This window comes from Jiella marina (genome assembly GCF_024359545.1).
Taxonomy (GTDB): domain Bacteria; phylum Pseudomonadota; class Alphaproteobacteria; order Rhizobiales; family Rhizobiaceae; genus Jiella.
In genome coordinates this window covers 112729-168598 of the sequence record NZ_JAKQZG010000010.1, presented here as the reverse complement: position 1 = coordinate 168598, position 55870 = coordinate 112729, and the positions used below count along the sequence as shown (strand labels likewise).

At 65.1% G+C, this 55870-nt stretch carries 50 protein-coding genes (1 of these 50 cut by a window edge); 18 read left to right on the top strand and 32 right to left on the bottom strand.

From position 1 onward, the window contains the following. A protein-coding gene (locus MF134_RS17160; protein ID WP_255340693.1) for an AMP-binding protein crosses the window boundary here: on the bottom strand, nt 1-1501 show its 5' portion. The gene continues 167 nt to the left of window position 1, outside the view; 1501 of the gene's 1668 nt are visible here — the first part of the coding sequence; its start codon is at nt 1499-1501; its stop codon lies off the left edge, out of view. Between the two features lie 400 nt (nt 1502-1901). Here MF134_RS17160 and MF134_RS17155 point away from each other — a divergent pair, with 400 nt between their 5' ends. The 4 genes from MF134_RS17155 (at nt 1902) to MF134_RS17140 (ending at nt 6044) form a co-directional block, all read left to right on the top strand. After that, nucleotides 1902-2291 carry a septal ring lytic transglycosylase RlpA family protein gene (locus MF134_RS17155; RefSeq protein ID WP_255340692.1) on the top strand — a complete coding sequence of 130 codons (390 nt, stop codon included), beginning with the start codon at nt 1902-1904 and terminating at the stop codon, nt 2289-2291. A gap of 258 nt (nt 2292-2549) precedes the next feature. Further along, the gene (locus tag MF134_RS17150) at nt 2550-2837 is read left to right on the top strand and encodes a hypothetical protein (RefSeq protein WP_255340691.1); all 288 of its coding nucleotides are present in this window, start codon (nt 2550-2552) and stop codon (nt 2835-2837) included. A 180-nt stretch (nt 2838-3017) separates the two neighbouring features. Beyond that, entirely contained in the window at nt 3018-4844 is a 1827-nt protein-coding gene (locus MF134_RS17145; RefSeq protein WP_255340690.1) for an NAD(P)/FAD-dependent oxidoreductase, read from the top strand. 213 nt (nt 4845-5057) lie between these two features. After that, complete coding sequence (locus MF134_RS17140; protein WP_255340689.1) at nt 5058-6044, top strand: MBL fold metallo-hydrolase; 987 nt, start codon at nt 5058-5060, stop codon at nt 6042-6044. A 390-nt stretch (nt 6045-6434) separates the two neighbouring features. On the opposite strand, the gene MF134_RS17135 is transcribed toward MF134_RS17140, so the two are convergent. Continuing rightward, a complete protein-coding gene (locus tag MF134_RS17135) occupies nt 6435-7706 on the bottom strand; it encodes an SAM-dependent methyltransferase (RefSeq protein ID WP_255340688.1) in 1272 nt (423 codons plus the stop codon). A gap of 206 nt (nt 7707-7912) precedes the next feature. Here MF134_RS17135 and MF134_RS17130 point away from each other — a divergent pair, with 206 nt between their 5' ends. Beyond that, the gene (locus tag MF134_RS17130) at nt 7913-8482 is read left to right on the top strand and encodes a carboxymuconolactone decarboxylase family protein (RefSeq protein WP_255340687.1); all 570 of its coding nucleotides are present in this window, start codon (nt 7913-7915) and stop codon (nt 8480-8482) included. A 9-nt stretch (nt 8483-8491) separates the two neighbouring features. Here the strand turns inward: MF134_RS17130 and MF134_RS17125 are convergent, their stop codons facing one another. Next, on the bottom strand, nt 8492-9007 hold the full coding sequence (locus tag MF134_RS17125) for a thermonuclease family protein (protein WP_255340686.1): 516 nt from the start codon (nt 9005-9007) through the stop codon (nt 8492-8494). Between the two features lie 220 nt (nt 9008-9227). After that, nucleotides 9228-10142: an SMP-30/gluconolactonase/LRE family protein gene (locus MF134_RS17120; protein ID WP_255340685.1), complete on the bottom strand. Its 915-nt coding sequence runs from the start codon at nt 10140-10142 to the stop codon at nt 9228-9230. Nucleotides 10143-10403: 261 nt separating this feature from the next. Between MF134_RS17120 and MF134_RS17115 the strand changes: the two genes are divergently transcribed. The 4 genes from MF134_RS17115 (at nt 10404) to MF134_RS17100 (ending at nt 14730) form a co-directional block, all read left to right on the top strand. Next, nucleotides 10404-11780, top strand: coding sequence for an NAD(P)-dependent oxidoreductase (locus MF134_RS17115; RefSeq protein WP_255340684.1), 1377 nt, complete (start codon nt 10404-10406; stop codon nt 11778-11780). A gap of 155 nt (nt 11781-11935) precedes the next feature. Continuing rightward, nucleotides 11936-12772, top strand: a complete 837-nt coding sequence (locus MF134_RS17110) for a class I SAM-dependent methyltransferase (protein WP_255340683.1) — start codon at nt 11936-11938, stop codon at nt 12770-12772. A gap of 12 nt (nt 12773-12784) precedes the next feature. Further along, a complete protein-coding gene (gene preA / locus MF134_RS17105) occupies nt 12785-14128 on the top strand; it encodes an NAD-dependent dihydropyrimidine dehydrogenase subunit PreA (protein WP_255340682.1) in 1344 nt (447 codons plus the stop codon). 167 nt (nt 14129-14295) lie between these two features. Further along, entirely contained in the window at nt 14296-14730 is a 435-nt protein-coding gene (locus tag MF134_RS17100) for a potassium channel family protein (RefSeq protein ID WP_255340681.1), read from the top strand. Nucleotides 14731-14843: 113 nt separating this feature from the next. Here the strand turns inward: MF134_RS17100 and MF134_RS17095 are convergent, their stop codons facing one another. After that, nucleotides 14844-16310, bottom strand: coding sequence for a sensor histidine kinase (locus tag MF134_RS17095; RefSeq protein WP_255340680.1), 1467 nt, complete (start codon nt 16308-16310; stop codon nt 14844-14846). 283 nt (nt 16311-16593) lie between these two features. Between MF134_RS17095 and MF134_RS17090 the strand changes: the two genes are divergently transcribed. Next, nucleotides 16594-17637: an ABC transporter transmembrane domain-containing protein gene (locus tag MF134_RS17090; protein ID WP_255340679.1), complete on the top strand. Its 1044-nt coding sequence runs from the start codon at nt 16594-16596 to the stop codon at nt 17635-17637. A 14-nt stretch (nt 17638-17651) separates the two neighbouring features. Here MF134_RS17090 and MF134_RS17085 read toward each other — a convergent pair whose 3' ends face one another. Beyond that, complete coding sequence (locus tag MF134_RS17085) at nt 17652-19979, bottom strand: heavy metal translocating P-type ATPase (protein ID WP_255340678.1); 2328 nt, start codon at nt 19977-19979, stop codon at nt 17652-17654. A 187-nt stretch (nt 19980-20166) separates the two neighbouring features. Further along, nucleotides 20167-20556, bottom strand: coding sequence for a phasin family protein (locus MF134_RS17080; protein ID WP_255340677.1), 390 nt, complete (start codon nt 20554-20556; stop codon nt 20167-20169). Between the two features lie 279 nt (nt 20557-20835). Between MF134_RS17080 and MF134_RS17075 the strand changes: the two genes are divergently transcribed. After that, the gene (locus tag MF134_RS17075; protein WP_255340676.1) at nt 20836-21669 is read left to right on the top strand and encodes a universal stress protein; all 834 of its coding nucleotides are present in this window, start codon (nt 20836-20838) and stop codon (nt 21667-21669) included. A 94-nt stretch (nt 21670-21763) separates the two neighbouring features. On the opposite strand, the gene MF134_RS17070 is transcribed toward MF134_RS17075, so the two are convergent. From MF134_RS17070 to atpD, 11 genes are all read right to left on the bottom strand, one after another. Then, nucleotides 21764-22075 (bottom strand): c-type cytochrome, encoded by a 312-nt coding sequence (locus tag MF134_RS17070; protein WP_255340675.1) that lies wholly within the window; start codon nt 22073-22075, stop codon nt 21764-21766. Between the two features lie 46 nt (nt 22076-22121). Continuing rightward, nucleotides 22122-22526, bottom strand: a complete 405-nt coding sequence (locus MF134_RS17065) for a host attachment family protein (RefSeq protein WP_255340674.1) — start codon at nt 22524-22526, stop codon at nt 22122-22124. A gap of 150 nt (nt 22527-22676) precedes the next feature. Beyond that, on the bottom strand, nt 22677-23516 hold the full coding sequence (locus MF134_RS17060; protein WP_255340673.1) for a F0F1 ATP synthase subunit gamma: 840 nt from the start codon (nt 23514-23516) through the stop codon (nt 22677-22679). Further along, a complete protein-coding gene (locus MF134_RS17055; RefSeq protein WP_255340672.1) occupies nt 23513-25087 on the bottom strand; it encodes a F0F1 ATP synthase subunit alpha in 1575 nt (524 codons plus the stop codon). The genes MF134_RS17060 and MF134_RS17055 overlap by 4 nt, the downstream gene beginning before the upstream one ends. Then, the gene (locus MF134_RS17050; RefSeq protein WP_255340671.1) at nt 25071-25814 is read right to left on the bottom strand and encodes a F0F1 ATP synthase subunit delta; all 744 of its coding nucleotides are present in this window, start codon (nt 25812-25814) and stop codon (nt 25071-25073) included. Before MF134_RS17050 ends, MF134_RS17055 begins: the two co-directional genes overlap by 17 nt. 7 nt (nt 25815-25821) lie before the next feature. Then, a complete protein-coding gene (locus tag MF134_RS17045) occupies nt 25822-26064 on the bottom strand; it encodes a F0F1 ATP synthase subunit C (RefSeq protein WP_255340670.1) in 243 nt (80 codons plus the stop codon). Further along, a complete protein-coding gene (locus MF134_RS17040; RefSeq protein WP_255340669.1) occupies nt 26061-26768 on the bottom strand; it encodes a F0F1 ATP synthase subunit A in 708 nt (235 codons plus the stop codon). Before MF134_RS17040 ends, MF134_RS17045 begins: the two co-directional genes overlap by 4 nt. Beyond that, nucleotides 26765-27064 (bottom strand): N-ATPase subunit AtpR, encoded by a 300-nt coding sequence (locus MF134_RS17035; RefSeq protein WP_255340668.1) that lies wholly within the window; start codon nt 27062-27064, stop codon nt 26765-26767. The genes MF134_RS17040 and MF134_RS17035 overlap by 4 nt, the downstream gene beginning before the upstream one ends. Continuing rightward, nucleotides 27061-27387, bottom strand: a complete 327-nt coding sequence (locus tag MF134_RS17030) for an AtpZ/AtpI family protein (RefSeq protein WP_255340667.1) — start codon at nt 27385-27387, stop codon at nt 27061-27063. Before MF134_RS17030 ends, MF134_RS17035 begins: the two co-directional genes overlap by 4 nt. Then, on the bottom strand, nt 27384-27815 hold the full coding sequence (locus tag MF134_RS17025) for a F0F1 ATP synthase subunit epsilon (RefSeq protein ID WP_255340666.1): 432 nt from the start codon (nt 27813-27815) through the stop codon (nt 27384-27386). The genes MF134_RS17030 and MF134_RS17025 overlap by 4 nt, the downstream gene beginning before the upstream one ends. Further along, nucleotides 27812-29290: a F0F1 ATP synthase subunit beta gene (atpD, locus tag MF134_RS17020; protein ID WP_255340665.1), complete on the bottom strand. Its 1479-nt coding sequence runs from the start codon at nt 29288-29290 to the stop codon at nt 27812-27814. The genes MF134_RS17025 and atpD overlap by 4 nt, the downstream gene beginning before the upstream one ends. Nucleotides 29291-29571: 281 nt before the next feature. Between atpD and MF134_RS17015 the strand changes: the two genes are divergently transcribed. Beyond that, a complete protein-coding gene (locus MF134_RS17015; RefSeq protein ID WP_255340664.1) occupies nt 29572-29928 on the top strand; it encodes a carboxymuconolactone decarboxylase family protein in 357 nt (118 codons plus the stop codon). Between the two features lie 166 nt (nt 29929-30094). Here MF134_RS17015 and MF134_RS17010 read toward each other — a convergent pair whose 3' ends face one another. The 3 genes from MF134_RS17010 to MF134_RS17000 form a co-directional block, all read right to left on the bottom strand. Further along, nucleotides 30095-30493 carry a hypothetical protein gene (locus tag MF134_RS17010; RefSeq protein WP_255340663.1) on the bottom strand — a complete coding sequence of 133 codons (399 nt, stop codon included), beginning with the start codon at nt 30491-30493 and terminating at the stop codon, nt 30095-30097. 56 nt (nt 30494-30549) lie between these two features. Then, on the bottom strand, nt 30550-32379 hold the full coding sequence (gene ftsH / locus MF134_RS17005; RefSeq protein WP_457590019.1) for an ATP-dependent zinc metalloprotease FtsH: 1830 nt from the start codon (nt 32377-32379) through the stop codon (nt 30550-30552). A 146-nt stretch (nt 32380-32525) separates the two neighbouring features. Next, the gene (locus tag MF134_RS17000) at nt 32526-33065 is read right to left on the bottom strand and encodes an Hsp20/alpha crystallin family protein (protein ID WP_255340661.1); all 540 of its coding nucleotides are present in this window, start codon (nt 33063-33065) and stop codon (nt 32526-32528) included. 320 nt (nt 33066-33385) lie between these two features. On the opposite strand from MF134_RS17000, the gene MF134_RS16995 reads away from it, so the two are divergent. The 3 genes from MF134_RS16995 to MF134_RS16985 all read left to right on the top strand — a co-directional run bounded on the left by MF134_RS16995 (nt 33386) and on the right by MF134_RS16985 (nt 36016). Then, nucleotides 33386-34369, top strand: coding sequence for a zinc-dependent alcohol dehydrogenase family protein (locus MF134_RS16995; RefSeq protein ID WP_255340660.1), 984 nt, complete (start codon nt 33386-33388; stop codon nt 34367-34369). A 258-nt stretch (nt 34370-34627) separates the two neighbouring features. Then, entirely contained in the window at nt 34628-34918 is a 291-nt protein-coding gene (locus MF134_RS16990) for a YARHG domain-containing protein (RefSeq protein ID WP_457590014.1), read from the top strand. 93 nt (nt 34919-35011) lie between these two features. Continuing rightward, nucleotides 35012-36016 (top strand): MBL fold metallo-hydrolase, encoded by a 1005-nt coding sequence (locus MF134_RS16985; protein WP_255340659.1) that lies wholly within the window; start codon nt 35012-35014, stop codon nt 36014-36016. Between the two features lie 18 nt (nt 36017-36034). Here MF134_RS16985 and MF134_RS16980 read toward each other — a convergent pair whose 3' ends face one another. The 8 genes from MF134_RS16980 to MF134_RS16945 all read right to left on the bottom strand — a co-directional run bounded on the left by MF134_RS16980 (nt 36035) and on the right by MF134_RS16945 (nt 46363). Continuing rightward, nucleotides 36035-38773, bottom strand: a complete 2739-nt coding sequence (locus MF134_RS16980) for a cation-translocating P-type ATPase (protein WP_255340658.1) — start codon at nt 38771-38773, stop codon at nt 36035-36037. 198 nt (nt 38774-38971) lie between these two features. Further along, entirely contained in the window at nt 38972-40099 is a 1128-nt protein-coding gene (locus tag MF134_RS16975) for an ABC transporter permease (protein ID WP_255340657.1), read from the bottom strand. Between the two features lie 3 nt (nt 40100-40102). Next, the gene (gene rbbA / locus MF134_RS16970; protein WP_255340656.1) at nt 40103-42955 is read right to left on the bottom strand and encodes a ribosome-associated ATPase/putative transporter RbbA; all 2853 of its coding nucleotides are present in this window, start codon (nt 42953-42955) and stop codon (nt 40103-40105) included. Continuing rightward, nucleotides 42948-44018 (bottom strand): HlyD family secretion protein, encoded by a 1071-nt coding sequence (locus MF134_RS16965; protein WP_255340655.1) that lies wholly within the window; start codon nt 44016-44018, stop codon nt 42948-42950. The genes rbbA and MF134_RS16965 overlap by 8 nt, the downstream gene beginning before the upstream one ends. 1 nt (nt 44019) lies before the next feature. After that, nucleotides 44020-44208 (bottom strand): hypothetical protein, encoded by a 189-nt coding sequence (locus MF134_RS16960; protein WP_255340654.1) that lies wholly within the window; start codon nt 44206-44208, stop codon nt 44020-44022. A gap of 118 nt (nt 44209-44326) precedes the next feature. Next, nucleotides 44327-45121 (bottom strand): Crp/Fnr family transcriptional regulator, encoded by a 795-nt coding sequence (locus MF134_RS16955; RefSeq protein WP_255340653.1) that lies wholly within the window; start codon nt 45119-45121, stop codon nt 44327-44329. A gap of 338 nt (nt 45122-45459) precedes the next feature. After that, nucleotides 45460-45798 carry a c-type cytochrome gene (locus MF134_RS16950; RefSeq protein WP_255340652.1) on the bottom strand — a complete coding sequence of 113 codons (339 nt, stop codon included), beginning with the start codon at nt 45796-45798 and terminating at the stop codon, nt 45460-45462. 115 nt (nt 45799-45913) lie between these two features. Then, nucleotides 45914-46363 carry a host attachment protein gene (locus MF134_RS16945; protein WP_255340651.1) on the bottom strand — a complete coding sequence of 150 codons (450 nt, stop codon included), beginning with the start codon at nt 46361-46363 and terminating at the stop codon, nt 45914-45916. Nucleotides 46364-46591: 228 nt separating this feature from the next. Between MF134_RS16945 and MF134_RS16940 the strand changes: the two genes are divergently transcribed. Further along, the gene (locus MF134_RS16940; protein ID WP_255340650.1) at nt 46592-47182 is read left to right on the top strand and encodes an NAD(P)H-dependent oxidoreductase; all 591 of its coding nucleotides are present in this window, start codon (nt 46592-46594) and stop codon (nt 47180-47182) included. A gap of 43 nt (nt 47183-47225) precedes the next feature. Here the strand turns inward: MF134_RS16940 and MF134_RS16935 are convergent, their stop codons facing one another. Both MF134_RS16935 and MF134_RS16930 read right to left on the bottom strand, forming a co-directional pair. Beyond that, nucleotides 47226-47888 carry an SOS response-associated peptidase gene (locus MF134_RS16935; protein ID WP_255340649.1) on the bottom strand — a complete coding sequence of 221 codons (663 nt, stop codon included), beginning with the start codon at nt 47886-47888 and terminating at the stop codon, nt 47226-47228. Nucleotides 47889-48086: 198 nt separating this feature from the next. Continuing rightward, entirely contained in the window at nt 48087-49868 is a 1782-nt protein-coding gene (locus tag MF134_RS16930; RefSeq protein ID WP_255340648.1) for a methyl-accepting chemotaxis protein, read from the bottom strand. Nucleotides 49869-50274: 406 nt separating this feature from the next. Between MF134_RS16930 and MF134_RS16925 the strand changes: the two genes are divergently transcribed. Continuing rightward, nucleotides 50275-50898: a methyltransferase family protein gene (locus tag MF134_RS16925; protein ID WP_255340647.1), complete on the top strand. Its 624-nt coding sequence runs from the start codon at nt 50275-50277 to the stop codon at nt 50896-50898. Between the two features lie 67 nt (nt 50899-50965). Here the strand turns inward: MF134_RS16925 and MF134_RS16920 are convergent, their stop codons facing one another. Then, on the bottom strand, nt 50966-52036 hold the full coding sequence (locus tag MF134_RS16920; protein ID WP_255340646.1) for a zinc-binding metallopeptidase family protein: 1071 nt from the start codon (nt 52034-52036) through the stop codon (nt 50966-50968). Nucleotides 52037-52332: 296 nt separating this feature from the next. Here MF134_RS16920 and MF134_RS16915 point away from each other — a divergent pair, with 296 nt between their 5' ends. Continuing rightward, nucleotides 52333-55764: a transglutaminase family protein gene (locus MF134_RS16915; RefSeq protein ID WP_255340645.1), complete on the top strand. Its 3432-nt coding sequence runs from the start codon at nt 52333-52335 to the stop codon at nt 55762-55764. Nucleotides 55765-55870 lie beyond the last annotated feature (106 nt).

Genomic DNA, 55870 nt, shown 5'->3' with positions numbered 1-55870 from the left:
CCGCCTCGCCCGAATTTTCGTCGGGAATGGCGATCGCCGCCGCTTCGAGAACGCCCGGCATCTGCGTCACCACGTCCTCGACCTCGTTCGGATAGACGTTGAAGCCCGAGACGTTGATCATGTCCTTCTTGCGGTCGACGATCCGGAAGACGCCGGTCTCGTCCATCACCCCGATGTCGCCTGTCCGGAAGAAGCCGTCCGCCGCCATGACCGCGGCGGTGTCCTTCGGCCGGTTCCAGTAGCCCGCCATGACCTGCGGCCCGCGGATCGCCACTTCCCCCGGCTCGCCCGGCTTCAGATGATGGCCTTCCTCGTCGAGAATCGCGAGATCGGTCGAGGGGATCGGAACGCCGATCGTGCCAGTATACTCGGTGGAGTTCGTCGGATTGCAGCAGGCCGAGGGCGAGGTTTCCGTCAGGCCGTAGCCCTCGCAGATCGCGCAACCGGTGAGGGCCTTCCACCGCTCGGCGGTGCCGGCCTGAACCGCCATGCCACCGCCGACGGACAACTTCAGGCTCGACCAGTCGACGGTTTTGGCGTCGGGATGCCGGGCAATGGCGTTGAACAGCGTGTTGACGGCGGGAAAGGAGTGGAAGCGAAACCCCTTGATCGCCTCCAAAGTCGCCGGAATGTCGCGCGGATTGGGGATCAGGATGCTGGCACCGCCGGTGCGGACCGAGAGCATCATGTTCACCGTGAAGCCGAAGACGTGATAGATCGGCAGGGCGCAGACCGTGATCGTCTGTTCGCCTTCGGCCCGCTGGCGCAGGGCCGGTTCGTTCCACATCTCCGATTGCAGGACATTCGCCACGATATTGGCATGGGTCAGCATCGCGCCCTTGGAGACGCCCGTCGTGCCGCCGGTGTATTGCAGGACCGCAGCGTCCTCCGGGGCGACCGTGACCGGGGCAAGCTTCAGGTCCTTGCCCTTCGCCAGGGCCTTGGAAAACGGAATGGCATCCGGCAGGTCGAAGGCGGGCACCATCTTCTTGACGCGGCGCACGACGAAATTGACGATCCAGCGCTTGGGTCGGGGAAGGCAGTCGCCCATCGTGGTGACGATCACGTGCTCGAGATCGGTCTTGGCGCGCGCCGCAGCGACCGTCGCCGCCATGTTCTCCAGAACCACGATGGCGCGGGCGCCCGAATCCTTCATCTGATGGGTGAGTTCGCCGGGCGTGTAGAGAGGGTTGGTGTTGACGATCGTCAGCCCCGCGCGGGCCGCCCCTGCGACCGCCACGGGATATTGCGGGACATTTGGCATCATCAGCCCGATCCGGTCGCCCTTCTTCAAACCGATCGACTGGAGATAGGCCGCGAAATCCCGCGACAGGCGGTCGAACTCGCCGAAGCTCATGGTCAAGCCCATGAAGAAATAGGCCGGTCGATCGCGATAGCTGGCGAAAGCCTCCTCGAAGATGTCGGCGAGCGAGCGGTATGACGTTTCGGGAAGACGGGCGTCGACTCCCTCCGGGTAGTGCGCCAGCCAAGGTCGTTCCATTGCGTTTTTCCTCCCAGTTTTCGCCTATCGATAGCGCAGGATGCAGCCCGCGGAAACGCAGGCGCCGTGGATTCTCAACAAGCTGAAGGGAAAACACGATCCCGCCGACATGCGAGCCAGCCCGCGCATCCCTCGCGGGCCCCTTGCCAGGCGCCTGCCAATTGCCGTCCGAAACCCGCATCGGCATCCTCCGCCAAGACGCCGATATGCGACGACCATGTCGCAAAGCGAATAGTTCGCAGCTAAATTTTCTCTTTTGGATCAGACGCATGCAGTGAATCGTAAAAAAGTTCCTGCCGTCTCGAAAAAATCTTTCTCTCGCCGATTTCCGATCACGCTTTCGACACATGGATTGACGAATGACCCGCTCGCCGAACACGCAACGCAGCAAAGGAAAAAGATGAACATCGCGAAGACCATCGCCCTCGCGGCCGCTCTGCTCGCCGCCCCGGCTTTCACCTCCGCACCGATCGTCTCCGCAGAGGCTTTCGCCGGCGCCAAGCAGGCCGCTTCCGGAAACGCCTCCTACTACGGCAAGCGCTTTCACGGCCGCACCACCGCCAATGGCGAGCGCTTCAACATGAACGCCATGACGGCGGCTCACAAGACGCTTCCCTTCGGCACCAAGGTGCGCGTCACCAACAGCCGCAACGGCAAGTCCGTCGTCGTTCGCATCAACGATCGCGGTCCTTACCATGGTGGCCGTGTGATCGACCTGTCCCGCGCCGCCGCCTCGCGCATCGGCATGATCCACTCCGGCACCGCGCCGGTGAAGATCGACATCCTCTAAGAGGCTCGATCCCGAGGGGTTCGAACGGGGGTTCTACGGCGACACGCCGTTTCGACATCAAGAGGGGGATGGGTGAGCGGTGGCTCTCCCACCCGATATTTCAGATTTTTTCCCGGCGGCTTTCGCCGCGCCCGTCTCGCCGGTTTTCAAGGGCCGAGGCGAACCAGCGCTTTCAGAAAGCAAGACTGACATGCGCCTGCCGAATTGATTTGGCGGGAACCAATTCCCGTCCCGGAAATTCTCAATCCCAACAGATCGATGACCATCATCGACGATGCGGTTCGGAGATTTCCCGATATGAAGACTTTTCTTCAATTTGGTGCTTGCTTGTCGCTTCTCGTAGCGACCACTGCTCCTACACTCGCGCAAAGCAATGACGACGCGAAGACCTACGAGGTCTCGGAACTACGCCTGCAACATATCCCGATTCCCACCGCGCGGCCCGACCGGTCGGACGGACAGGAGAAGATCGCGCGCTCCGAGATCCGACGAACGGCAGAAGGCATTCGGATTGTCGGCCCGGCCTTCTTTCCCGAGGACCGCTGAGCGTCCACCCAGCGCGCTAAGTGACCTTGGCCAAGTCGCCATCTCCCTACGAAAAGCTGCCCTGCAAGACATGGTGACCGCCATCCGGCGGTCGCGACTGGCAAAAGTTTTCGACTTCTGACAATGTTTGAATTCGGAGCCGACCAATGAAGCAAGAAGGCGGCCCGAGGGAGGACATGGATGAGCGAGACTTTGGAACGGCCGGCCGCCGCGCCGGCGAATACCGCGCGTGAGCAGGCCGAAACGTGGCTGTCAGATTTCGAGGCGGCGCTCGCCGCGGGTGATGCCGACAAGGCGGCCTCGATGTTCGCCGCGACGAGCTTCTGGCGCGACCTCGTCAGTTTCACCTGGAACATCAAGACGGTGGAGAATCCCGACGGCGTCGCGGACATGCTGAACGCCGTGCTCGGCGGGGTGAAGCCGCGCAATTTCCAACTATCCGAAGAGCCCAGCGAAGACGGCGGTATCGTCACCGCCTGGTTCACATTCGACACCGAGGTGGCGCGCGGCGAAGGACTGCTCCGGCTGAAGGACGGCAAGGCCTGGACGTTCCTGACTGCGATGACGGAACTCAAGGGCTTCGAAGAGCCGATGGGCGAGCGGCGTCCGATGGGCGCCGAGCATGGCCAGGACGCCAACCGCCAGAGCTGGCTCGAAAAGCGCGAGGCGGAGGCGAAAAGCCTTGGCTATGAGACCCAGCCCTATGTGGTGATCATCGGCGGCGGCCAGGGCGGCATCGGGCTCGGCGCGCGGCTTCGCCAGCTCGGCATTCCGACGATCATCGTCGAGAAGAACGATCGGCCCGGCGATTCCTGGCGCAAGCGCTACAAGTCGCTCTGCCTGCACGATCCGGTCTGGTACGACCACCTGCCCTATATCGATTTCCCCAAGAACTGGCCCGTGTTCTCGCCGAAGGACAAGATCGGCGACTGGCTGGAAATGTACACGCGGGTGATGGAGCTCAACTACTGGACGCGGACCACCGCCAAGAGCGCCCGTTACGACGAGGCGAAGGGCGAGTGGGAAGTGGTCGTCGACCGGGATGGCGAGGAAGTCACGCTGCGCCCCAAGGAACTGGTCTTCGCCACCGGCATGTCGGGCAAGCCCAACATCCCGAACTTTCCCGGCATGGACCGCTTCAAGGGTGAACAGCACCATTCCTCGCAGCATCCCGGTCCGGACGCGTACAAGGACAAGAAGGTCGTCGTCATCGGCTCCAACAATTCCGCGCACGACATCTCGGCCGCCCTCTGGGAAGCGGGCGCGGACGTCACCATGGTGCAGCGCTCGACCACGCACATCGTGCGCTCCGACCCGCTGATGGAATACGGCCTCGGCGATCTTTATTCCGAGCGCGCGCTGAAGAACGGCATCACCACCCACAAGGCGGACATGATCTTCGCCTCGATCCCCTATCGGATCATGCACGAGTTCCAGATCCCGATCTATGACAAGATCAGGGAGGTGGACAAAGCCTTCTATGAGGGGCTGGAGAAGGCCGGCTTCCAGCTCGACTGGGGTGCGGACAATTCCGGCCTGTTCATGAAATATCTCCGGCGCGGCTCCGGCTACTATATCGACGTCGGCGCCTCGCAGCTGATCATCGACGGCAAGATCAAGCTGAAGGCCGGCCAGGTGAGCGAGATCACCGAAACCGGCGTGAAATTCGAGGACGGTTCGGAGCTTCCCGCCGATCTCATCGTCTACGCCACCGGCTACGGCTCGATGAACGGCTGGGTGGCCGACCTCGTCGGCCAGGAGGCCGCCGACAAAGTCGGCAAGGTCTGGGGTCTCGGCTCCGACACGACCAAGGACCCTGGCCCCTGGGAGGGCGAACAGCGCAACATGTGGAAGCCGACCCAGATCGAGCATCTGTGGTTCCACGGCGGCAATCTCCACCAGTCGCGCCACTACTCGCTCTATCTGGCGCTCCAGCTGAAAGCCCGAATGGAGGGCATCCCGACGCCGGTCTACGGCAAGCAGGAGACCCATCATTTGGGTCGTTGAAACCTTGTCTTCGCGTGGTATCAGGCTGCCGGATTCCGATGGGATCGGGCAGCCTCGTCTTTGCCGCGGGTAACCCGCTGTCGAACCCTTCGCGACACGCCCTAGAACAAGGCGCATGAACAATTGCGTCCCGGCGGCGCGGAGCAAGCTGGCGCGCGCCGTGCATCCGGTCTTCCGCGTCCCGGCTTGCGGACAGATCCGGCAACGGCGATCATGGCGAAGAACCCCTATTACTCGGGCCCGGTGTCCGATCATTTCGACGGCACCCGCTTTTTCAATCCGGGCAGTTCACCGGACGATCGACGGGGCATCGGCGAGCTTCTGCGCTGGCGCTTCGGCCCGAAGCCGGCGAAGTGGCCTGACCATGTCGCTGTAACGCCGGCTAAGCCGGAACCGCGTATCGCCGGTGGCCGGGTCACCATGGCAGGCCATGCCAGCGTGCTTCTGCAGCTGGACGGCCTGAACATTCTGACCGATCCGATCTGGTCGGAGCGGGCAAGCCCTCTCTCCTTCGCCGGACCGAAACGGGTTGCGGCACCCGGCATCCATTTCGCCGATCTTCCGCCGATCGACCTCGTGCTTCTCTCCCACAATCACTACGACCATTGTGATGTCGCGACCCTGCGGCGGCTTCACGATCGAGATCGCCCGAAGATCGTCACGGCGCTCGGCAACGATCGTCTCCTTTACCCCGCCATCCCCGGGCTCAATGTCGCCGCGCGCGACTGGGGCGAGACGGTCGAGCTCAGCAATGGCCAGGCGATCGTGCTCGTGCCCGCCAATCACTGGTCGCGGCGAAGGCTGCGCGATACGCGCATGGCGCTCTGGTGCGGCTTCATCGTCAAGACGCCCCGCCTGCAGGTCTATTTCGCCGGTGACACCGGCTATGGCGACGGCCGGATCTTCCGCGCGATCCGGGAGGCGCACGGCGCCCCCGACCTCGCCCTTCTTCCGATCGGCGCCTACGAGCCACGCTGGTTCATGGCGCCGCAGCATGTCGATCCCGACGAGGCCGTCGCCATCTTTCGCGACCTTGGGGCCACTCGCGCCCTCGGCATTCACTGGGGCACGTTCCAGCTCACCAACGAACCGCGCGAAGAGCCGGCGGAGCGGCTGCAAGAGGCTCTGCGCCAGCAGAACATCGCGCCGTCCGCCTTCGCGCCCTTGCGCCCCGGCGAAAGCGCCGACGTCGCCCTCTGATCGACCCTGCTGCACCAGCGGAGACAAAGCCGCACCTCGAGCGCGACTGCCGAGAAATGCAGCAGACGAAGAGGCTTGTGTAAAACTGACGAAAATTTTGGCAGCCTCTTGCACTGCCACTTTTTCCGCCCCATACTCCTCCTCGTGTACAACGAAGCGAAAGGAGGTGATCCAATGTCGAGTGATTGTCTGAAGCCGGCTGGATCGGTGATTCTGGGTGGTCGCGGGGAGCAGCCTCTTCGCTTCGCATGACAGAATCTTTGAGTCCGCATGCGGTCTCTCCGACCGCCGGCTGACGAATATCACGGGGCCGCTTCCTGAACAGGGAAGCGGCCTTTTGGTTTTGCCGGGGGGGGGTCATACCCCTCGCCTCCCGTCCATTCTCAGGTTTCAGCGATATAGATCCCGCCGCGTCGGCGGCAGGCCGCTCGGCCCCTTGGCGCGTTTCGAGGCGAGCGTCTGATAGATGAGCAGGCCGCCGCGCTCGAAGCCGAGCGAGACGCCGGCGAGATAGAGAAGCCAGAGTCGGGCGCGTTCTTCGCCCGCAAGCGCCGCCGCGTCGTCGAAACGGGCGAGCAGCCGGTCGTGCCACAGTCGGCAGGTGCGGGCGTAATGCTCGCGCCAGTTCTCCACATCATGGACTTCGAAGCGGTGCTTCTCGAGGAACTGCGCCGAATGGCCGATATGGTCGAGTTCGGCGCCGGGGAAGATGTAGCGAATGATCGCCTGGTATTCCTTCGTTCCCTTGCGAAATTTTTGATCGGTTTCTTTCGCCGGCCGGGTGATGGCGTGATGCAGATAGAGCCCGCCCGGCTCGAGGAGTTTGCGCACCGCCTTGAAGTAGGTGTCGTGCTTGTCCCAGCCGACATGCTCGAACATGCCGATCGAGGCGACCTTGTCGAACCGACCGTTCAGCTCCTCGAAAGGCTTGAGCTCGACGGTGATCCGGTCTTCGAGACCCTTTTCCGCAATGCGCTGGCGTGCGAGATCGAACTGCGCCTGGCTCAGTGTCACGCCCTGCCCGGTCACGCCGTAATTCTCCGCGGCATGGATGAGGAGCGCCCCCCAGCCGCAGCCGATGTCGAGAAAGCGCTCGCCTTGCTTCAGCCGCAGCTTGCGGCAGATCATGTCCAGCTTGTCGAATTGCGCCTTGTCGATGTCCTCGTGCCAACCGTCGAAATAGCCGCAGGAATAAAGCATGCGGCTGTCGAGGAAGAGCCGGTAGAAATCGTTCGACACGTCGTAGTGAAACTGGATCGCCGCCTTCGACGACCCGCTGGCGGTCGCATCCGCGCCGGAAGCCGGACCGGTCCTCCTCGCCTTGCGGGAGAGCCCGTAAAGGGCGGGCAGAGCGCCGGCGATCTTCAATTTGTCGATCCGCTTCAGAGCCTGATTGGTGCGGATGTCGGACCGGGCCGCCGCCAGGTCGAAGATCGTGCCGTTCTCGATGTCGATCGCCTTGGACATCCAGAGACCGACGGCGGTGGCGATGTTCGGGCGAACCGCGAGCCCGGCGATCGCCGCCGGATCGTTCAACGAAAGCACCGGACCGGTCTCGGGCCCGAGCCGCTCGCCGCTCCACAGGCGGACGGCGATCTTCGGCTCGAAGGCGGCGACCACATGGCGCACGAGTTCGGCAAGCTTGTCCTCGGCGCGGGCCATCCGCAACTCTCCGGGTTCGAATGAAGTCTCGATGGCCGGGAGGCTTATCCAGCTTCGGCAGGACGCGCAATCGAGGGTTCGGCTGAAGTGGTCGGGCTCGACATCGTCCGCCCCACGCACTCTGGAAATCAACCCGGCGGGCAGGCAACCATGACAGGCCTTGCTGCATTGCAGCAGAAGCGACCACCAGACGAGGATCACCCGCCATGCGCCTGCCTCTGATCGAGCCCGCCGATCTCAGCGATGAGCAAAAGCCGCTCTATGAGGATATGAAGGCCGGGATTTCCAGCAATTTCAACGCATTCGAGGCCGTGCGTGAAGACGGCGCCCTGATGGGTCCGTGGAATCCCTGGCTGCAATCACCGGCCATCGGGTCCGCGATCTGGGACCTGACCAAGGCGATGTCCATGAACGCCACCTTGCCGGACAATGTCCGCCAGATCGCGATCCTGGTCACCGGCGCCCATTTCAACGCGGCCTACGAGATCTATGCCCATGTCGCCGTCGCCGAGAAGGAGGGCATGACCGAGGAGCGGCTTTCGACGCTGGTGGCTGGCGTGAAGCCCACCGGCCTCGAGGGCGAGGAAGAAATCGCCTATGACGTCGCCTACGCGCTTCTCAATGGCGGCGGCATCCTCCCCCGGCCGACCTACAACATGGCGGTCAAGGCCTTTGGCCAACAGGGCGCGAGCGAGCTGATCTATCTGGTGGGCCTCTACTGCCTCGTCTCGGTCACGCTGAACGGGTTCAACGTCCCTGTGCCGGAAAAGGAGTAGTCCCGCCGCCTACCCGCGATCGGCTTGGCCTATAGCGAGGCCGCTGCGGAGGGCCTGATCGCTGCACCAGTCGCGGCGCTTGCCGCCCTCATAGGGGGCGACGAGCCCTTCCTTGAGAAGCGTCCCGCCAAGATCGTCATGGCCGGGCACCGAAAGCCGAGCCAGAACGCGGCCGTAGTACTTGTCGCCGGCGATCTCGGTGAGTTGCACCGTGCCGCCCTCGACAAGTTCGGTGAGGCGCGCGGCCGCGCGTACTGCGGCGGCCTTTTCAGCCTCACAATGGCCGCGCTTTTCCGGCGCGTCGATGCCGCGCAGACGCACGGCGACATGGACCGAATGCATCGGCCAGACATGCGCCTCCACCTCGACCGTATCGCCATCGCGCACCTTGACGACGTCGGCCGCCACGGGACCGGCGATCTCGCGCAGATAGCCCTTGTCTCCCGCCATCGCGCCCCCGGAGGGCGTCGCCATGACAAGACAGCAAATACAGCCAATGAGTGTGCGAAGCGCCGCAGCGCCCATGGATTAATGCTCCTTTAGAGAACATTTTCCTACGTGGGCGCGACGGCATGATTTTTCAAGACTGATGGCCGAGCGATAGCGATCAAGATTACGATAGCGTTACGCGAGTCGATCTCCAGGCCGAGCACTACGGCTTGTCGACACGAAACCAGAAGACGAAAATATAGGATATTTCGCCTACAACCATTCCGAGTTTCGAGCGCGATCTACAGCGCGCGGATCAGAACGTCTTCGCACCATTGACCGCCAGCCGGACGGCGTAAAGCGATGTGGTCCCGCAGATATAGAGGTAGTTCCGCTTCGGCCCGCCGAAGCAGACATTGGCGACCACCTCGGGGACCAGGATCTTGCCGATCAGCGTGCCGTCCGGGTCGTAGCAATGAACGCCGTCGCCGGCGCTCGTCCATATCCGCCCCGCATCGTCGAGACGAAAGCCGTCGAAGAGCCCGCAGGTGCATTCCGCGAAAACTTCTCCGCCCGAAAGGGTGTTGTCATCGGTGACTGCGAAACGGCGAATGTGGCGCGGCCCGTCTTCCTGATGGGTACGGCCGGTATCGACGATGTAGAGGGTGCGCTCGTCGAGCGAAAAGGCGAGGCCGTTCGGCTTGACGAAATCATCGGCGACGATCGCGAGGCTGTCATCGCGGGGATCATAGCGGAAGACGTAGCTGCCCCCCTGCTCGCTTTCGGCCTTGTGGCCCTCATAATCCGTGTCGATGCCATAGGTCGGATCGGTGAACCAGATCGTGCCGTCGGATTTCACCACGACGTCGTTCGGACTGTTGAGCCGCTTGCCTTCGTAGCTGTCGGCGATCGTCGTCACGCGCCCGTCGACTTCGGTGCGTGAAACCCGCCTCCCGCCATGCTCGCAGGTGACCAGCCGCCCGGCGCGGTCCACCGTATTGCCGTTGGAGTGGCCGGCCGGCTGACGGAACACGCTGACCGCGCCGCTGCACTCGTCATACCGCAACATACGATCGTTCGGGATGTCGGACCAGACAAGGTAGCGTCCGGCGGGAAAATAGGCCGGCCCCTCGGCCCAGCGGCATCCCGTGTAGAGCCTGTCCAGTTGCGCCGTCGGCACGAAAAGGCGTTGAAAGCGCGGATCGAGCGTCTCGAAGCAGTTCGTCGTCATGTCGTCTCCTCCCCTGATTGGTTCGTCGACAGACGCGCTCGCGGCTGTTTCGGTCAAGTCCCTTTCCCATGCGGAGAGGCGAAGGCTGTCGGGAGACCGCATCGCGACTCGCCTTCAGCGAGGCGCGACAACTGCACGGCCTCCATCTTCGTCGCCCCATAAATTTGTCCAAACGATAAAAAATTTGACCTTCTGAAAAAATAGAATCATTCTGCTTTTCGATCGCCGCCTGCGGCTGAGCGAAGAAAGGGAATGATCGCGATGACGAATTCTGCACCGCGCCAACCCGATATCCGGCCGGGCCGCCTGTCCGAAGAGGCACTCGGTCAGGGCTTTTCCGATCTCCATCCGGCGCTCGAACCGCACGAGGCGCTGGTCGAGGCGGATCGCTGCTATTTCTGCTACGACGCCCCGTGCATGCAGGCCTGCCCCACAGCCATCGATATCCCGCTCTTCATCCGCGAGATCCAGGCGCACAATCCCAAGGGCGCGGCGAAGACCATACTCTCGGCGAACATTCTCGGCGGCATGTGCGCGCGTGTCTGCCCGACGGAGACACTGTGCGAGGAGGTCTGCGTCCGCGAGACGGCCGAGGGCCAGCCGGTCAAGATCGGCATGCTGCAACGCTTTGCCACCGATGTGCTGATGGAAGCGGGGACGCATCCGTTCCAGCGCGCCGCGCCGACGGGTCAGCGGATCGCCGTGGTCGGTGCCGGCCCGGCCGGGCTCTCGGCGGCCCATCGCCTCGCCATGAAGGGTCACGATGTGACGATCTTCGAGGCCCGGGAAAAACCCGGCGGGCTGAACGAATACGGCATCGCCGCCTACAAGGCGACGGAGGATTTCGCCCAGAGGGAGGTGGAGTTCCTCCTGAAAATCGGCGGCATCACCATCGAGACGAAGAAAGCACTCGGCCATGACATTCATCTGGCCGAGCTCCGCAAGGAATACGACGCCGTCTTTCTGGGCCTCGGCCTCGCCGGCGTGAACGCCCTTGGCGCGGAGGGCGAGACCGCGAGCGGCGCCCATGATGCGGTCGCCTGGATCGCCGATCTTCGCCAGACCCGGGACCTGAGCGAACTGCCGGTCGGCCGGCGCGTGGTCGTCATCGGCGGCGGCATGACGGCGATCGACGCCGGCGTGCAGGCCAAGGCGCTGGGCGCCGAAGAGGTGACGATCGCCTATCGCCGGGGCCGCGAGGCGATGAACGCGTCCGCCTATGAGCAGGAAGTGGCCGCGACACGCGGAGTGCATCTGCGCTTCAACCTGCAGCCCAAGCGCATTCTTGCCGAAAACGGCCATGTCATGGGCATCGAGCTGGAACGGACCGTCAGCCAGGACGGAAAGCTGACGCTCACCGGCGAGATCGTCACCATCGAGGCCGACCAGGTGTTCAAGGCGATCGGCCAGAGCTTCGTCGCCGACGGGACGAGCGAGGAAGCCGCTTCGATCTCGCTGGAAAAAGGCCGCATCAAGGTCGATGCCGCGCGCCGCACCTCGCTGGAGGGCGTCTGGGCCGGCGGCGACTGCGTCGTCGGCGGCGAAGATCTCACCGTCGTCGCGGTGGAGGACGGCAAGATCGCGGCGGAGGACATTCACGCGACGCTGATGGCCGCGACGAAGGTCGCGGCGGAGTGAAAGCGCTTGTCGAGCAAAAGGCGGAACGCCGGGGAGCCGAACGGCGGGCAAGCCGATCGAACGATCAGGTGAACTGAAGCTGCTTGACAGTCATCAGCCACAGGGAAGCAAATCTCGAACAGCCTCCGGCGCTCGTTCAAGAGGAGACGAAAGGCATGTCCTTCAAGGAAGACGGCGTCGTCCGACATTATGCTTCCGTCGATCTCCTGCCACGTATTCTTGCAGGCATCGAGCAGGCGGGGATCGATCCCGAGAGCCTGACATCCGATCAACTCAAGGCGGTGGATGAATTTCACATCGGCGGTGCGGAGGCCACCGCCCATCTCCTCGATAAGCTGACGATCGATCAACGAACGCGCGTTCTGGATATCGGCTCCGGCATCGGCGGTCCGGCTCGAACCATCGCCAGCCGCTACCGATGCGAGGTTACCGGTATCGATCTGACACCCGCCTATGTCGACACCGCGACCGAATTGACCCGCCGCTGCGGACTTTCGGACAAGGTCCGGTTCGACGTCGCCAGCGCCACCGCGCTGCCCTTTGCATCGGCCTGCTTCGATCTCGCGACGATGTTTCATGTGGGCATGAACATTCCCGACAAGACGACGCTCTTTGCCGAAACACGCCGGGTGCTCTCGCCCAAGGGGATGTTCGCCGTCTACGACGTCATGCATGTTGGTCAGGGCGACCCCGCTTACCCCCTTCCCTGGTCGGAAACTCCGGAATTTTCGGCGCTGGCGACCCCCGAGACCTATCGCAGCGCCGCGTCCTCTGCCGGTTTCGAGTTGCTTGGCGAAACCGACCGGCGCGGTGTCGCTCTGGCATTCTTCGAGCGTGTCCAGGCCCAGGCGAGCGCTAACGGCCCGGCTCCGCTCGGCCTTCACCTGCTCATGGGTCCAACGGTCGGAGAGAAGGTGAAGAACATGGTCTCAGCCATCAAGGCCGGCATGATCGCGCCCGTGCAGATGATCTTCAAGGCACCAGCAAGCTAAGGACAAGACCGAATGGCCGACCTATCGACGAGCTTCCTCGGCATTTCCTCACCCAATCCGTTCTGGCTGGCCTCCGCCCCGCCGACGGACAAGGAATACAACGTCCAGCGCGCCTTCGAGGCCGGATGGGGCGGGGTCGTGTGGAAGACACTCGGCGAGGATCCGCCGATCGTCAACGTCAACGGCCCGCGCTACGGCGCGATCCATGGGCCGGACCGCCGCCTGATCGGCCTGAACAATATCGAACTGATCACCGACCGGGCGCTCGACACCAATCTCGAGGAAATCGCCCGGGTCAAGCGCAACTGGCCCGACCGGGCGATGATCGTCTCCCTCATGGTGCCTTGCGAGGAAGCGCCCTGGCAGAAGATCCTGGCCCTCGTCGAACAGACGGGTGCGGACGGGGTCGAGCTCAATTTCGGCTGCCCGCACGGGATGAGCGAGCGCGGCATGGGCTCAGCCGTCGGCCAGGTGCCGGAATATATCGAGATGGTCGCCCGCTGGTGCAAGGAGCACTCGAAGCTGCCGGTGATCGTCAAGCTCACGCCGAACATCACCGATATCCGCTACCCCGCCCGCGCGGCGAAGAAGGGCGGAGCGGACGCCGTCTCGCTGATCAACACGGTCTCCTCGATCATGTCGATCGACCTCGACAATTTCGCCCCCACGCCGACCATCGACGGAAAAGGCTCCCATGGCGGCTATTGCGGCCCGGCGGTGAAGCCGATCGCGCTCAACATGGTGGCGGAGATCGCCCGCGATCCGGAGACTGTCGGCATTCCGATGTCCGGTATCGGCGGCATCACCACCTGGCGCGATGCGGCGGAATTCATTGCGCTCGGCTGCGGCACGGTGCAGGTCTGCACGGCGGCGATGACATATGGCTTCAAGGTCGTGAAGGAAATGGCCTCGGGCCTCTCCGACTGGATGGACGAGAAGGGCTACGCCTCGATCGAGGATTTCCGCGGCCGGGCGGCGCCGAACGTCACCGACTGGCAGTATCTGAACCTCAACTACGTCACCAAGGCCCGCATCGACCAGGACAAATGCATCTCCTGCGGCCGCTGCCATATCGCCTGCGAGGACACCTCCCATCAGGCGATCACCAACATGGTGGACGGGGTGCGGAAGTTCGAGGTGATCGACGAGGAGTGCGTCGGCTGCAATCTCTGCGTCAATGTCTGCCCGGTCGAGGACTGTATCACCATGGAGCGGATTGCCGCCTACGACCCGCGCACCAAAAAGCCGATCCCGGACGAATACGGCAATTGGACCGCTCACCCCAACAATCCGATGGCGGTGGAAAAACAGCAATTCGCCCCCGAGCCGGCCACGATGCCGGACGCCGCCGAGTAGGCTGCCGCGAAAAGATTGTCGGTTGGGCGGTGGTTTGGGACCGGGCTTCCGTGGCCCGGTCAACCCTTCGATAAAGCGGGAGGAGCCCGGCCGCGAAGAGGCCATGTCCCGAATCGACGCGACCGCATAGGATCGGCGGCCGAGTCGGCGTAGCAGGGGAAAGGCGCATGGCCCTCAATCTCGGCCTCGGCACCATCGTGATCTCGCTCACCGTGCTGATCCACACGATCAGCCTGATCCTTCTCACAAGGGTCATGCGAAACCTGATCCGGTGGTTGCGCCTGCAGAGGCACGGCTTCGGCCAGACGATCGCCATGCTGGTGACGGTGCTGGGCCTTTTCGGGGCCCACACGCTGGAAGTCTGGCTCTGGGCGATCGTCTATGTCGCGATCGGGGCGCATGGAAACCTGGAAGAGGCCCTGTATTTCTCGACCACGACCTTCTCGACGCTCGGCTATGGCGACCTTGTGCTTTCGCCCGAATGGCGACTCCTCGGGGCTCTGGAAGGCATCGGCGGTTTCATCCTGATCGGATGGTCCACCGCCTATCTCGTCGCCGCCTCGACCCGGCACGGCCCCTTCCGGATCGGCGAGCACTTCTGAGGACAGGCGCCATCCGCTGGCTCACGCAACGAATGGTAGGTGGCCGTCAGCCCTCGCCCTCTCACGGGCAAACCGGAGCAGCGCTATCGAGGACGAGGCGCCCAGCGCGGCCATCAAGTCTCGCCCGATCTGACGCCGACGTCTCCCACGGGTAGATCGATCCGGCAGCAGAGCCCTTCCGGTGCGTAGTCGATGGCGACTTCGGCGCCGCGCAGCCGCATCATCCGCTCGATCAGGACGCTGCCGAAGCCGCGCCGGGTGGGCGGCTCGACGGGTGGCCCGCCACTCTCGCGCCATTCGAAGGCCAGCCGGGTTTCTCCCCGCCCGGCCCGCAGCGACCAGTCCATCGTCACGCGCCCGCCGCTCGCGCTCAAGGCGCCATATTTGGCGGCGTTCGTCGCAAGCTCATGCAGCGCCAGGCCCATGGCGAGCCCCAAGCCCGGGCCAAGCGGGACATCCGGCCCCGAAACGACGACCCGATCACCCTCCGGATAACCGTAGGCCCCCATCTCGCCTGCGATGAGATCCTGAAGCGTCGTCCCGGTCCAGTGGCCCGCGACCAGCAGATTGTGGGTCTGCGAGAGGGCACCCATCCGAGCCAGCAGGGCGCGCTTGTAATCCGGCAACGACATGCCCTGGCTGCCGCTCATCGCGATGATCGCATTGATCATCGCAAGCAGATTCTTCATGCGGTGGTCCAGTTCGCCGATGATCAGCCGGCGCTGCTCCTCCGCGGTTGCGCGTTCGGTCACGTCGAAGGTGACGCCGACGATCGTCGCTGCGTCGGCGGTATCCGGCGTGAACACCGCGCCCTTGATCAGAACCCAGCGACGCGAGCCGTCTGCCTGGGTGGTCTGCAATTCCAGTTCGGTTTCGCCGCCCTCCTCTGCCACGCGATCGACAGCCGTGCCCAGTCCGGCGGCGCTACCATGGTCCAGGTCGGCGCGGCGAAGCGGACCCGTCTCCGGCAGCCCCCACAGGCGGCGCGCAAGCGGATCGGCGTCGAGCCTGTCGGTGGCCCTGTGCCATTCCCAGACCCCCATCGAGCCGGCTTCGAGGGCCAGCCGCAGCCGCCGTTCGGCATCGGCAAGGACCTGACGACTGGCGGCAAGCTCGGCTTCCTGGCGGCGACGTTCGGTGACGTCGCGAATGACGACCGTCAGGATCGGCGCGCCATCGAGGACAGATCGGGAAAGCGTCGCCTCCAGGGGAAACTCCTCGCCATTGCGACGGCGTCCCATGACGCTGCGGCGATGGCCCATCAGGCGGGTTGCGAAGGAGGCGGACGATGCCAGCGTGCGGACATGCCGGATATGCCCTGCGTGAAAGCGATCCGGCATCAAGACCTCGACAGGCCGACCCAGCACCTCCTCTGCGGCAAAGCCGAAGATCTCTTCGGCGGCGCGATTGAAGATCAGGATGCGGCCAGATTGGTCCGTGCTGACGACGCCGTCGCCGATGATATCCAGAAGATCGGGCGCCATGGCCGCTTGCCGGCATACCTTCTTCTCTCGATCGATCGGGACGCCCGTCTCCCACTCCGCCATTGGCTTGCCGCCCTTTTCTTGTCTGTCGTACAAGTTCCGCCACGCTTTGACCTTGGCCCGATCGCTGCAGGCGGAAAGCTTTTGATTCATCGCGAATTCTGCGCTGCCGTCGCCCGTTCGCTTTGATATTCGTCAAGGCAAGTCGGCGATCTCCGGGCTTTGGTGACGGGCTCGACGAAGGAGGCGGATCGCCCGGCTCCGTCCGCCATGCCCGAGCAGCTCTTCGATCGGAAGGACCCACGGACCGCATGGCGCCGGCGGTCAAACGCGGCACGTGAGGCCAACGGCGCTCAGCAGCGGGCTCGAAGGCTCAGCCATGACGATAACGAAGCTCGACACGGACATCCCGCAGGGCGGTTCGCCTGATAGCCGGCCGGACGATTGCGGCAAACGACCGCTTCCACCGACCCTGTCCGGCACGATCTGGCGCTGCGGCGTCTCCGAGCAGGTCTGGCTCGTCATCCTTTCGGCCGGCGTCTTTCTGGTGAATCTGGCACCGCTCGAATTGCAGCGACGGATCGTCAATCAGGCAACGCAGGGCGGAAACCTCGAGGCCATCTTCCGCCTCGCCGCGATCTACGCGGGAACAGCCATCGCGCTGGGTCTTCTGAAGCTCGGCATGAACGTCTATCGCGGACGGGTCAGCGAGAACGCGGTCCGCTGGCTGCGGAGCGCCATCCTCGACCGTGTCGGGCATCTCGCCTTGCCCAAGAACCGGCATATCGCCCCGGGCGTGGAGGTCTCGCTGGTCCTCAGCGAGGTCGAACCGATCGGCAATTTTGTCGGCGTCAGTCTTTCGGAGCCGATCCTGAAGGGCGGCATCCTCGTCTCGACCTTCGCCTATCTGGCCTATCTCGAACCGCTCATGGCGCTGGTGGCCCTGCTTGTCCTGTCCCCACAGTTCGTCTTCGTGCCGTTGATGCAAAGCGCGATCAACCGCCGGGTCGGGAAACGGATTGCGACGCTGCGTGCACTCAGTTCCGACATCATCGCCGAACCGCTATCAGGCGCGACGAAAGCGCTCGGGGCGGAAATCGCGACGGTTTTTCAGATCAACATGGGGATCTTCAAGCTCAAATACTCGATGAACTTCCTGATGAACCTGATGCACCATGTCGGGGTCGCCGCGATCCTGGCCGTGGGCGGCTACTATGCCGTCATCGGGGCGATCGAGGTCGGAACGATCGTCGCGTTCATCTCGGGCCTCGCCCAGATCAACAATCCCTGGGGCGATCTCGTCCACTGGTACCGCGAGCTCAAAGTCACGCAGACCAAATACGGGCTGATCACGAAGGCGCTTTCGCCGGATGGGTGGATCGAGGCGTCCGACGTGGCCGCGCTGTCGCACACACGCCGTTGACAAATAACCCGCCGTCAGGCCGCCTCGAGGGCGCGATAGATCTCGTCTTCCTGCGCGAAGTGCAGCCGCGTGATCGCCAGGAGCCCGTGCAGGTGACGCTCGATCGCATAGCGCTCCGCCTCGGTTGGCTCGCGGGCTTCCAGCCCCGTGCCCAGTCCCCGCAAGGTCTGGATCATGCGGCGGATCTCCATATGGCCGCGGCTCATGCCGGCCAGTGCGTCGATCATGCCTGGGCCGGAACGCAGTCGGCGATAGATCTCGCGGTCGTCGGCCATTTCATGGGGAAGCAGGCGCTCGTTCAACAAACGATCGAGGGCGTCGAGTTCGCGGCGCAGTTCCGGCGCCTCCAGATACCGAACGCGCGCGGCAAGCGTGCCGATCGCATCGAGCACTTCCTCGAGTTCGCGGTGCTCGCCCTCGAGCTTGGCGACATCCGCCGGCGCGAGCCCCTGTCCCGAAAGAAGCTCGCCGATGGGCACACCCAGCGCCCGCAAGGCGTTGAGGATCGCGAACACGTCGATCACTTCCTGAAGCAGTGCGCCCTCGACCGGCGTCAGATAGCCGAAGGCGGCTGCGACCATCGCGGCGAAGGAGAGGCCGAGCCCCACCATGACGCTCTGAAGCGCGATCCGTCGCGAACGCCTGGCGACGATGATCGCGCCCGCCAGCCGGTCCAGGCGGTCGGCAAGAAGCACCACGTCGGCGGCTTCGGCGGAAGCCGCCGCCCCCCGCGCGCCCATGGCGACGCCCACTTCGGCGGCCGCGAGCGCCGGCGCGTCGTTCACCCCGTCGCCGACCATCATGACCGGGCCGTTCGCGCGTTCTTCCTCGACGAGCTCGATCTTTCCCTGCGGCGTCATGCCGGCGACGACGCGATCGACACCGAGAAACGCGGCGATCTCGTCGGCCACGTCGGCCCGGTCGCCGGTCGCGAGCACGATCCGCTCGACACCCCCGCCCCGCAGATGCCTCAGCACGGTTCCCGCCTCCGGCCGCACCTCGTCGGCAAACAGGAAGGCGCCGGCGAGCTTTCCGTCGAGTGCGACCACGACCGATACCGTACCCGGTCGGCGGGACCAGCCGGCGAGTTCTTGTCCGAACTCGTCCTCGCCCGTGAGCGTGCCGGCCACATACCGCCAGCCGCCAACGATTATGGAACGCCCGTCCACCACTCCTTCGATCCCGTCGCCCGGCGTTTCCCGAACTTCGGCAGGAGTCGCGAGCGTCAGCCCGCGATCGCGCGCCGCCTCCGCCAGGGCCTTTGCGAGGACATGGGGCGAGGTCTGGTCGAGGGAGGCGGCGAGGTGCAGGACCTCCGCGGGGTCGAGATCCGGGCGGGCGATCTGATCCACGAGCCGCGCCCGGCCGTCGGTGACCGTGCCTGTCTTGTCGAAGATCACCGTCTTCACGCCCGCCAGCGCCTCCAGAACGCCGCCACCTTTGACGAGGACGCCCTGTCGGGCCGTACGGGAGACGCCGGCAATGATCGCGACCGGCACGGCGAGGATGAGGGGGCATGGCGTCGCGACCACGAGAACGGCCAGCGCACGGGTGGGATCGCCGGACAGGAACCAGGCCGCGCCGGCCATGACGAGCGTGACCGCCAGAAAAGCGAGAGCGAAACGGGCAGCGAGCCGCGTGCTCGGCGCCTTTCCCGCCTGCGCCTCCTCGACCAGGCGAACAATGCCGGCATAGGTACTGGCCGCAGCCTTGTTCGATGCCCTGAGATCGAAAGGATCGCCGGCGTTGAGCGTGCCGCTCATGATTTCATCGCCCGCCGAATGGCGGACGGGAACCGATTCCCCGGTCAGGGCCGATTCGTCCAGCGTCGCGGCGCCGCCCGATACCGTGCCGTCGACGGGAACGACTTCGCCCTGTCGCACAAGGATCAGATCGCCGGCCTCGACATCGTCGACCGGGATCTCTTCGAGGCCCGTTTCGCCATGGCGCATCGCCTTGCGGGGCATACGGGCCAGCAGCGCCGTCAGTTCGCCCTTCGCCCGCCGCTCGGCATAGGCCTCCAGTGCCTGACCACCGGAAAACATCAGTGCGATGACGGCCCCGGCGAAATACTCGCCCAGCCAGAGCGCACCGATCATCGCGAGCGCGGCAATGACGTCGAGGCCGAAATCTCCGCGCCGGAGGCTGCGCACCATGTCGGCTGCAAGAACGATCAGGGCGGCAGCTGTCGCCACCGCCCATGCGCCGGCGGCAAGATCGGGCCGCTCGGTCAGCCAGCCGAACCCCCCGATCGCCACCAGAATGCAGAGGACAGGAAGAAACGCCCGCTCCGCGACCTCTCGCCAGACCGGTGCGGCTCGTTCATCGGTTTTTTGCGGCATGGCTCGCGGCGCTCCACCAGACCTTGGGGCGAACAACCATAGCCGCAACACGCCATACAGACTAGAATAATTCTAAACCCATTGCCGTTCGCGAGCCGGAACACGCGGCGGGGACCCGCAAGGATCCCGACGCCTGCGTCCCGACATCAATGGTTCGAGGCCAGCGGACGGGCCTCGCAGTCGTTGCTCAGGAGGATTTACCCGTCTTGGGACCCTCTCGGTTCGCCATGGCACCCGTTTCGCGAACCACCCGGCTCATCGCGTCGGAAGCGATGTCCGCACTGTTCTTCCAGAATGTCCCGAACTCGGAAGAATAGTCGGAAAAAGCCGTCTGATAGAATTTCTGAAAGACGTCGATGGCTTCCGGCACGTCCCGGCAGGCGGCCAGCTTCCGCGACATCTCCATGTCGCGTTCCAGTCGCCTGCGGGTGAAGTCGGCCCACTCCGTGCCGCAACGGGCGGCCGCTTCGATGAAACCGGCATTCATGTGGATCAGCCCAGCGAGCCGATGCCGACTGTCCGCGGTGACGCTCTCAAGACCGTTCGCACCGAAAAACGAGGTATTTTCCTCGGCCATTGCTGCTCTCCCTGTTCTCGGATCATGGGGCTGCGACAGACGAGTCCGGCCCTCACGGCAAGCGGTTCGCCCTGTATCCAAGGATGCGTCCGTGCGCTCGTGCCTGCGTTGACGAAAATCAAATCTTCTCTTGGCTTACGATGCTGTCGGTCGGCGGCGATGCCGCCCGGCGAAACCCGGGTGGCGGATTTGATCTAGCGCAACACTTCGGCAGAGCGCCGGGTCTAACCTCCGCTCGGCAGCGGCGGAATCGTTCCGCCGGCGCGACGGAGACACCCCATGCGCTTCAAGACCATCCTCAGCGTGACCGGCCTCGAGCAATCCGACGCCGATCTCACCCTGGCCCAATCCCTTTGCGAGGCGGAAAAGGCGCATCTTTCCGTCCTCCTCGCCGCGATCACCCAGCCGCCGCCGCTCGGCGAAGCTGCCGTCGGTTCCGACTACTGGCTCGAAGAGCAGCGCGAGCAGGTGCGGCAGTTGCGCGAGCGCATGGAACGCGTCGAAGCGCGCCTCGCCAAGGCCGATGTTTCGGCCGACGTCGACACCGCCCATCACGAGCACGCGATGATCGCGCAGGCCGTGGGACGCAGGGCTCGCTACGCCGATCTCGTCCTCGTCGGTCCGGAACTCGCTTCGGACCGCTATATCGCCGAAGTCGTCCTCGAAGGCGCGCTCTTCGACAGCCGCCGCCCTGTCCTGCTCCTGCCAGAGGGAGCGCAAGCCACGCTTCGGCCGCGCCGGATCGTCGTCGCCTGGTCGTCCACGCCGGAGGCCTCTCGCGCCGTCTACGAGGCGGCGGAAATCCTTGGCGGGGCGGACGAGGTGCGCGTCGTGCTGGTGGATCCGCAGACGACCACGGCCGGGGCCGGCCCGGAGCCCGGCGCCGATGTCGCCGCCTATCTGGCGCGTCACGGCGCCAAGGTGACGGTCGATCGTCTGCCAAGCTCGGGCAAGCCGGTGGCTGACGTGATCCGCGACCATGCCTATGACGTTTCGGCGGAGATGATCGTCATGGGGGCCTATGGCCATTCCCGACTGCGCGAACGGTTCTTCGGCGGCGTCACCCGCTCGATGATCGAAAAACCGCCCCTGCCCCTGTTCATCGCGCGCTGAGCGCTCGCCCGGGTGGCTTCGGAAGCCACCCGGGCCGAGGCGTTGCTGAAATGCGATAAGGCTGCGGGTCACGCCTCCGAGCGGACGCCCCGGGTCACTGCAGGCTGCCGATATAGGCGACGAGATCGGCGATCTCGCGCTGGGTCAGGCTGGTATCGGCCATCACCGGATGGGGATCGACCAGGAAGGTCGCCAGCGATCCGAGATCGTCGGCATTCTTCCTGGCGATGGCCATGAAGGTCATGACGTCGGCGTTCCCGCTCTCCTGTTCCGGCGAGACGATATGGCAGGTGGCGCACCAGCGCTCGGCGATGCGCTTGCCTTCGGCAGGAACGCCCTTGGGCTGCCCCTGAGCGGGGCCGAACGCCAAGAGGCTGACAGTCAACGCGAGGCCGAGGCGGAACATGGCATTCTCCAGCAAGCTTCACCGCAGGAATTGACGATCCCCTCGCTCAGGCGTGGTGGATCGCCTTCACGATATCCTCGACCGGATGGGCGACAAGGTCCTTGTGCAATTCGCCGACGAGCTTTTCGCGAAGCTTCGGGTGGAAATGCCGGCGCAGTTCGCCCAGCGTCCGGGGATCCGCGATCAGGAACAGCTGGTCGATCTTTCCGTCGGTCACCATCCGGTTCAGATAGTCGGCGGTTCCCGCAGCGAACTTGTCTTCCTCACCCCGGTGGACATCCGGATTGGCCGAGCTGTCGCGATGGCGCGTGCCCGATCCCGGGTTCTTCGCGGCAATCTCCGGATCGTCATGGGGGACGAGTTCGATATGGGGCTCGGCCGCCCTGTTGTGATAGAGCTTCAGGGTCGTGCCATCCGCAACGGCAACGACGGCACCAGTGGGCAGGATCATTCTTGCATCTCCGATTCGGCAAATTCGTTGGCCGGTACGGGAAAGACAGCATGGCCGGCCGCATTCCGCCTTGCGCGAGATCAAACACGGAGCGCGTTGGAAGCCAGGACAGTCTGCGGTGGAACCGGCCGGGACTGGAAGTCGGCCGTCTCAGCGGGCCGCCGCGGAACCTGCCGCGAGCTCGACGATCTCCGCGGTGATCGCCTCCTGACGCACGCGGCGGAAACTCGCCTCGAGATCGGCGAGGCGGCGGTCGATGTCGCGGCGGGCTGCGGCCATGGCGTTCATGCGCGCCTGATTCTCGGCGGCGAAGGCGTGAAGGGCAGCCCGCGTGAGGCGCGCCGTCAGGAATTCCGCCGTAATCTCGAAAACGAGTTCTTCGGGCGCCAGATTGACGAGGGGCGGCACCGCCTCCTGTTTCACGCTGAACGCCTTCCGATCGAGGGGCAAGAGCTGCCTGCGCCGGATCGTCAGTTCGCCCGAATTGGCGGCCTCGGCATAGACGGTCTCGACGCCGTGCACGGCGCCGCGGGCGATCCTCTCGTAAAGCGCGTCCACCACATCGCTTGCGAGCTTCGGGACACCGCCCGAATGGGAGGGCATCGACCTCTGCCAGCCGGGCATGATCCCGCGTTCCGCGGCGAGCGTCGCGCCGCGCGTTCCGATCAGGAACACCGGCTTGTCCTCGCCGGCGATCGCCGCAAGCACCTTTTCCGAGAACGCGCCGGCGAAGCCCTGTTCGCCGGCAAATACGACGAGCGCCGTCGCCCCCCGGGCGGCCGCGCCCTCTCCGGCGGCAGACGAGGGCATGAGGGCGAGCGCCCGGCCTAGCGCCTGTTCGATGATCGCCGAATAGGTATCGACGGCCGTCAGTTCCGCCCGCGCCTGCTGGATGCGCGCCCCGGCAATGCCGCGCATGGCGTTCACCACCCCGCCGAGCTGACGGATGCCATCGATCCGGGCGGATATCTCGGACAGCCGCTCGCTCATCCACGGACCTTCTTGGTGTCTGCGAATTCGCCGGCAAGGCCGCCGAGCCAATCCTCAAGCGCGGTGCGCCCCGCCTCGTCGAGTGCGCCCTCGTCCTCGATCCGCCGGACCACATCCGGCAACTCGCCCTTCATTCTCTCCCCGATTGCGGCGGCAAAGGCCGGGAAGGCCTCGAGGGGTACGGAATCGGCGAGGCCGCTCTGAACCGCCGTGACCAGCGCCACTTCTTCCGCCAGACGATAGGGCTGCGCGGGACGCTGGCTCAGTATCGCCCGGATGCGTGCGCCCCGCGCCAGGCGCGCTCGCACGCGGGCGTCGGAGAGGCCGCCGAAGCGCGTGAACATTTCGAGTTCGAGGAACTGCGCATAGTCGAGGCGCATGGTCGACGCCGCATCGCGCAACGCTCTGGCCTGCGTCTTGCCGCCGACACGACTGACGGAGGTGCCCACATCGACCGCCGGTTTCTGCCCTTCATTGAACAGCCTGGCGTCGAGCACGATCTGCCCGTCGGTGATCGAGATCAGGTTCGTCGGAATATAGGCCGAGAGATTGCCGGCATCGGTCTCTGCGATGGGAAGCGCCGTCAGCGAGCCGCCGCCGTTCTCCTTCGAGAGCATGGCGGCGCGCTCCAGAAGCCGGGCATGAACGTAGAAGACATCACCGGGATAGGCCTCGCGGCCCGGCGACTGGCGGGTCAGAAGTGCGATTTCGCGGTGGGTTGCGGCGTGCTTCGTCAGATCGTCGAGCACGATCAGCGCATGCTGGCCGCGATCGCGGAAGAACTCGGCGATCGTCATGCCGGCAAAGGGCGCGATCCATTGCAGGCCGGGCGCGTCGGAAGGGCCGGCAACGACGACGATCGTGCGCTCCGGCGCGCCATGGGTGTGAATGGCCTCGATGGCGCGACGGACATTGGCGCTCTTCTGGCCGATCGCGACATAGACCGAGATCATGTCGCTCGTCTTCTGGGCGATGATCGCATCGATCGCGAGCGTGCTCTTGCCCGTGGCGCGATCGCCGATGATCAGTTCGCGCTGACCGCGACCGAGGGCAAAGAGCGTGTCGAGGACGAGTGTCCCGGTCTCGACCGGCTGCGTGACGGCCTCACGGGCGATGATCTCCGGGGCCGGGCGCTCGATCGGCTCGCGATGGGCAGCAGCGATCTCGCCCTTGCCATCGAGCGGCCTTCCGAGAGGATCGACGATCCGGCCCAGAAGCCCCTCCCCCACCGGCACGCGCAGGACGTCGCCCGTTCCGGCGACCTGATCGCCCGCTTCAATGCCGGCGCCCATGTCGAGGAGCACGCAGCCGACGCTCTCCTCCTCCAGTACCTGGGCGAAGCCGAAGCGACCGTTGCCGAAATCGAGAAGCTCGTCGAGCCGCGCCTCGGCAAGACCGGAGACCATGGCGATGCCGTCGCCGACCTCTTCCACCCGGCCGATCTGCCGCGCCTTCGGCCCGATCACCGCGCCCGCGACCCGCTGTCTTGCCCCCTCCAGCCATTCGCCCGCGGGCGCCTGCGAGGTCGGTTCATCGCCGTGCTGGCTTCCCCTGTCAGGGATTTCGTTCATGGCCGAGTTCCCTGCGGATGGTTTCGAGATCGGCCCGCCAACTGTTCTCGACGGTCAGATGCTCGCCCTTCAGTTCGAGCCCCGCGATCAGGCTCGGATCGCTCTGAAATTCGATCGCGGGTTGCCGCCCCAGAATCTCGGCGAGACGGTCGCGGCATCGTGTCTGTTCCTGCTGATCCAGAGGCGCGGAACTGACAGCGGTGAAATGGGCGCCATTGGCTGCGATCGTCCGGCGTTCGGCCGAAGGCAGCGCTGCGACGGCCTTGAGAAGATCGTCGAGAAAAACCTCCATCGCCTTCGCGCCGTGGAGGCGCGCGAGAAGCCGTTGCGCGATCTCCACGGCAAGTCGCGCAGCTTCCGCTTGGAGCGCTGCCCGTTCGGCTCCGGCCTTGTGAGCGATCTCGGTCTCGGCGGCCGCGAGACGCTTCTCCGCCTCTGCCTTCGCTGCTTCGAGCATCTCCTGCCGCAGCGTCTCGGCCTCTCCTCGCGCCTTGCGAAGAAGCGCCTCGCGCTCCTCGGCAAAACCCGCCCGCGTCGCCGCGATGCCTTCGAGAGCTTCTTCAGCGTTCCGGTGCGCAGCCTCGGCTTCGGCCAGCATGTCCGCAGCGGCCTCCTTGCGCTCGGCGATCATCCGGCTGAGCGGTTTGAAGAAGAAGCGGCCGAGCAGCCAGATCAGGATCAGGACGTTGACGGTCTGAAACCCGAGCGTCCACCAGTCGATGGTCATCGAACGCTCAGACGAACGGGTTGGCGAAGAGGAGAAGCAACGCGACCACCAGACAATAGATCGCGGTCGTCTCGATCATGGCGAGGCCGACGAAGAGAGTGCGCGAGATGGTGGAAGCTGCTTCGGGCTGACGGGCGATGGCATCGAGCGCGGAGGCGACCGCGCGGCCCTCGGCAAGCGCCGGGCCGATGGCGCCGAAAGAGACGGCGAGCGCGGCGCCCAAAATGCTGGCGAAGGCAAGCCAGTTCATGGCGTTTTCCTTTCGGATGTCTGGAGATTTTCGGCGGCATGGGGCCGCCCTTCGGAAATGGTGCCGGCGATGAAGACGGCGGCAAGAACGGCGAAGATGTAGGCCTGGACCGCCCCGGTCAGCAGATCGAGGGCCATCAGCGGGATCGGCACGAAGAGGCCGGCCAGCGACAGGACGATGCCGATGACGAAGACCCCGCTCATCACGTTGCCGAAGAGGCGCACGACGAGCGACAGCGAGCGCGTGATGGTCTCGACGAGATTCAGCGGGATCATCAGGACGGTCGGCGCCGCAAAGCTCTTCAGGTATCCGAGCGGTCCGTTGGCTCGGATGCCGAAGAGGATGACGGCGAGGAAGACGAGCAGCGCCAGTGCCGCGTCGGTCTCGAGATGGGCCGTCGGCGGCTCGACGCCCGGCATCAGCGACGACCAGTTGGCAAGCAGAATGTAGATGAAGAGCGTCCCGATGAAGGCACGATAGGGTCCGGGCTCGGCCTGCATGATGTCGCGGATCTGCCCGTCGATGGTCTCCACCACCATTTCGAGCGCCGCCTGCAGCGTCGAGGGCTTCAGCGAAAGGCGCCGCGTCGCGAGGACGCTTCCAGCCAGGAGAAACGCCATCAGCGCCCATGTAACGACCACGGGCGCGCTGATCGAAACGGGTCCGAAGGTGAAGAGCGGCTCGGTGGTCAGCGGCGCGGTCATGGCGCGGCCCTTTCCACCCGGCGCATGACCACCGAGCGGCCGATCAGCACGCCGAACGCCAGGGCAAGCAGCGGCAGCGCCCCGAACAGGCTCGCCGCGACGAGACTGCCCGCAAGCCCGAGAAAGCGCAGAACGGCGAGGCCGGCCGCGCGTTTCGGGCGATCGCCGGTCGCGAGCGCCTGAGCCTGCCGCCATAGCGCCCCGAAATGCCGGACGCCCAGGAGGACGCCGCTCAGGAGACAGAAGGGCAGGGCCAGAACCAGCGGCCAGGCTGGAAGCGCAAGGGAGAGATTCATGTCCGGTTCATCCATTTCCACGCCGACCACGCGCCGAGGCCGGTCCCGACCATTAGGAGCGCGCCGGCGAAGGTGAGGCGCGAGCCGAGAGCCTGATCCAGCCAGCGGCCGACAAACAGACCGATCAACATCGGCGTCACCACCATCCAGCCAAGAACGCCAATCTGCGCGAGGCGATGGGCGATGGCGGGCTCACCCTTCTCCGTCCACTGGCGATGACGCTCCGCCCGGATCTCCACAGACTCCGCCAGGCGATCCGCGGGTTTGGGGTGAGTGGGCTTGTCCTGCGAAGCGTTTCGGGGGCTCTCGTGCGTTTCGGTCATGGCTCCGCCCCGTTGGCGCCCGCTTGCGAGCCGAATTCGGAGCGAACATGACGCATGATCTGGCGGATTGCGGCCAGTTCCAGCCGGGTCGCCTCGACGCGCTCGCGGCGCTCGTTCTCGAGATCGGCTTCGAAGCGGGCAAGGACCGTTTCGTGAAGGGTGGCCAGATCATCGCCGAGGATCGCCTCGCGCGTGGCGATCTTGACCCGGGCCCCCTGCTCGACGCTCAGGACACCCTTGCGAATGGCGCAGTGATGGCGCTTGCCGTCCCGGCTCGTCCAACTCACCACAGACAGCGACAAAGCGGTCAGGAAATCCGCATGGCCGGGCAAGATGCCGAAGGAGCCCGAACCATCCTCCGCCCGGATCGCGGCGACGCCCTCCTCCTCCACGGCCACCGACAGCGGTGTGACGATCATCAGCTTCATGCCGCCGCGTCCTTCCTGCTCCCCGCGGCTTTCGATGCGGCGTCCTTCTGCGCAGCGTCGTCCAGCGTGCCGATCATATAGAGGGAGTCTTCCGCCCACCCATCGGCATCGCCGTCGAGAATGGCTTCCACCCCCTTCAGCGTGTCGGCACGACTCACGCTCTGCCCTGCCATGCCGGTAAAGGCTTCCGTCACGACGAAGGGCTGGCTGAAGAAGCGCTGCAGTCGGCGGGCGCGGCGCACGGTCAGCCGATCCTCCGGTCCCAGTTCCTCGACGCCCAGAAGCGCGATGATGTCCTGCAGTTCCTTGAACCGGGCGAGTGCCTGGCGGGCGCGCTCGGCGAGGCGATAGTGCTCGTCGCCGACGATGCCGGGATCAAGCAGCACCGAGGACGAGGCGAGTGGATCGACGGCCGGATAGAACCCCTCCGCCGCCAGCGCCCGGGACAAGATGATGACACTGTCCATATGGCTCGAAATCGCGGTCACGGCCGGGTCGGTGAAATCGTCGGCAGGCACGTAGACCGCCTGAATCGCCGTGACGGCGGCTCCCGAGGCGGAGGCGATCCGCTCCTCAAGAGCCGCCACCTCGCTGGCCAGCGTCGGCTGATAGCCGACCCGCGATGGCAGCCGGCCGAGAAGGCTCGAAATCTCCGCGCCCGCCTGGAGGAAGCGGAAGACGTTGTCCATCAGCAGGAGCACGTTCTGGTGCTTCTCGTCGCGAAAATGCTCGGCGATCGACAGGGCCGTCATCGGCACGCGCCAGCGCGCGCCCGGCGGCTCGTTCATCTGGCCGTAGACGAGGACGGTGCGCGGCAGGACGCCGGAACGGTCCATCTCGGTCAGGAGCTCATGGCCCTCGCGGGAACGCTCGCCGATCCCGGCGAAGACCGAGATGCCGCGATACTTCTCGACCATGGCGTGGATCAGTTCCATCACCAGCACGGTCTTGCCGACGCCCGCGCCGCCGAACATCGCGGCCTTGCCCCCTTGCGAGAGCGGCGCGAAGAAGTCGATCACCTTGATCCCGGTCTCGAACAGACCGCCGCCGGCGCCGGATTCGGACTGGATCAACGGTGGTGGGGGATTGTGAATGCCGCGCCGCGGTGTATCGGCCGAAAGCACCTCCCCCTTGTCGCGCACCGCGCCGCGCACGTCGAGAAGCCGTCCGAGCACGGCGTCGCCGACGGGCACCGTGACCGGCCGGCCTGTTGCGCGGGCCGCGACATGACGCTTCAGCCCCGCCGTCGCCTGCAGCGCCACCGCACGCACGGTCCGCGTGTCGAGATGGCTGTGAACCTCGAGCACCAGGGGCTCGCCGTTCGCGTGCCCATTCAGAACATCCCCGCTCGCGATGTCCTCCGCCTCGATCGTCAGCGCGCTGTCGATCGGCGGCAGTCGGTCCGTCGAAAAGCGCACATCGACCACCGCGCCTCTAACGGCAACGACTTCACCCGTTTCGAACTCTTCCGGCATCGCGACGCGACCCGGCCCCTTGCCCGACGAAAGGCAGGGACCGTCCCTGATGAGAGAATGCTGCGCTGCATTCTAATTCGGCCCACCAAGCCGACCTTGATCGGGATCAAGTCGCGCTCCGCTCGACAGGGCGATCGGCCCCAGACTCCCCGCAGACTTGATCCCGGTCAACGCCAAGCCTCCACCAAACGCGACAAAAGGCGGGTGCGCTCAGAACCGGACCCGCCGTCGGCTTCTGGCCCGCATTCATCTGTCGAACGACCTTTCAGCGAAAGAACCCGATGAGCACCTATTATCCCGATGTCACCAGGGACATCTCATCCCACACCCGCACCTTGCGGCGGGACATTCCCGATACGATGCATGCGTTCTCGACGCTCGGCTCGACCGCGACGGCCGCCGGCGCACTCGACAGGAAAACCAAGGAACTGATCGCGCTCGGCATCGCAATCGCAACGCGCTGCGACGGTTGCATCGGCTTCCATACGGACGCGCTGATCAAGCTTGGAGCGACCAAGACGGAATTCGAGGAAGCGCTCGGCGTGGCAGTCTATATGGGTGGTGGGCCGTCGCTCATGTATTCGGCCCATGCCATGGCTGCCTGGGAGCAGTTTGCCGAAGGCAAGGACCGAGACTGATCGACATGGGGGCAATCGGCGGGCGCCTCGGTTCGCAAGCCTGCGCCTGCCCCAGAAGCGCCAAGATCCTCGTGTCCTCGCCAGCGCCGACGAGTGATCCTTCGGGATCACTCTTCTCACGGCGCCGGTCGGGCGGCTCTCATAGCCCCGGTCGAACGACCCAGCACTATTTCTTCGGCGAAGCCTCGTCCTTTACAGGACTGACAGCCGGCAGCATCCAGACATCGTTGAGGTCTTCGGCGAGACGGCCCGTAGCCTGTTGCGTCACATTCGAGACCGTCTCGTTCACTCCGCCATAATGCCTGACGGCCGTCTCCAGCCAGTCGCGCTGCAATCGCTCGGCCGCCTCGAAGTCCCAACAGGCCATCAGCCCCTGAAGCGTCTTCCGGTCCTCGGTGAGCCGATGGGCCCAGAAGTCGAGCCCCGCCAGGAACAGGCTCGCTGCACCCTGGGCGAACCCGGCGGCAAGATGCATGGGAAGATGCCAGGCCTGATAGTCGATGAAGACCAGTTCGGATGGCTGCGGCAGATCGTCAAAGAATGCGGTGGTCGGAGACTTTGGCATGCTCGATATCCTCCTCAAGTTCTGCGCCCGAATGGCACGGAAGTCTTGCCTTGCACTCAGGCGGCCGTCACGGTCGTCCTGGGTCTTTCCTCGTTCCGGGATCCCGTATTGCCGCGCAGCGGTGGGAATTCCGCGGCGGTCAACGTCTCATGCCGCAACAGCATCTCGACCCCGGCCTCGAGATCGGCGCGCTTGCGGACAAGAATGGCTCTCGCCCGCTGTGCCGCCTCCTCGATCGTCTCGCGAACCGCGACGTCGATCTCCCGTCCGGTCTCGTCGGAAGCCTCGAAGGATTTGTCCGCGGGCGCGGCGAGAAAGGTCTGGACGGTACGGCTGTAGGTGCGCTGGCCGAGCGTTTCGCTCATGCCGTATTTGACGGCCATCTCGGTCGCGACGTCGGTGGCGCGCTGCAGGTCGTCGGCCGCTCCGGTCGACACGTCGCCGTCGAAAATCAGCGCCTCCGCCGCCCGGCCGCCCATCAGGACGGCGATGCGGTTCTTCAGTTCGCTCGTCGCGAGCAGGAAGCGATCCTCGGTCGGGCGCTGCATGGTGTACCCCAGAGCACCGACCCCGCGCGGAACGATCGAGACCTTCTCGACGGGATCGACCCCGGGAAGACCCGCCGCCACCAGCGCGTGGCCCATCTCGTGATAGGCGACGCGGCGCCTCTCAGCGGGCCCGAGGATACGGCTCTTCTTCTCGATGCCGGCGACGATGCGTTCGATTGCGGCCGTGAAATCGGCAAGCGTGACCGCATCGCCATCGCGGCGGGTCGCGGCGATGGCTGCCTCGTTGACCAGATTGGCGAGGTCTGCGCCGGTGAAGCCGGTGGTGAGACCCGCGACCGTTTCCAGTTGCACGGTCTCGTCGATGACGATCTTCTTGACATGAACCTTCAGGATCGCCAGCCGTCCGGCCTGGTCCGGCCGGTCGACGAGCACCTGCCGGTCGAACCGGCCGGCGCGCAGGAGAGCGGGATCGAGGATCTCCGGCCGGTTGGTGGCCGCCAGCAGGATGACGCCGACGGACGGGTCGAAACCGTCCAGTTCTGCAAGAAGCTGGTTCAGGGTCTGCTCCTTCTCGTCGAAGCCGCCGAGATTGCCGCCCGCCGCCCGGCTGCGCCCGAGCGCGTCGAGTTCATCGATGAAGATGATGGCGGGCGCCGCCTTACGTGCTTCGGCGAAAAGGTCGCGAACCCGCGCGGCCCCGACACCGACGAACATCTCCACGAACTCCGAGCCGGAGATCGAGAAGAACGGCACGCCGGCTTCGCCGGCCACGGCCCGCGCCAGCAACGTCTTGCCGGTGCCCGGCGGACCGACCAGCAGAATGCCCTTCGGCACGCGCGCGCCCAGTCGCCCATAGGTGCCGGAATCCTTCAGGAAGGCCACGACCTCGGCCAGTTCCGCCTTGGCGTCCTCGACACCGGCGACGTCGGAAAAGGTGACCTTCGTATCCTTCTCCACATAGACCTTGGCGCGCGACTTGCCGATCGACATCAGACCGCCACCGAGGCCCGGTCCGCTCGCCATGCGTCGAAAGGCGAAGGCCCAGATCATGTAGAAGACGAAGATCGGCAGCACCCAGGACAGGATTGTCGCTATGAAGCCGCCCGAGCCGATGCCCGTTGCCGTGACGTCGTGGGCCGCGAGCTTTTCGGCAATCGCCGGGTCGACACGAACCGTGACGAACTCCGACTTGCCGCTCGCCAGCGGGACCTTCAGCGTTCCCTGGATCCGGTCGTCTCCGACCGAAACCTCGGCGACCTTGTCCTGATCGAGGAGTTGTTCGAAACGGCTGTAGGGTATCGTCTCGACCTGCGAATAGGTCTGCCAGGCCCATTGCAGGGCCAGGATCGCCATCATCGCGGCGAAGACGTACCACATGGTCACGTCATGCTTGCGGTTGGAAGACGTATCCTCCGCCATCGCGCTATCCTCGATCCGGGGCAATCGGCCGCCGGGTTTCAGGTGTGGGGGTGCCGGACGTCATTGGGGCTGAAAGACGTCCGGCGGCCGATGCGACGTCCCGATCAGGCAGCCTTGATCGCGATCGTCTTTTCCTCGGCCTTTGCTTCTGGCGTCTTGGGCAGGGTGACCGTCAGAACGCCCTTGGCGAAATGCGCCGCGATCTTGTCCTGATCGACGCCCTTGGGCAGCGCGAAGGACCTGACGAAGGAGCCATAGCGCCGCTCGGACAGATAATAGTCCTTCTGCTTTTCCTCCTTCTCGGCCTTCTTCTCGCCCTTGATGGTCAGCGCGCCATTGGCGATCTTCACCTCGACATCCTTCTCGTCGAGGCCGGGGAGTTCGGCGGTGATCTCGTATTCGGTTTCCTTTTCCGCGACGTCGACCGCCGGGGAACCGGAGCCGAACATCATGTCCCGGGGAAAGCCGAAATCGAATTCGAAGCCGGGGCGCGAGAGGGCACCGCGCGAGCGACCGCCGAACATGTCGAACAGCCGGTCCATTTCGCCGCGCAGGCTCTCAAAGGGCGACCAGGCGCGCGGTCCGCTGGTTTCAGGCGCTTTGGTCTCGGTCTTCACCGGAAGCTGGGTGGTATTGTCGGCCATGATGCATCTCCTGTCCAAAATGGCCTGACGCGATCGTTTGACCCGATCGAAGCCACGTCAGGTCGGTTGATGTTTTGACGCGGGGCGATGGTTCGAAGGATCGCCCCAACGCCAGGACGACCCCATCAAGCCCCCGTTCGAAGCGACCCACTTTGATCGGGATCAAATCTCGCCCCGGATGGCCCAATTATTGTCCACACCCGGTTCCCTTCCGGCGTGTCTTGCCCGCAGGACCCCGCGTCTCCAGGGGACGAATCGCCCCGAAGTCGGTTCGACCGGGGAGACCCCATCCAGCCTGCTCGTTGCAAACGAGGTTCGACATGCATGCCATGGTGCTCCACGAGATCGGTCGGCCGCTGCAGTTCGAGGAGCGACCTGACCCCACACCCGGCCCCGGCGAAATTCTCGTCCGCATGGAAGCCTGCGCCGTCTGCCGCACTGATCTTCACGTGGTCGACGGCGATCTGCCCGATCCGAACCTGCCGATCGTGCCGGGCCACGAGATCGTCGGGATCGTCGAAGCGCTGGGCGAAGGCGTGTCGGCGCCGACGCTTGGAACCCGCGTCGGCGTGCCCTGGCTCGGCCACACCTGCGGGGCCTGCCCCTATTGCGTCGAAGGTCGCGAGAATCTCTGCGATCATCCCCTGTTCACCGGCTACACCCGCGACGGCGGTTTTGCGACCCATGTCGTGGCCGACGCCGCCTTTGCCTTCGCCATGCCGGATTTCGACGATCCGGTCGCCGCCGCGCCCCTGATGTGCGCCGGTCTGATCGGCTGGCGTTCGTTGAAGATGGCCGGCGACGCGAAGCGCATCGGCCTCTATGGTTTCGGGGCGGCCGCCCATATCATCGCCCAGGTCTGCGTCTGGCAGGAGCGCGAGGTTTTCGCCTTCACCCGTCCCGGCGACGAGGCCGCGCAACGCCACGCTCTTTCGCTCGGCTGCGCCTGGGCGGGCGGATCCGAGGAAGCGCCCCCCAAACCTCTGGACGCGACGATCCTGTTCGCCCCCGTCGGCGCGCTGGTGCCGGCTGCGCTGAAGGCCGTGCGCAAGGGCGGTCGGGTCGTCTGCGGCGGCATCCACATGAGCGACATCCCGCAATTTCCCTATCGCGATCTCTGGGAGGAGCGCTCGATCGTCTCGGTGGCGAACCTGACCCGCGAGGATGCAAGGGAATTCCTCGCCGTCGCTCCGCAGGCGGGGGTGAAGACGACGACCACGGTCTATCCCCTGAGTGCGGCCAATGCCGCGCTGGCCGACCTGCGCGCCGGGCGTTTCCAGGGAGCCGCCGTCCTGGTGCCCTGAGCCAAGCCATATCACTTGCCCGATATATCATATGCCTTGAGTATCGGGCGGCACTTCCGGACCTTTTCCCCGGCGCCGGACCTCGCGTCGAAGGCGCAAAGCGCGAGGGTGGTCCCGTCGTGAGATCGTTCGCCGTCTCACACCTTCGGCGATGACGGATCAGCAAGGTTGCAAGTTTCCGCAATTGATTTTCGTCAATCACCCGACCGCGGCCGCCGCTAGACTCCCGGGCTCCATGAACCCAGGGAGGTCTCAGCCATGATCGAGAAAAGAACGCGCATCCTTGGCCTTGGCGCAGCCGCAATGACGATGATCCTCGCCTTCGGCGGATCCGAAGCGATGGCGCAGCGCTACCGGTCGATGAGTTGTGGCGAACTCTGGTACGCCCGCAATGCGATCTATGCCGATGCGGGCTATTGCTTCGAATCCCGTCGCGCGATCCGGACGTTCGGGCGTGGTTGCTTCCCGCCCTATGGGAAGCTGCGGCCGGTCGAGCGACGCCAGGTCGAGGCGATCAAGCGCTGGGAACGGCGCAAGGGCTGTCGCTGACGGTGCTTGCGGCGCGAAGGCCGAGGTGCTTCGTTGTCGCTTGGGCAGCACGCGGCACTTCGAGTGCCATATCGCAAAGACGACGGGAGTGTGATGCGAAGCGCAGGTCCCGCCGTTCTTCTGGCGATGCTGACGATCCTGGCGCTTGCCGGGTGTCTGGCGACACGTGGAAGCGATGACCCCGAGAGCGGGGCATTTCCGCCGGCGCTTCGGCCGCTCGCATTGCCGCTGCACCATCTGGCGATCGCGACCGGCAATTATCTGAACACCGACCAGCGGCTGGACAGAAGGCTGTTTGACGGCAAGGCCCGGGTGGGGCGCGCAAAGTCGGACCTTCGCCTCACCTGGTACGGCCATGCGACCGCCCGGATAGAAATCGCAGGGCTCTCGATCCTGACCGATCCGGTCCTCGACACGCCGGTCGATCTGGCGAGCCCGCTGCCCCACGCCTTCCACAAACCGCTGCTTTCCGAGAGTTCCCTGCCGCGGATCGATGCGGTTCTGATTTCGCATGGCGACTACGATCACCTGCACATGCCGTCGCTGCGGGCGATCGCGCGGCGATTTCCGCAAGCCACGATCATCCTGCCCGAAGGCCTCGGCCATTACGGCCGGGATGCCGGCTTCACGCGCGTCGGTCCGCTCAAGCTCGGCCAGAATGCCATGCTCGGCAGCCTGACGGTGACAGCCCTTCCCGCCATCCATGCGACCAAGCGCAACCTTCTGGGCATCCCCGACGGCAAGGCCTTCTCCTGGGAGATCCGCTCGCGCGACCGACGGGTGCTCTTCATCGGCGATACCGGGTACGGATCGGTCTTTGCCGAGATCGGCCGCCAGCGCGGACCCTATGATCTCGTTCTCGTCCCGATCGGCGCCTCCGAGCCGGATTATCTGGTTCGCGAGGAGCATGCCAGCCCCGAAGAGGCGGTCCGCATCGCCGAGGATCTCAGGGCGCGCCATGCCATCGGCATTCACTGGGGCAGTTTCGCCTTGGCGCCGGAGACACGCTCCGGCCCTGCGCGCCGCTTCGTTGCCGCCGGCCGTGACCGCATCGAGGCCCTGGTTCTCCCACTCGGCCGACAGACTGCCATCGACTGACGGCATTTCGCCGATCTCTCAGGCGCTCCGAAGCTCACGGGAGCGCCTTTCGGGACGGCTCGACCGTCGCGATCGGAGCCATTTGTCGGCTTCCATGACGAGGAGGACGGTGAGCGCCAGCGGAATCAGCATCAGCCATTCGCTCCAGGGCAGCGGCTCCAGTTCGAGGACATCGCTCAGACCCGGCGTAAAGGCGGCACCGATATGAACGGCCTGCGCGCCGACGATCGCCGCCATCAGCGGCCAGTTGTTCGAGAGCGGGATCCGGAAGGTGGAGCGCGTCTCGGACCGGCAATTGAAGACATGCACGTTCATGAAGGCGACCATCAGGAACAGCAGCGTGTTGCGCGCATCGGACTCGCTCATGCCCTGCGCGATCATCCAGGCGAAGGCCGCCGTCGAGACGAGCCCCATCACGGCACCGGCGAGCAACGTCTCGCGGATCATCAGCCTGTCGAAGACCGGTTCCCGCGGCGGCCGGGGCCGCCGGTCGAGGAGTCCCTTCTCCGACCCCTCCGCCGCGAGGGCCACGTCCTGCACGCCGTTGGTCACCAGGTTCAGCCAGAGGAGCTGGACCGCTGTCAGCGGGAGCGGCAGGCCGGTGGCCAGCGCCAGAAGGAAGATCAGGGCTTCCGCCGCCCCCGTCGCGACCAGGAGATAGATGACCTTGCGGATGTTCGCGTAGGCCGCCCGGCCTTCCTCGATGCCGGCGACGATCGAGGCGAAATTGTCGTCGGCGAGAACGAGGTCGGCCGCGTCGCGGGCCGCATCCGTGCCGTCCCGGCCCATGGCCACGCCGAGATCGGCGCGATGCAGAGCGGGCGCGTCATTGACCCCGTCGCCGGTCATGGCGACCACATGGCCCGCGCGTTTCAGCGCCTCGACGATCCGCACCTTGTGGGCCGGTTCGACCCGGGCAAAGACACTTGCACCTGCGACCCGTGCGCTGCTTCCGCTGTCGTCGGCGGCGACCTCGCGACCGGTGACGACCTCCTCCGGCCTTTCGGCGATGCCAAGTTCGCGGGCGATGGCGAAGGCGGTCGCAGCGTGGTCGCCGGTGATCATCTTCACCGCCACGCCCGCGCGGCGGCACTCGGCGACGGCCTGTTTCGCCTCGGGTCGCAGCGGATCGATGAAGCCGACGAGGCCGAGCAGTATCAGCCCCTGAAGATCTCCGTCCAACGCCCGGCGGCCCGCCGGATCGTCGGCCGCTCCCACGGGTTTCGCCGCCACCGCGAGGACCCGGTAGCCGCGGCTCGCCATCTCGTCGGCCAGTTGCAGCACGTTTTCGCCGTCGACGTGGTCGCAAAGCGGCACGATGACTTCCGCCGATCCCTTGATGTGGAGGATATGGCCGTCGCCGTGATCGTGCAGGCTGGCGGCATATTTGCGTTCCGCCGAGAATGGCAGATCGGCAATCCGGCGCGCGGTCTTGCGCAGAACGCCCGTATCCAGGCCGGTCTTGAGCGCGAGCACCAGGAAGGCGAGATCGACCGCGTCGCCGCTGCGACCTTCCTTGCCCCCATCGGGATCGAAATCGGCGTCGTTGCAGAGCGCGGCCGAGCGCGCGAGGGAGCGCACCGCCCCATGCGCGGTATCGCTCAAGCCCTGCCCCTCCTGATGCAGCCTTGCGCTGGTCTCGAAGCCCGCCCCCTCGACCTCGACGAAACCATGGTCCGGCAGCCAGAGCCGCTTGGCGGTGAGCTGGTTCATCGTCAGCGTCCCGGTCTTGTCGGTGGCCACCACCGTGCAGGCGCCAAGCCCCTCCACCGCTGGCAGATGCCGCACGATGACGTTGCGCAGCGCCATACGCCGGGTGGCGATCGAGAGCGCGATCGTCACCGCGACGGGAAGCCCTTCCGGGATGATCGCGACGGCCAGCGCAATCGCCACGAAAAAGGTCTCCGAAAGCGACTCGCCGAGGCTGAGCTGGAGCGCCATGACGGCGCCGACGAGAACGAGCGAGACCAGGCCGAGCATGCGCGCGAACCGGTCGAGCCGCCGCGTCAGTGGCGGTGCGGCGGCCGGGCTCTTGAGCGCGCCGGCGATGGCGCCGAGTTCCGTATGGCTTCCGGTCGCCACGACCAGGGCCCGGGCGCGGCCGCGCTGCAATGTGGAGCCGGCGTGCAGCATGGTCAGCCGCTCGGCAAGCGGCGTGTCCTCCGGCAGGGCTTCGCCGGCGGCCTTGTCTACGGGCAAAGACTCGCCGGTGAGCGAGGATTCGTCGGCTTGGACCTCGTTCGCCTCCAAAAGGCGCAGGTCGGCCGGGATCCGGTCGCCGCCTTCGAGGAGCACGACGTCGCCCGGCACAAGCTGGTGCGAGTCCAGGCGCCGCACGGTGCCGTTTCGGAGAACCCGCGCCACGGTGGTGATCGCCGAGCGGAGCGCTGCCGTGTTCGCCTCGGCCCGCCATTCCTGCGTTGCCCCGACCGCCGTGTTGATCGTCAGCACGAGGAAGATGAAGCCGGCATCGTCATATTCGCCGAGCAGGAAGGAGACCGCCGCCGCCGCCAGCAGCAGATAGATCAGCGGGCTCTTCAGTTGCGACAGGATGATCGCGGCGATCGACCGGGCGGGCGGCTGGGGCAGCGCGTTCGGCCCGAAGAGCGCCAGCCGACGCTCGGCTTCAGAATTGGAAAGGCCGTCGGGGGAGCTTTCGAGCCGGGTCATCACGGCGTCGACCACGAGCCCATGCCAGGCGGTGTCCCGAGACGATCCGGTCGCCTTGCCGGTGGGGGTGCCGGGCGGCTGGATCATGTTGAGGTCCTCGTCAATTCGCTGGGGCGCGGGGCACGCCTGCGCCAGAATATGCGAGAGCGCCACCCCGTCGCCGCCTCCATCCAACAGGCATCGGACATCAGCATCGGGAGGCTCTTGCCGCCTTGATGCGGGTCAAAGACCCGAGCCGCCGATCTCCGTTTCTGCAGTGCAGCATCGAACCTTCCGGCCAAAAACTCAAGCCATCGCGCCGATCGAAGCGCGGAAGCGCATCAGCGCGGCCGCGAACAGGACGGCGCCGATGATCGTGATCGCGACGAGTTGCGGCCAGACCTCGCCGATGCCGGCGCCGCGAAACAGGATCGCCTGGCCGAGCGAGACGAAGTGTGTCGTCGGGGCCGCGAACATCAGGATCCGCACCGCCTCCGGCATGCTTTCCATGGGCGTCATGCCGCCGGACAGCATCTGCAGCGGCAGGAGGACGAGAATGATGAGCAGACCGAGTTGCGGCATCGTGCGGGCGAGGGTCGCCAGGAATATCCCCATCGACGATGCCGCGAAAAGATGGAGCATCGTGCCGAAGATAAACAGGGGGATCGAGCCTCCGATCGAAACCGAGAGCAGTTCCCTCACCACCAACAGGATCGAGAAGGCGCAGGCCACGAGCACGACGAGGCCCATCGACCAGATCTTGCTGGCCATGATCTCGAAGGGTGTCAGCGGCATGACCAGGAGGTGCTCGATCGTGCCATGCTCGCGCTCGCGGATCAGCGCGGCCCCGGTCAGGATGATCGCGAACATGGTGACATTGTTAATGACCTCCACCACCGCACCGAACCAGGATTGATCAAGGGCGGGATTGAAACGCGCCCGCAGCGCCAGATCGACGGGAAGAGCCTCGGCCGCACGATAGCGCCGCGCAAACGCCGCCACCTCGCCCGAGACGATCGACTGGACATAGCCCGAGCCGGCGAAGGCCTGGGAGATTCGGGTCGCGTCGACATTCAACTGCACGCTCGGACGGTGCCCGGCGAGGACGTCCTTCTGGAAATCGGGCGGAATGACCAGGGCGAAGGTATCGTGGCCCTCGTCGAGCCGTCGGTCCATCTCGCTTTCGTCGATCAGCACGGGCTCGATGAAAAACGGTGGATAGAACGCCGCCCGGATCCGTGTCGAGAGTTGCGAGCGGTCGTGATCGACGATCGAGATCGGCGCCCGGTTGAGAGTTCCCGGAATGGACGTCGCAGTCGAATAGATCGCCAGGCTGAAAGCATAGAGGACGAAGATCAGCAGAACCGGATCGCGCCAGAGGCTGCGCAGTTCCTTGATGCCGAGATGAAAGATGTTGGCGAGGCTTGCCGACATGTCTCACCGCTCCTGCTTCTTGAGGAACGCCGCGGACAGGCCGAGGAGAACGGGCACGGCGAGGATCAGAGGGAGAAACTGTCCGGCAAGATCGCCAAATCCGAGCGCCTTGGAAAACACGCCGCGCGTGATGGTGAGGAAATAGGTGGTCGGGTACATCTCGCCGACGACGCGGCCGAAGCCTTCCAGGGACGAGACGGGGTCGATCATGCCGGAAAAGCTTTGCGCCGGCAGAAGCGTCAGGATCGCGGTACCGAAGATCGCGGCGATCTGGCTCTTCATGAAACTCGAGATCAGAAGCCCCATCGCCGTCGCGGCGGCCCCGTAGACGATCGCCGCGACGAGCAGGGTCGTGAAACTGCCCTTGAGCGGCACAGCGAAGAAGAAGACGGCGAGCACCGCAAGAAGCACGAAACTGAACGTCGCGATCGCGACATAGGGCAATTGCTTGCCGATCAGGAATTCGAGCCGCGTCGTCGGCGTGACGTAGAAATTGACGATCGAGCCGAGTTCCTTCTCGCGCACGACGCTGAGCGCCGCGAGCATGGACGGGATCATCATCAGAAGCATCGGGATGATGGCCGGCACCATCGCGACCAGGCTCTTCACATCCGGATTGTAGCGATAGCGGATCTCGATCTCGGCGGGCCCCGCCAGGGCATCGGGCTGACCGGACTCGCGGGCCTTGCGGGCCAGCCAGTTGAGATGCATGCCCTGGACATAGCCGCTGATCGTCTCCGCCCGGCTCGGCATCGCGCCGTCGATCCAGGCGGCCACGGCGACGTCCTTTCCGCGGGCGATGTCGCGCGCAAAGCCCGGCGGGATTTCGAGGGCGAGCCCGATCTCGCCGGCGCGCATGCGGCGATCGAGTTCACGATAGCTTTCGAGCGGCGGCTTTTCGTCGAAATAGTCCGAGCCGGCGATGTTCAGGGTATAGTCGCGGCTGACCGTCGTCTGATCGCGATCGAGAACCGCGAATGTCAGGTTCTGGACGTCGAGATTGATGCCGTATCCCATCACGAACATCAGGAGCGCGCAGCCGATCAGCGCCATCGTCAACCGCACCGGATCACGCCGCAGCTCCAGGGCCTCGCGCCGGGCATAGCTGCGCATGCGACGGAAATCGAACGCGCGGGGTTTCGGCCGTTTTTCCGGAAAGCTGTGGCCTTCGATCAAGGGACGCGCCTCCTCCGGCCCGCTCAGTCGCTCGAAAGCGCTCGGATCCGCCGAAGCGTCGCTCTTAGCCGCTACTCTCAAGCGATCGGCTTGGTCGTCCAGCAGCGACTCGGGTGCCCCGCCGGCTTCCCCCGAAGCCGCTTCCAGATAGCCGATGAAGGCTTCCTCCAGCGTCGCGACGCCGCGGGAGGCCGGCAATGTCCGCTGGTCCGCCGTTACCAGGACGCGGCCGGCATGCATCAGCGAAACGCGATCGCAGCGCTCGGCTTCGTTCATGAAGTGGGTGGAAATAAAGATCGTCACCCCGTCCTTGCGGGCAAGGTCGATCAGAATCCGCCAGAAGCCATCCCGCGCGACGGGATCGACGCCCGATGTGGGTTCGTCGAGGATCAGCATCTCCGGCCGATGGATGAGCGCCACGGCGAGCGACAGGCGCTGGCGGCGGCCGAGCGGCAGCGCTTCCGGGTAGGCGTCGGCCGAGTCCGCCAGATCGAACCGCGCGATCATCTCGTCGACCCGCGCCTCGAGCTCACCTTCGGGAATGTGAAAGAGATTGGCGTGGAGCGACAGGTTCTGGCGCACCGTCAATTCGCCATAGAGCGAGAAGCCCTGGGACATGTAGCCGACGCGGCGGCGGATCATCAGATCCTTCGGATCCACACGGCGGCCGAAGAGGCGGGCCTCGCCCTCGCTCGCCGGCAGAAGGCCGGTCAGCATCTTCATGGTCGTGGTCTTGCCGCAGCCGTTCGAACCCAGGAAGCCGAAGATCTCGCCGCGCTCGATCTTGAGGCTCACATGGTCGACGGCGGTGAAATCGCCGAAGCGCATTGTGAGGCCGTCGGCCTCGATCGCCGGCGGGCCGCCGTCTCGCGGCTCGAAGGGGGTGGTCACGACGGGGCTGTAACCCTCGCGTTTCGCCTCCGGCAGAAAAGCGACGAAGGCGGCTTCGAGCGATGTCGTTCCTGTCTTCGCCTGAAGCTCGGTCGCGCTGCCGGTGGCGAGCACTTTTCCCGCATCCATCGCGACCAGCCAGTCGAAGCGCGCCGCCTCCTCCATATAGGCCGTTGCCACAAGGACGCTCATGCCGGGGCGCTCGCGGCGGATCACGTCGATCAGCGCCCAGAACTGGCGCCGCGACAGAGGATCGACGCCGGTGGTCGGCTCGTCCAGGATCAGAAGGTCCGGATCGTGGATCAGCGCGCAGCAAAGCCCGAGCTTCTGCTTCATGCCACCGGAGAGCTTGCCCGCCGACCGGTCCTTGAAGGGAAAAAGGCCCGTGCTCCGGGTCAGATGGTCGATCCGCCGGCGCCGCTCCTGCGGGCCCTGGCCGAACAGGCGGCTGAAGAAGGCGATGTTCTCCTCGACCGAGAGCGAGGGGTAGAGGTTCTTGCCAAGCCCTTGCGGCATGTAGGCGATCCGGGGGCAGACAGCCCGACGATGGCGCGCGCTGGCAATGTCGCCGCCAAGCACCTCGATCGACCCCTTCTGCAGAGCCCGCGCGCCGGCCAGAAGCGCCAGCAGGCTGGACTTGCCGACGCCGTCCGGACCGACGAGGCCGATCAGGCGACCCGCTGGAAACGCCAGGGTGACGTCGTCGAGGGCGATCGTCTTGCCGTAACCCAGCGAAACGCCCGACATCTGCGCGACCGTGCCCGGCTCCGCCGGCTCTTCGTCACTCATCGGGCAGACGGACGGCAAGGTCGTCCGGCCATGCCGCCCGGTCGTCGAGCCGGACATAGGCGACGCCCGGCAGGCCGGTCTTCACGTAGCGGACATATTGCTTCAACACGGCCGGATCGACGCCCGCCTTCACCCGAAAGGAGAGCTTCTGCCGCTCCTCCTCGGTCTCGACGGTCTTCGGCGTGAACTGCGCAACATCGGCGACATAGGTGACGCGGGCGGGGATCACGTATTGCGGGGCCGCATCGAGCACCAGCCGCACCTCGCTGCCGACCGCGACGCGGCCCGCCGCGTCCGTCGGCAGGAAGAAGGTCATGAAGACGTCGGTCAGGTCGACGAGATTGAGGACGGCACCTCCGGCGCCAACCACTTCTCCCGGCTGGGCGACACGATATTGCACTCGACCGGCGCGCGGCGAACGCAGGGTGGAGTCGTCGATATCGGCCTGGATGCGTTCCTTCGTGGCCTCGGCGGCCGCGATCTGCGAACGGGCAGCGACGACGCTCGAGCGCGCATGGGTGATGGCGGCCTCCGCCGCGGCGACCTGAGCCCGGGCTGCTCCGAGCGCCGCCTTGCCGCCCTCGACGGCCGCGGTGCTCTGGTCGAGTTGCTGCTGGGAGGTGGTGCCACGCTGGACGAGCTCCCTCGTGCGGGAAAGATCCTTTTCCAGCGAGCCGAGTTCCGCCTGTCGCTGGGCCACCAGCGCCTCGGCCGCGTCGCGCTGGGCCTCCTGCTGGCGCACTTCCGCCTCGGCGGTCTCGACGCCGATCTTCGCCCGTTCGAGATTGGCTTCGGCCTCGCGCAACTGCGCCCGCAAGGTGGCGATGTCCATGGTCGCGAGCTTCTGGCCGGCCTCGATATAGTCGCCCTCGCCGACGACGATCTCGGCGATACGCCCCGCCGTTTTGGCGGCCACGTCGATCTCGACAGCCTCGATCCGGCCGTTGCTCGTGGCGAAACCGTCCGGCAGCCCGCTCGGCTGATATTGCTGATAGCCGAAATAGCCCGCACCCGCGGCGACCGCGAAGACGGCGAGGATAAGAAGGGTCCTTCGCTTCGGCATCTCAGAGGCGTTCCCGTTGAAGGCGGTCGATGATCCGCATTCGCTTCGAAAGAACGAAGCCACCAGGCGGTGTGGCTTCGGAAACGAGCGACGCGCTTTCGAACGAAGGCGGCGACGCATCGCGACACAGCACCATTTTCAGCCCGCCGTCCTTGATGCCGATCAAATCCGGGCCGACGACCTTCGCCATGGGAATGTCCCACGGCAGTGCAGACACGAATGTGACACGCAAAGAACCTGCGGGATGGGCTTCGGCCCATGCCTGAACGGGATGCAAAGCCCGAAGGGCCAGAACGCGAAACCAACCGTCAGCAGGCTTCCGACAGCGTGCGCATGTTGTCGTCATGTCCAGAGAAGCGGCCGAGGAACTGATGGCTCGTCAGATCCGACCGGCCCGACAGGCGCAGGAGGGCCGGCCAGTCCTTGATCAGGAACTGGCGGGGGTCGATGATCTCGATCGCACCGTGATCCGCGATGCGGTGAATCGATCGGCTCACCGTTTCCAGCGTCGTTCCCAGATAGGCGGCCATATCGGCCCTGCTGAGCGGCACCTCGACAATGGCGGCCCGCTCCGACCCTTCGGCTGCGTCTTCCAGAACATGCTCCCGGATGGTCAGGATGGCCAGGAACGCCGCCACGCGCTCGAGCATGTTCTGACAGCCCAGAACGACCATCCAGTTTCGCCCGGCATCGAGTTCGTCCAGCGTGCGGATCAGGATCTCGTGCTCGAGTTCATGGTGCCGCGAAAGCAGCGTCTCGAAGCGGCGGCGTGGCGCCATGCAGAGCTCGACCTTCGTCGCCGCCTCGATCGCAAACGGCATCTCGTCGGAGAAGACCCGTCCGAACATGTCGGACGCAAACAGCAGTCCGACGATCTGCTGGCGGCCGTCGGCCAGCGTCTTGACCAGCCGCAGGACACCGCGAAGAACCGTTCCCACGAACAGTGCCTCATGCCCCTCGCTGGCGATCGTGGTGCCGGCCTCGAAGGTGCGGATATGCGATATCCGCCGGATTTCCTCGTGAAAATGCAGCGGGACCGCGGCGCAGACCGAACGATTGCTCCCCCTGCACCACTGACAGACATCCGCCATCGTCTGGTTCATCCTGCCACCAACACATCTTTGGTCGCGAAACGGGGCCCCGTCAGGCCGCGTCCTTTGGCGACATCCATTCTGATGACCAGATAGTCCGTTCCACCAAGCGAATTCCGAAACCCGGGCCTGGGCCTTCTGCGATGCGGAAACTCTCCGAGGCCCGCCCTTGCGGATCGATACAACACGTGCGGGCATCTTGCCGACCATCGGTGAGCAACACAATACCTGCTTCAAGCGCTGATCATCAACGTCGATAGCTGTGTCGGCCGGACAAGCCAAGGCGTTCACGGCAAGCAGGCACCGTACGGGGACGGACAAAGGGAAGTCGGAAGAAGAGGCCCGTCGCCTCAGGTGGGGTCCTGAAGCGAGAGGATGTAGGCGACGACGTTCCTCAGCTCTTCCGGAGACAGAATGATGTTCGGCATCGTGGGATGGGAGGTCGTCATCCAGGCGAACAGGGCCGTGGCCGTCATCCCCGATGTTGCGGCGACGTCAACGAAGCTGGGCGCCTCGGGCACCGGGCTTTCGCCACTCTCTTCCGCCGCGATGGCGTGGCAGGCCGAGCAGATTTCGGCGGCCACCGTCCGGCCGGCCGCCACGTCGCCGAACTCAGGCTGGGCAACAGCAGCAGTCGAATTCCCGAAGCAAAAGAGCGCCACGATCGACGCAGCGACGGTTGCTTTCATGTCTGTTCTCCTCTTCTTCATCAGCGGGCGGCACCGGCCTTCATCCGGTTCGTTTGCGAACGGCCTCTCGCAAAGGCTTCTGGTCCTGTCGCCGTGATGGTCGCGCGTCGCGCAATCACGGCATTTCCGCCAAAATCTGCTTCGTCGTGGCCCGAAGCTCCGCGGCCGGCAGCCGGGTGAGGTCTCGAACGATCGCCGCAAGGAGCACCGACCGCAACGAAGCGGTCAGCATCGAACGCAGGATATCCATGAAGGGCGCGACCGCGACGATGGCGAACCGGTCGAATTCGCCCGCGCGATAGTGGGATTCGAGGATGTCGACCAGCATGCAGGCGAAGTTCTCGACGTCTTCCTCCAGAAGCAGACGGCTCGCCTCGGCGCTGGTCTCCGACGTTTCGGCGACAGCCCGTGAGACGGCGGAATCCATCATGACGCTCCTGACGCGCCGGTTGCGGGCGCGAAGCACGAGTTCGGCCGGACCATCCGACAATTGCGACATCGCATCCCGCACGATGCGCGCACGCATCGGATCAGCCACGAGGACCCAGATTCGCATCGTCTCCATCAGCGCCCACTTCCTCCCTCACGATGGACCAGCACGCGCGAAAACACTGTTCGCGTCAAGCACCGCGTCCACAGGTAGGCGATCGCAGACAGGTCTCCGCTCACGCCTGCGATCGGCTGCCGGTGACCGTCCCATTCTATTGCCTGGAACAGGCACGGAATTGATCTTCATCAACGCCGGAGGCGAGCGAAGCAGCAAGATGGGAATTCCAATCCATGCGAGGACCCCATGGCCAAGCGCATCCTCCTTGTCATCGGACATCCGGACCCCTCCCCGGAGCGCCTCTGCCGGGCGCTGGCAAACGCCTATCGCGAAGGCGCCGAAACCGCCGGACATACGGTCACGACGCTCGACCTCGTCACGCTCGACATTCCGCCCCTGACCGGTCAGGCCGATTTCATGAAGGGAGCGGTGCCCGAAAACCTGCGGCCGGCGGCCGACGCCCTGTCTGCAAGCGATCACGTCGTGATCGTCTTCCCGCTCTGGCTCGGCACCATGCCTGCGTTGCTGAAGGGGTTCCTGGAACAGATCATGCGGCCGGGGGTCGCCTTCGAATATGTTTCGGAAGGGGCAGGCTTTCCCAAGGGCCGGCTCAGGGGCAAATCGGCTCGGGTGGTCGTGACCATGGGGATGCCGGCCCTGGTCTACCGGCTCTGGTTCCGCAATCACGGCATTGCGTGCCTGCGTCGGAACATCCTGAACTTCGTCGGAATCCGGCCGGTGCGCGAGACGCTCTACGGCATGGTCGAGGCAGCGAGCGAGACGAAGCGCGCGGGCTGGCTCGAGGAGATGCGCCAGCTCGGTTCGCGCGCCCGCTGAGGGTTCGGAACACGAGGCTTGAAGCGAAGGCCTTCGCCTCGGATCAACTCTCCTCCACCGGCGGATCCTGACGCTCGCCGCGTGCAACGATGCGGAGCCCATCGTCCGGCAGAGGACGTTGGAGGTCCCTGGCTTCGTCCCACCCCGCACGCATCCAGATGTCGCGCTCCTCGGCCGTCGTCAGGATGACCGGCATCGCCTTGGGATGAACGGCGCCCACAGTCCGATTCGCCTCGCAAGTGAGGAAACCGAAGAGGTCGGCGTTCACCTCCCCTTCCTTGACCTTCCGCACACTCGTCCAGTTCGTCCAGATGCCGGCGAAGACGAGGAGCGGACGATCCTCGTCGGCTGCAAACCAGACAGGGACCTTTGCGGACCCGACGGCTTCGTACTCCGAGAAAGCCGTGAAGGGGACGAGGCAACGGTGCTCCACGCCGAGCCACCGGCGCCAGTGCGGGCTCTTCGTGTTGCGGATGTTGGTCACACCGGGGTCGGTCCTGCGATTTTCCAGCGCCCGTGCCGGTGAGGGCATTCCCCACCTGGCGAGGGTGAGTTCCCGCCCCTCGGTGCCATTACGCACGACTGGCGCGGCGGTGTCGGGGAAGATCGCCGGCATGGAGGGCATATTCCCGGTCCTGTCGGCCATGGCCCGGGTCAGTTCGCGAATGGCGGCCTGCCCCTTGGTGACCGAATAGAGATTGCACATCCGCCTTTCCCCTCCGTCTTTCTCTGTGTCGCCCGAGAGCATTCTTCGGCCACCCGCATCGGCGATCCTTATCGAAATGGAGGAGGCTCGGCGAGATGGTCGATCGGGGCCAGCTTCTTCGACGGAAAAGGCCCCGCGCCTTGATGGACGCGGGGCCCTCGATCATGCCGGCTGAGGACTGGGAATGGCGTGACCGGATCAGAACTCGGCCCACGCCTCGCCGGCCGGTTCGGCCTTCAGAGCCGTGTTTCCGTGGCTCATCGGGCGCCGGCCGCCGGCGTTGCGGGATGTGGGAGCGGACTGGCGCGGAGCGCCGGCGGCGGCCGGTCCGCTGGAGCGGGTCTGGAAACGCCGCATGAGCTGGGAAAGATCGTTGGTCTCGATGCTGAGATTCTTCGCCGCCGCCGTCGTCTCTTCCACCATGGCGGCGTTCTGCTGGGTGACCTTGTCCATCTGGTCGGCCGCGCTCGAGACCTCGCGCAGGGTCGAGGCCTGCTGATTGGCGTTGCGGGCGATCTCGCCGACGAACCGGCTGACTTCCTCGACCCGCGCGACGATCTCCTCCAATGATTTGCCGGAAGCACGGGCGAGTTCCACGCCGCTTTCGACCTGTTCGGAGGAGGTCATGATCAGCCCCTTGATCTCCTTGGCCGCCTCGGCCGAACGCTGGGCGAGCGCCCGAACTTCCTGGGCGACCACGGCAAATCCCTTGCCGGCCTCGCCGGCACGCGCCGCCTCGACACCGGCGTTCAAGGCGAGAAGATTGGTCTGGAAGGCGATTTCATCGATCACGCCGATGATCTGCGAAATCTGCTGCGAAGAGGCCTCGATCTGGTTCATCGCCGCGACGGCCTTGGAAACGACCGCACCGCCGTTCTCGGCATCGCGCAAGGCCGTCGTCGCCGAATCATTGGCCTTCATGGCGTCGGTGGCCGTGTCGTTGATGCCCCGGGTGACTTCCTGAAGCGCAGCGACGGTTTCCTCGATGCTGGCCGCCTGCTGCTCCGTGCGATGCGAGAGGTCGTTGGCGGCGGTGGTGATCTCGTTCATGCCTTCGCCGATCGTCGTGGTCGAGTTCTTGACCTGGCGCATCGCCGCCTCGACCCTTTCGACGGCCTTGTTGAAATCGATGCGGAGCTGGTCGAGCTCAGGCGGCAGCGGGTTGTCGATCCGCTGATCGAGCCGGCCTTCCGCGAGGTCGCTCAACGCCTCGCCCACCGTGGCGACCGCCTTGACCCGGTCCGTCACGTCGATCGCGTATTTCACCACCCGCGTCACCTTGCCATTGGCATCGACGATCGGGTTGTAGGATCCCTGGATCCAGACCTCGCGCGCGCCTTTCCCTATTCGGCGGAACTCGTCCGCCTGGAACCGGCCTTCGCGCAGACCGGCCCAGAACTCCCGATACTCGCTGCTCTCGCGAGCCCCCGATTCGACGAACATCGAATGGTGCTTTCCAACGATTTCGTCGAGCCTGTAGCCCATGACACGAAGGAAATTGTCATTGGCGTCGGTGATCACGCCATCGACCGTGAACTCGATCACCGCCTGGGACCTGCGGACGGCGGTCATCTGACTGGCATAGTCGAGATTGAGCAGCCTCTCCTTGGCGTCAGCCCATTCGACGACGAAGCCCTGCGTCACGGCCCCTATCTTCAGCGGGGTGACCAGGAGATCGAAAACACGTCTGCCGACCTTGATCGTCGCGCTATGGGGGCGCTCGAGCCGGGCCAGCATGTTGCGCTGATGGCTGGGGTTCTTGTGGAAGATGTCGATATTGGCGCCGACCAGACCTGCAACGCTGAAGTTCGGCAAGTCCTGCTTCAGTTCGCTTTCGGCTTCGGAGAGGAGTTTCTTGAGCTCGGGATTGAGATAGGTAATGGACAAATTCGCATCCGCCAGCATGACATTGGCGCGAAGCGCGTCGAGAGCGGCAGTTTTCTGGTTGTCCAGGTTACCACGAAAGAGAGATAGCGACATCAACTTGACCCTTGTTACGCTGAGACGTGGCTTGAACTCGCGATCTCGTTGGCCACGGAACAAGAGTCGACCCACAGAACTGGCATGAAACAGACATGCGTCAGCAACAATGAATTTATCGTTACGTAGTCAAACTGCATAAATACTACTTTAGTAAAACAGACAGCGATGCTGATAGTTGCAAGCGGGCTTTTTCTCGGGTCGCCGCAAGTAATGGCTGAATTTTCCCCGCCTCAGGTCGGCTGCTGATCGACGCCAGGGGTCTCGAGGCGCCGATGGCAGGCCTCGGCAGATCAGGATGTGGCTGGCCTTTCTGGCGGATCGGACGTATGCGATTGGCTTCCCAACTTTCTCGGCATGCCGTGATGCGCCCGATCGTTCGCATTGTTCGCCCAGGAGAGGTTCCATGTCTCATACAATCGCGCCCAAGCCATTCGATCAGAAGAAGCGGCTGATCGCCGTGCAGATCCTGAGCGGCCTCGTGATCGGTGCGCTTCTCTTTACCCGTCCGGGCTGGAACGAAGCTTCGAACGCCCACGAGCTCATCGAGATGACCGGGCTCGCCCTGGTTCTCGCCTGCATCTTCGGACGGCTGTGGAGCATCCTGTATGTCGGGAGCAAGAAGAACAGCGAACTGGTGACGGACGGCCCCTATTCGCTCACCCACAATCCGCTTTACCTGTTCTCGACCATCGGGGCCGCCGGCATCGGGCTGATGTTCGGCTCGATCATCATCGCGGCCGCACTCGGGATTGCGACCTGTCTCGTCTTCCTGATCACGGCGCGCCGCGAGGCCGCCTTTTTGCGGGGCAAGTTCGGTGCCGCCTACGATGCCTATGCCGCGCGAACACCCCTCTTCTGGCCGAGGCTGTCGGGCTACCGCGATGCCGGCCAGGTGGCGTTCTCGCCGGTGGCGCTCCGGCGGACCTTCGTCGATGCGCTCTACTTCCTGGCGGTCTTTCCGGCGATCGAGGGCGTCGAGTATCTCCAGACGATGGGATATCTGCCCACGCTCATGTGGCTCTACTGATCACGCCCAACCCCGCATGTGACCGCGCCCACCCCGCATGCCCTTGGGCACGAGGAGGCGCCTGATATCACGCTCCAAACCGGCCATGCACCAGATCATGAATGAAGCCGAGCTTGCCCTTCACCATGTCCGAGATCACGAACGGATAGAGATCCTGGTGGCCCATCGATCGGTTGAAGGAGTTCAGCGCGGCTGAAAGCGCCAGCCATGCGTCCACGATATCGTCGATCGTCGTGTCCTGCGCAAAGACGTCGAAGTCGATCGTCGTCGTCAGAAGACCCGCATCGCGCACGCGGGGATCGACCGAGACGCCCCACCAATGGCCGGTCTCCAGCGAGTCGACGATATGGAGATAATGCGCCCAAGTCTCCGCGAAGTCCTCCCAGGCATGCGCGCCGGCATAGGATGAGACATATTCGTCCTGCCAGTTCGGCTTGGGACCATTTTCGTAGTGGCGCTTCAGTGCTACGCCATAGTCTTCCGTGTCGTCCCCGAAGGTCGTTCGCGATGCCTGAAGCGCTTCGGCGGCGCCATCGCGCACAAGCCGGTCCCAGTACCAGTGGCCGACCTCGTGGCGGAAATGGCCGAGGAGCGTGCGATAAGGCTCGCCCATCGCGGAGCGGCGCTTTTCGCGTTCCGGGTCGTCGGCCTCGGCCAGAGCGATGGTGATCAGCCCGAAATCGTGGCCGGTCATCACATGCGGCTCGCCGGGCGTCTCGGCGAGAAATTCGAAGCCCAGGCCTTCTTCCGCCTCGTCGCGGGTGACGAGCGGCAGGCGCAGTCGCATGAGCGTGTAGAACATCCGGCGCTTGGCGATTTCCATCTTCTGCCAGTGGGCGAGATTCGCCGGGTCCGACGTGTCCGGCACGGTGACGTTGTGCCGGCAGGCCCGGCAGTAGACATCGGAAGCGTCGCCGGAGATCAGCCAGTTGCAGACGCCGTATTCGTAATTGGCGCAGTATTTCCAGCGGGCACCGTCAGAATGGGTGCCGGCTTCCACGAAGATGCCCTCGTCGGGCTCGAGCGCCAGCATCCGGTTGCGCTCCGGCTCGTAGCCGAGCGCATGATTGCAGCGCACGCAGACCACATTCTCGAAAAACACCACATGCGCACAGGCCGGGCAGGAAAACAGTTTCATCTTTGTCCTCGAGGTGCAGGGCACCGGTTCGAACCACACGCGGTCCGCCATGTGCAAACGTCATCGCAGCAGCGCCAAAATCAGTCAGGCCGGATGGCGGAGTCAGGGCTTCGGCGCCGAAAAGACTGCGCGCGTCAATGTTTATGCAGACAACCGGTTCCCGTGTGGGCAGCGATTTCGACAAAAAGCCGCTATGCGCGCTTGGTCCGATCCACTAATGCGCGTCCCTACGCTTGCCGCGGCGCGGAAGGGCGATAAGCTTCGCTCCCGATGAGAACGGATGAACGAAAGCGCCGATGTCGATTCTTGCCGCCCTGCACCACGTCACGCATTACAAATACGACCGCCCGGTCAATCTCGCGCCCCAGATCATCCGGCTGAGACCCGCACCCCACTCGCGGACCCGCGTTCCCTCCTATTCCCTGAAGGTCCTGCCCGAAAACCACTTCGTCAACTGGCAGCAGGACCCGTTCGGCAACTACCTCGCCCGCTTCGTCTTTCCGGAGAAGGCGACCGAATTCAAGATCGAGGTCGACCTTCTGGCCGACATGACGGTCTACAATCCCTTCGACTTTTTCGTCGAGGAAGCGGCCCAGGAATGGCCCTTCACCTATGACGAGGTGCTGAAGAGCGATCTGGCGGCCTATCTCGTGCCCGAGCCGGCGGGCCCGTTGGTCTCGGATTTCCTGGAAAATCTCGACCGTAGCGAGAAGGGCACCGTCAATTTCCTCGTCGGCCTCAACCAGGCGATCGAACGGCGGGTCGATTATCTGGTGCGCATGGAGCCGGGCGTGCAGACGCCCGAAGAGACTTTGGAGAAGGGCTCCGGTTCGTGCCGGGATTCCTCCTGGCTGCTCGTCAACGTGCTGCGCCATCTGGGCTTCGCCGCCCGCTTCGTCTCCGGCTATCTGATCCAGCTGAAGCCCGACATCGTCGCCCTCGACGGCCCGGCGGGCACGTCCTACGACTTCACGGACCTGCACGCTTGGGCGGAAGTCTATCTGCCCGGCGCCGGCTGGATCGGCCTCGATCCGACCTCCGGGCTTCTGACCGGGGAAAGCCATGTGCCGCTTGCCGCGACGCCGCATTTTCGCTCCGCCGCACCGATTTCCGGCGCAGTCGACTATGCAGAGGTGGAATTCGACTTCGAGATGACGGTGACGCGCGTGTCGGAGCGTCCGCGCGTCTCCTACCCGTTTTCCGATGAAAGCTGGGAAGAACTCGACAAGCTCGGCGACCGGATCGACGCGGAGCTCAAGGCCAACGACGTGCGGCTTACCATGGGCGGCGAGCCGACCTTCGTCTCGATCGACGATTTCGAGGCGCCCGAATGGAATTCCGACGCCACCGGACCGACCAAGCGCGGGCTCGCCGACACGCTGATCCGCCGGCTTCGAGACCGTTTCGCGCCCGGCGGATTCCTGCATTACGGCCAGGGCAAATGGTATCCGGGCGAGACGCTGCCCCGCTGGACCTTCTCGCTCTACTGGCGCAAGGACGGCGCGCCCGTCTGGAAGAACCCCGAACTGATCGCCCGTGAAGCCTCCGACAAGCCGATCGGCCCGGAGGAATCGGAGCGTTTCGCCCGCGCCGTGGCCGAAACCGTCGGCGTCAGTTCCGACAACGTGCTGCCGGCCTATGAGGACGCCGCCTACTGGCTGCTCCGCGAATCCCAGCTTCCCGGCAATGTCGAGCCGACCGATTCCAAGCTGGAGGACCGGGAGGAGCGCGCCCGGCTGGCCCGCGTCTTCGAGCGCGGCCTGTCCAAGCCGACAGGTCATGTGCTTCCCGTCCAGGCGTGGCAGGCGCGGGCCCGCGGCGTGCGCTGGTTTTCCGAGCGCTGGTCGACGCGGCGGCGCCACCTCTATCTGGTGCCCGGCGATTCCGCCATGGGCTACAGGCTGCCGCTGGCGGCCCTGCCCCATCTCGGCCCCGCCGACTTCCCCTTCATCCACCCCGACGATCCGACCCAGCCCTTTCCGCCGCTGCCGCCGCAAAACCGCCAGCAATGGGGCCGGGTCGAGATGCAGCAGAACAGCCGCGGCGGAGCGGAAGCTCCGGGCCGTGCCGGCATGGGCCAATCCATGGACGGCATGAGCCAGTGGATGGAGCCGCTTCAGCCGCTGCCGCAGGAAGGCGGGGCCGCCGGCGGCCTCTATCCGAGCTATGGGAGCTTCGTGCCGACTTCCGGCGAAATCGTCGGCCATGTCCGCACCGCGCTTTCGATCGAGCCGCGCGATGGCAAGCTTTGCGTCTTCATGCCTCCGCTGGAGTTCGTCGAGGCCTATCTCGACCTTCTCGGCGTCATCGAGGAAGTCGCCGAGCGCGAAGGCCTGCCGGTGCAGATCGAGGGCTATGGCCCGCCGCACGATCCGCGTCTGAACGTCATCCGGGTCGCCCCCGATCCTGGCGTGATCGAGGTCAACGTCCACCCGTCGGCCTCCTGGGAGGAGGCGAAGGCGATCACCATGGGCGTCTACGAGGATGCCCGCCATTCCCGGCTCGGCACCGACAAGTTCATGATCGACGGCAAGCATGCCGGCACCGGCGGCGGCAACCATGTCGTGGTCGGCGGCGCCACGCCACTGGACTCGCCCTTCCTGCGCCGGCCGGACCTGCTCAAATCGCTGGTCCTCTACTGGCAGCGTCACCCGTCCCTCTCCTACCTGTTCTCCGGCCTGTTCATCGGCCCGACCAGCCAGGCGCCGCGCATCGACGAGGGCCGGCACGACCAGCTCTACGAGCTCGAGATCGCCATGGCGCAGGTCACGCAGGATTCCTTCTCGACGCCGCCCTGGCTCGTCGACCGGCTGTTCCGCAATCTCCTGATCGACGTCACCGGCAACACCCACCGGGCCGAAATCTGCATCGACAAGCTCTATTCGCCGGACGGGCCGACGGGGCGTCTCGGCCTTGTCGAGTTCCGCGGTTTCGAGATGCCGCCGGACGCGCGCATGAGCCTCGCCCAGCAGCTTCTGATCCGGGCGCTGATCATGAAGTTCTGGAAGGAGCCGCAGACCGGCAAGTTCGTGCGCTGGGGCACCGAACTGCACGACCGCTTCATGCTGCCGGTGTTCGTCTGGGCCGATTTCACCGACGTGCTGGCCGACATCAACCGTTCGGGCTATCCGGTCCGGCCGGAATGGTTCGAGGCCCAGGCCGAATTCCGCTTTCCCTTCTGCGGGAAGATCGAGCGCGAGGGCATCACGATGGAACTGCGCCAGGCACTGGAGCCCTGGCATGTGATGGGCGAGACCGGCGCGATCGGCGGCACGGTGCGCTTCGTCGATTCCTCCGTCGAGCGGCTGCAGGTGAAGCTCTCGCAATTCGACCCCGCCCGCCACATCGTCACCTGCAATGGCCGCGAAGTGCCAATGATGGCGACCGGCAAGGGCAAGGAGGCGGTCGCGGGGGTGCGCTTCAAGGCGTGGCAGCCGGCGTCCGGCCTGCACCCGACGATCCCCGTCCACGCGCCGCTCACCTTCGACATCTACGATCGCTGGACCAGGCGCTCCCTCGGCGGCTGCGTCTATCACGTCGCCCATCCGGGCGGCCGGAACTACGACGTGTTCCCGGTCAATTCCTACGAGGCCGAAGCGCGCCGTCTCGCCCGTTTCCAGGACATCGGCCACACGCCCGGCGGCTTCGAACCGGTGCGCGAATTCGCCGACCCGTCCTTCCCGGCAACCCTCGACCTCAGGCGCCCACCCTTCCTGGCGACCGCCTGAGGCTCGCGGGGAAAAGCGGCGCGTGCGAGGCCGACGCCGGCAGCGCCAGCACCTCGACTGCGGAAACCCGCACTGTTTTCGCGACCCACCAACCCGGGTCCCACGT

Excerpts from the sequence above, each read along its gene's own strand:
- MF134_RS17045 (WP_255340670.1), bottom strand. The coding sequence starts at position 26,064 with ATGAACTGGCTTGCCTTCGCCAGCATTTTGGGCGCCGCGCTCGCCGTC.
- MF134_RS17145 (WP_255340690.1), top strand. The coding sequence starts at position 3,018 with ATGAGCGAGACTTTGGAACGGCCGGCCGCCGCGCCGGCGAATACCGCG.
- MF134_RS16990 (WP_457590014.1), top strand. The coding sequence starts at position 34,628 with ATGATCGAGAAAAGAACGCGCATCCTTGGCCTTGGCGCAGCCGCAATG.
- MF134_RS17135 (WP_255340688.1), bottom strand. The coding sequence starts at position 7,706 with ATGGCCCGCGCCGAGGACAAGCTTGCCGAACTCGTGCGCCATGTGGTC.
- MF134_RS17010 (WP_255340663.1), bottom strand. The coding sequence starts at position 30,493 with ATGCCAAAGTCTCCGACCACCGCATTCTTTGACGATCTGCCGCAGCCA.
- MF134_RS17035 (WP_255340668.1), bottom strand. The coding sequence starts at position 27,064 with ATGAATCTCTCCCTTGCGCTTCCAGCCTGGCCGCTGGTTCTGGCCCTG.
- MF134_RS17040 (WP_255340669.1), bottom strand. The coding sequence starts at position 26,768 with ATGACCGCGCCGCTGACCACCGAGCCGCTCTTCACCTTCGGACCCGTT.
- MF134_RS16965 (WP_255340655.1), bottom strand. The coding sequence starts at position 44,018 with ATGCCGAAGCGAAGGACCCTTCTTATCCTCGCCGTCTTCGCGGTCGCC.
- MF134_RS17085 (WP_255340678.1), bottom strand. The coding sequence starts at position 19,979 with ATGCCGCAAAAAACCGATGAACGAGCCGCACCGGTCTGGCGAGAGGTC.
- MF134_RS16960 (WP_255340654.1), bottom strand. The coding sequence starts at position 44,208 with ATGGCGAAGGTCGTCGGCCCGGATTTGATCGGCATCAAGGACGGCGGG.
- MF134_RS17150 (WP_255340691.1), top strand. The coding sequence starts at position 2,550 with ATGACCATCATCGACGATGCGGTTCGGAGATTTCCCGATATGAAGACT.
- MF134_RS16985 (WP_255340659.1), top strand. The coding sequence starts at position 35,012 with ATGCGAAGCGCAGGTCCCGCCGTTCTTCTGGCGATGCTGACGATCCTG.
- MF134_RS17090 (WP_255340679.1), top strand. The coding sequence starts at position 16,594 with ATGACGATAACGAAGCTCGACACGGACATCCCGCAGGGCGGTTCGCCT.
- MF134_RS17060 (WP_255340673.1), bottom strand. The coding sequence starts at position 23,516 with ATGAGCGAGCGGCTGTCCGAGATATCCGCCCGGATCGATGGCATCCGT.
- MF134_RS17025 (WP_255340666.1), bottom strand. The coding sequence starts at position 27,815 with ATGAAGCTGATGATCGTCACACCGCTGTCGGTGGCCGTGGAGGAGGAG.
- MF134_RS17065 (WP_255340674.1), bottom strand. The coding sequence starts at position 22,526 with ATGATCCTGCCCACTGGTGCCGTCGTTGCCGTTGCGGATGGCACGACC.
- MF134_RS16940 (WP_255340650.1), top strand. The coding sequence starts at position 46,592 with ATGGCCAAGCGCATCCTCCTTGTCATCGGACATCCGGACCCCTCCCCG.
- MF134_RS17075 (WP_255340676.1), top strand. The coding sequence starts at position 20,836 with ATGCGCTTCAAGACCATCCTCAGCGTGACCGGCCTCGAGCAATCCGAC.
- MF134_RS17120 (WP_255340685.1), bottom strand. The coding sequence starts at position 10,142 with ATGACGACGAACTGCTTCGAGACGCTCGATCCGCGCTTTCAACGCCTT.
- MF134_RS16955 (WP_255340653.1), bottom strand. The coding sequence starts at position 45,121 with ATGAACCAGACGATGGCGGATGTCTGTCAGTGGTGCAGGGGGAGCAAT.
- MF134_RS17125 (WP_255340686.1), bottom strand. The coding sequence starts at position 9,007 with ATGGGCGCTGCGGCGCTTCGCACACTCATTGGCTGTATTTGCTGTCTT.
- MF134_RS16920 (WP_255340646.1), bottom strand. The coding sequence starts at position 52,036 with ATGAAACTGTTTTCCTGCCCGGCCTGTGCGCATGTGGTGTTTTTCGAG.
- MF134_RS16945 (WP_255340651.1), bottom strand. The coding sequence starts at position 46,363 with ATGGAGACGATGCGAATCTGGGTCCTCGTGGCTGATCCGATGCGTGCG.
- MF134_RS16930 (WP_255340648.1), bottom strand. The coding sequence starts at position 49,868 with ATGTCGCTATCTCTCTTTCGTGGTAACCTGGACAACCAGAAAACTGCC.
- MF134_RS17115 (WP_255340684.1), top strand. The coding sequence starts at position 10,404 with ATGACGAATTCTGCACCGCGCCAACCCGATATCCGGCCGGGCCGCCTG.
- MF134_RS16915 (WP_255340645.1), top strand. The coding sequence starts at position 52,333 with ATGTCGATTCTTGCCGCCCTGCACCACGTCACGCATTACAAATACGAC.
- MF134_RS17100 (WP_255340681.1), top strand. The coding sequence starts at position 14,296 with ATGGCCCTCAATCTCGGCCTCGGCACCATCGTGATCTCGCTCACCGTG.
- preA (WP_255340682.1), top strand. The coding sequence starts at position 12,785 with ATGGCCGACCTATCGACGAGCTTCCTCGGCATTTCCTCACCCAATCCG.
- MF134_RS17050 (WP_255340671.1), bottom strand. The coding sequence starts at position 25,814 with ATGACCATCGACTGGTGGACGCTCGGGTTTCAGACCGTCAACGTCCTG.
- MF134_RS17080 (WP_255340677.1), bottom strand. The coding sequence starts at position 20,556 with ATGGCCGAGGAAAATACCTCGTTTTTCGGTGCGAACGGTCTTGAGAGC.
- rbbA (WP_255340656.1), bottom strand. The coding sequence starts at position 42,955 with ATGAGTGACGAAGAGCCGGCGGAGCCGGGCACGGTCGCGCAGATGTCG.
- MF134_RS16935 (WP_255340649.1), bottom strand. The coding sequence starts at position 47,888 with ATGTGCAATCTCTATTCGGTCACCAAGGGGCAGGCCGCCATTCGCGAA.
- MF134_RS16980 (WP_255340658.1), bottom strand. The coding sequence starts at position 38,773 with ATGATCCAGCCGCCCGGCACCCCCACCGGCAAGGCGACCGGATCGTCT.
- MF134_RS17055 (WP_255340672.1), bottom strand. The coding sequence starts at position 25,087 with ATGAACGAAATCCCTGACAGGGGAAGCCAGCACGGCGATGAACCGACC.
- MF134_RS17070 (WP_255340675.1), bottom strand. The coding sequence starts at position 22,075 with ATGTTCCGCCTCGGCCTCGCGTTGACTGTCAGCCTCTTGGCGTTCGGC.
- MF134_RS17015 (WP_255340664.1), top strand. The coding sequence starts at position 29,572 with ATGAGCACCTATTATCCCGATGTCACCAGGGACATCTCATCCCACACC.
- MF134_RS17155 (WP_255340692.1), top strand. The coding sequence starts at position 1,902 with ATGAACATCGCGAAGACCATCGCCCTCGCGGCCGCTCTGCTCGCCGCC.
- ftsH (WP_457590019.1), bottom strand. The coding sequence starts at position 32,379 with ATGTGGTACGTCTTCGCCGCGATGATGGCGATCCTGGCCCTGCAATGG.
- MF134_RS16975 (WP_255340657.1), bottom strand. The coding sequence starts at position 40,099 with ATGTCGGCAAGCCTCGCCAACATCTTTCATCTCGGCATCAAGGAACTG.
- MF134_RS17030 (WP_255340667.1), bottom strand. The coding sequence starts at position 27,387 with ATGACCGAAACGCACGAGAGCCCCCGAAACGCTTCGCAGGACAAGCCC.
- MF134_RS17130 (WP_255340687.1), top strand. The coding sequence starts at position 7,913 with ATGCGCCTGCCTCTGATCGAGCCCGCCGATCTCAGCGATGAGCAAAAG.
- MF134_RS17000 (WP_255340661.1), bottom strand. The coding sequence starts at position 33,065 with ATGGCCGACAATACCACCCAGCTTCCGGTGAAGACCGAGACCAAAGCG.
- atpD (WP_255340665.1), bottom strand. The coding sequence starts at position 29,290 with ATGCCGGAAGAGTTCGAAACGGGTGAAGTCGTTGCCGTTAGAGGCGCG.
- MF134_RS16995 (WP_255340660.1), top strand. The coding sequence starts at position 33,386 with ATGCATGCCATGGTGCTCCACGAGATCGGTCGGCCGCTGCAGTTCGAG.
- MF134_RS16950 (WP_255340652.1), bottom strand. The coding sequence starts at position 45,798 with ATGAAAGCAACCGTCGCTGCGTCGATCGTGGCGCTCTTTTGCTTCGGG.
- MF134_RS17110 (WP_255340683.1), top strand. The coding sequence starts at position 11,936 with ATGTCCTTCAAGGAAGACGGCGTCGTCCGACATTATGCTTCCGTCGAT.
- MF134_RS16925 (WP_255340647.1), top strand. The coding sequence starts at position 50,275 with ATGTCTCATACAATCGCGCCCAAGCCATTCGATCAGAAGAAGCGGCTG.
- MF134_RS17140 (WP_255340689.1), top strand. The coding sequence starts at position 5,058 with ATGGCGAAGAACCCCTATTACTCGGGCCCGGTGTCCGATCATTTCGAC.